This is a genomic window from Pantoea sp. Ap-870 (assembly GCF_011752515.1).
Classification (GTDB): domain Bacteria; phylum Pseudomonadota; class Gammaproteobacteria; order Enterobacterales; family Enterobacteriaceae; genus Pantoea; species Pantoea dispersa.
The window spans coordinates 114,443-172,113 of record NZ_VWXG01000004.1 but is presented as its reverse complement, the minus strand read 5'-3'; the positions used below and the strand labels follow the sequence as shown (position 1 = coordinate 172,113).

Sequence of the window (57,671 nt, the reverse complement as noted above, 5' to 3'; positions counted from 1 at the left end):
TGATGACAACCTGTACGGCATCATCCGCGCAGCCAAAAAAGGGAAAAAAACCTTTATCCTGCATGATGGCCCTCCATATGCGAACGGCAGCATTCATATTGGTCACTCAGTTAACAAGATTCTGAAAGATATTATCGTTAAGTCGAAAGGCATGGCGGGCTTTGACTCGCCGTATGTTCCCGGCTGGGACTGCCACGGCTTACCGATTGAGCACAAAGTTGAGCAGATGATTGGCAAGCCGGGCGAGAAAGTCAGCGCAGCTGAATTCCGCGCAGCCTGCCGCAACTACGCGGCGGAGCAGGTTGAAGGCCAGAAGAAGGACTTCATCCGCCTTGGCGTGCTCGGTGACTGGGATCGTCCTTATCTGACCATGAATTTCCAGACCGAAGCCAACATCATTCGCGCGCTGGGCAAGATTATCGGTAATGGCCATCTGCACAAAGGCGCCAAGCCGGTGCACTGGTGCATGGACTGCCGTTCCGCGCTGGCGGAAGCGGAAGTGGAGTATTACGACAAAACCTCACTTTCTATCGACGTGATGTTTAACGCGCTGGACGCCGATGCGGTACGCGCGAAGTTTGGCGTTGCGGCGTCAGAAGGCCCGGTTTCACTGGTTATCTGGACCACCACGCCGTGGACCATGCCGGCAAACCGCGCCATCTCGCTGCATCCGGAATTCGACTACCAGCTGGTGCAGATTGCCGGCCGCAGCCTGATCCTCGCGAAAGATCTGGTGGAATCGGTGCTGAAACGCGCAGGCATCAGTGAGTGGCAGGTGCTGGGCGAATGCAAAGGCGCCGCGCTGGAGCTGCAGCTGTTCCAGCATCCGTTCCTTGAGCAGATTCAGTCGAAAGTGGTGCTGGGCGAGCACGTCACGCTGGACGCCGGTACCGGTGCGGTGCACACCGCGCCAGGCCACGGTCCGGATGACTATGTGATCGGCCAGAAGTACGGCATCGAAACCGCTAACCCGGTCGGGCCGGACGGCGCGTATCTGCCGGGCACCTATCCAACCCTGGATGGCGTTAACGTATTTAAAGCCAACGACATGATCGTTGCGCTGCTGCAGGAGAAAGGCGCGCTGCTGCACGTGGAAAAACTGCTGCACAGCTATCCGCACTGCTGGCGTCATAAAACGCCAATCATCTTCCGTGCGACGCCGCAGTGGTTTATCAGCATGGATCAGAAAGGCCTGCGTGCGCAGTCGCTGAAAGAGATCAAAGGCGTGCAGTGGATCCCGGACTGGGGCCAGGCGCGTATCGAAGCGATGGTCGCTAACCGTCCGGACTGGTGCATCTCGCGCCAGCGCACCTGGGGCGTGCCGATGGCACTGTTCGTCCATAAAGAGAGCGAGCAGCTGCACCCGGATACGCTGGAGCTAATGGAGAAAGTGGCGCAGCGCGTCGAGCAGGACGGTATTCAGGCGTGGTGGGATCTCGATCCGCGCGATCTGATGGGCGATGACGCCGATCACTACGTCAAAGTGCCGGATACCCTCGACGTCTGGTTTGACTCCGGATCGACCAGCTTCTCGGTGGTAGATGCGCGTCCGGAATTTGACGGGCACGCACCGGATATGTATCTGGAAGGCTCGGATCAGCATCGCGGCTGGTTCATGTCGTCGCTGATGATTTCCACGGCGATGAAAGGCAAAGCGCCTTACCGTCAGGTACTGACTCACGGCTTCACCGTCGACGGTCAGGGCCGCAAAATGTCGAAATCCATCGGCAACACCGTGGCACCGCAGGATGTGATGGACAAGCTGGGCGCGGATATTCTGCGTCTGTGGGTGGCCTCAACCGACTACTCCGGTGAGATGGCAGTATCCGACGAAATCCTGAAACGGGCCGCCGACAGCTATCGCCGTATCCGTAACACTGCGCGCTTCCTGCTGGCCAACCTTGCAGGCTTCAACCCGGCGACCGACTGCGTCAGCCCGGAAGAGATGGTGGTAGTGGATCGCTGGGCCGTAGGCCGTGCGCTGGCGGCACAGCAGGACATCGTGCAGTCGTACGAGAACTACGATTTCCACGAAGTGGTGCAGCGTCTGATGCACTTCTGCTCCATCGAGATGGGCTCGTTCTACCTCGACGTGATCAAAGATCGTCAGTACACCGCGAAGGGCGACAGCCTGGCGCGTCGCAGCTGCCAGACCGCGCTGTGGCATATCGCTGAAGCGCTGGTGCGTTGGATGGCGCCGATCATGTCGTTCACCGCGGATGAGATCTGGGGCTATCTGCCTGGCGAGCGTCCACAGTACGTGTTCACCGAAGAGTGGTATCAGGGCCTGTTTGGTCTGGCGCAGGATGAAGCGCTGAACGATGCGTACTGGGCAGAACTGCTGAAAGTGCGCGGTGAAGTGAATAAGGTGATCGAGCAGGCGCGCAGCGACAAGCGCATCGGCGGCGCACTCGAAGCCACCGTCACGCTGTACGCCGATCCGGAACTGGCGGCGAAGCTGCAGGCGCTGGGCGATGAGCTGCGTTTCGTGCTGCTGACCTCGGGCGCGACCGTGGCGGATTACGTGACGGCCAGCGACGAAGCGCAGCAGAGCGAGCTTTTAAAAGGTCTGAAAATCGCGCTGCATAAAGCAGAAGGCGAGAAATGTCCGCGCTGCTGGCATTACACTACTGACGTCGGCCAGAATCCGGAGCATGCTGCGGTGTGTGGACGTTGCTACACCAACGTAGCCGGAAACGGTGAAGTGCGGAAATTTGCCTGATGAGTAAACTGTGCTCAACCGGACTGCGCTGGGTATGGCTGGTGCTGGTGATGATCGTGGTCGATTTTGCCAGCAAGCAGTGGGTCATGAACAACATGATGCTGCATGAAACCCAGCCGCTAATGCCGTTCCTGAACCTGTTCTACGCGCACAACTACGGCGCGGCGTTCAGCTTCCTGGCAGACAAAGGTGGCTGGCAGCGCTGGTTCTTTGCCGGTATCGCCATCGCCATTGTGGTGTCGCTGCTGGTGATGATGTATCGCAATCGCGCCAGCAATAAATTAACCAACATTGCCTACGCGCTGATTATCGGCGGGGCGCTGGGTAACCTGTTTGATCGTGCCTGGCACGGCTTTGTGGTCGACTTTATCGACTTCTATGTCGGTGACTGGCACTTCGCCACCTTTAACATTGCCGACTGCGGAATCTGCATCGGTGCGGCGCTGGTGGTGCTGGAGGGCTTTCTCAGCCCGAAAGGCAAACAGGTCACGAATAAATAAGGGTAACAGATGACAGACATCGTTCAGCGCGACAGCGCGCTGCTGGTGCATTTTACACTGAAGCTGGAGGATGGCTCGACGGCTGAATCCACGCGCGCCAACGGCAAGCCTGCGCTGTTCCGTCTGGGAGATGGCAGCCTGTCGGCGGCGCTGGAGCAGGAGCTGGTCGGGCGTAAAGTGGGCGATCAGCACGCCTTTACGCTGGAGCCGGAAGACGCCTTTGGCGCTGCCAGCCCGGATCTGATCCAGTACTTCTCGCGCCGTGATTTCATCGACGCGGGCGAGCCGGAAGTCGGTGCCATCATGCTGTTCAGCGGCATGGGCGGCAGCGAGATGCCGGGCGTGATTCGTGAAATTTCCGGTGACTCGATTACCGTCGATTTCAACCATCCGCTGGCGGGTCAGCGCATTAAATTCGAGATTGAAGTGCTGGAGATCGATCCGGTGCTGGAGGCCAGCGATGCAAATCCTGTTAGCTAACCCACGCGGTTTCTGTGCAGGCGTTGACCGCGCCATCAGCATTGTCGAGCGGGCGCTGGAGATGTATGGCGCGCCGATCTACGTGCGTCATGAAGTGGTGCATAACCGCTACGTGGTCAGCAGCCTGCGCGAGCGCGGTGCGATCTTCATTGAAGAGATCAGTGAAGTACCGGACAACGCCATCCTGATTTTCTCGGCACACGGCGTTTCCCAGGCGGTACGCGCCGAAGCGAAAGCGCGCAGCCTCACCATGCTGTTTGACGCCACCTGTCCGCTGGTGACCAAGGTGCATATGGAAGTGGCGCGTGCCAGCCGTAAAGGTGTGGAAGCGATTCTCATCGGCCACGCCGGCCATCCGGAAGTGGAAGGCACCATGGGCCAGTACAGCAACCCGAACGGCGGTATGTATCTGGTGGAGTCGCCTGAGGATGTGTTTAAGCTGCAGGTAAAAGATGAAAACAACCTGTGCTTTATGACGCAGACCACGCTATCGGTGGATGATACCTCGGACGTGATCGATGCGCTGCGTCAGCGCTTCCCGGCAATCATCGGACCGCGTAAGGATGATATCTGCTACGCCACCACCAACCGCCAGGAAGCCGTGCGCGTGCTGGCGCAGGATGCGGAGGTGGTTCTGGTGGTCGGCTCGAAAAACTCCTCCAACTCGAATCGTCTGGCGGAACTGGCGCAGCGTGCCGGCAAGCTGGCGAAGCTGATTGATTCTGCGGATGATATTCAGGAAGAGTGGGTTAAAGGCGTGCAGTGTATCGGCGTTACCGCTGGCGCTTCGGCTCCGGATATTCTGGTGCAGCAGGTGATTCAGCGCCTGCGTGAGCTGGGCGGCGAAGCGGCAATTGAGCTGATTGGCCGTGAAGAGAATATCGTGTTTGAAGTGCCGAAAGAGCTGCGCGTCGACGTACGCAACGTGCAGTAAGCACTTCAATTTGCTGACAGAAACAGGCCGACAGTGTTCGGCCTTTTCTTTATCCTTTATCACCTCAGCCGTGACTTCCAGCGGGCGGGATTGCTTTTACTGATAATCTATCGCGGCTGGCCTAAAATTCTTATTATCCCGTTATTATTGTGGCGTGACTGTTATCTGACCGTTAACCTGTTTACGCTTTGCATGCATAGTTTTGTATCAGGAATGAATAAATATGAGTGAAATCCGCATTGCTATTGTTGGTGCGCCGGGTCGCATGGGACGCAATCTGATTCAGGCCGCACAGCAGGCGGAAGGCGTGGTGTTAGGCGCGGCGCTGGCGCGCAGCGGTTCCTCGCTGCTGGGGGCGGATGCCGGTGAACTGGCGGGAATCGGCAAAACCGGCGTACGGGTGACCGACGATCTGCTGCAGGTGGTGAATGATTTCGATGTGCTGATCGATTTCACCCGTCCGGAAGGCACGCTGGAATATCTGGCGTTCTGCCGTCAGCATCAAAAAGCGATGGTGATTGGCACCACCGGTTTTGATGAAGCCGGTAAGGCAGCCATCCGTGAAGCAGCTGAAGAGATTGGCATCGTGTTTGCCGCTAACTTCAGCGTAGGCGTCAATCTGGTGCTTAACCTGTTACAGCAGGCGGCAAAAGTGATGGGCGACTATGCGGATATCGAGATTGTGGAAGCGCATCACCGCCACAAAGTGGATGCGCCATCAGGCACAGCGCTGGCGATGGGAGAAGCGATTGCCGACGCCATGCACTGGAAGCTGGATGAGCACGCGGTTTACGCGCGCGAAGGCCATACCGGCGAGCGCAAGGCGCAAACCATCGGCTTTGCCACCGTGCGTGCGGGCGATATTGTCGGTGAGCACACCGCGATGTTTGCGGATATCGGCGAGCGCGTAGAGATTACGCACAAGGCTTCCAGCCGCATGACCTTCGCCAATGGGGCCGTTAAAGCCGCCGCATGGTTGAAAGATAAAAAATCCGGCCTTTATGATATGCGTGATGTGCTGGATTTATCGATGTTGTGAGTGTTGTGAACCATCGTGATGTGGTTATTTCAATCGGTAAGATATTGATTGAACAGGGCAATGTTTTCATTGCCCTTTATTTTGTCTGTAAAATGGCAATCTGAGTGTCATTTTTGTTTATGATTGTTATTTTTGTGATTTAACTGCACGTTTTTTCATGTTGAGTGGCTTTTTTTGACCATTTGGTCAAAAATTTACGCAGTCAGCCGGTGTTTTGCCATTAATTGCGTCAGGCAACCGATTATTTATCGGAGATCTCTCACTATTTTGTCGCCTTGCTTCACTTTTAACATTCAGTAGCCCGAAATATACAAAAAAATAACCGCTCAGGGTAGACAATCACCAGGTCGATCATTAGAATGCGCGCAATTTGCCAAAAATCGAGCGGTCAGGCGGTTTTTGCATTGATTCAGCGCATCATTTTGAATTAATATGCAGATATTGTGACTGTTTATTCCCTGGAGGATGTTTTGATTAAGTCAGCGCTCTTGGTTCTGGAAGACGGAACCCAATTCCACGGTCGGGCCATCGGGGCAACGGGATCGGCAGTGGGGGAGGTCGTTTTCAATACGTCAATGACCGGTTATCAAGAAATCCTCACTGATCCTTCCTATTCCCGCCAGATCGTCACCCTCACTTATCCTCATATCGGCAACGTTGGTGCCAATGCCGCCGATGAAGAATCCAGTCAAATCCATGCTCAGGGCCTCGTCATCCGCGATCTGCCGCTGATTACCAGCAACTTCCGCAGCGAAGAGAGCCTGTCAGCCTATCTGCAGCGCAACAATATTGTCGGTATCGCCGATATTGATACGCGCAAACTGACGCGCCTGCTGCGTGAGAAAGGGGCGCTGAACGGCTGCATCATCGCCGGCGACAGTCCGGATGCGGCGCTGGCGCTGCAGAAAGCCCTGGCGTTCCCGGGCCTGAAAGGCATGGACCTGGCGAAAGAAGTGACCACGGCGGAAACCTACGCGTGGCAGCAGGGGAGCTGGGCGCTGAAAGGCGGCCTGCCCGAGCAGCAAAGCGCTGACGCGTTGCCATTCCACGTGGTGGCTTATGACTACGGTGCCAAGCGCAACATTCTGCGCATGCTGGTGGATCGCGGCTGTCGCCTGACGGTTGTCCCGGCGCAAACGCCGGCTGATGAGGTGCTGGCGCTGAATCCGGACGGGATTTTCCTGTCGAATGGCCCTGGCGACCCGGAGCCGTGCGACTACGCCATCAGCGCGATTCAGGCTTTCCTGAAAACCGACATTCCGGTGTTTGGTATCTGTCTTGGCCATCAGCTGCTGGCGCTGGCCAGCGGTGCAAAAACCGTGAAGATGAAGCTTGGCCATCACGGTGGCAACCATCCGGTGAAAGATCTCGATAACAACACCGTGATGATCACCGCACAGAACCACGGTTTTGCCGTCGATGAAACCAACCTGCCGGCTAACCTGCGCGTGACCCATGTTTCCCTGTTTGACCAGACCGTACAGGGTATTCACCGCACCGACAAACCGGCGTTCAGCTTCCAGGGACATCCGGAAGCCAGCCCAGGCCCCCACGATGCGGCGCCGCTGTTCGATCACTTTATCGAACTGATCGAAGCTTACCGTTCTAACGCGAAGTAATCAGGAGCCCACGATGCCAAAACGTACTGACATAAAATCTATCCTGATCCTTGGCGCTGGCCCGATTGTGATTGGCCAGGCATGTGAATTCGACTATTCAGGTGCGCAGGCGTGTAAAGCGCTGCGTGAAGAGGGTTACCGCGTCATTCTGGTGAACTCTAACCCGGCCACCATCATGACTGACCCGGAAATGGCGGATGCGACCTACATCGAGCCTATCCACTGGGAAGTGGTGCGTAAAATCATTGAAAAAGAGCGCCCGGATGCGGTGCTGCCGACCATGGGTGGCCAGACCGCGCTGAACTGTGCACTGGAGCTGGAGCGTCAGGGCGTGCTGGCCGAGTTTGGCGTGACCATGATTGGTGCCACCGCCGATGCGATTGATAAAGCCGAAGACCGTCGCCGCTTCGACGTGGCGATGAAGAGCATCGGCCTGGATACCGCACGTTCCGGTATCGCGCACACCATGGAAGAAGCGCTGGCGGTAGCGGAAGAGGTCGGTTTCCCGTGCATCATTCGTCCGTCATTTACCATGGGCGGCACCGGTGGCGGTATCGCTTACAACCGCGAAGAGTTTGAAGAGATTTGCGAGCGCGGCCTCGATCTGTCGCCAACCAATGAGCTGCTGATTGATGAGTCGCTGATTGGCTGGAAAGAGTACGAGATGGAAGTGGTGCGTGATAAAAACGACAACTGCATCATCGTCTGCTCGATCGAAAACTTTGACGCCATGGGGATTCACACCGGTGACTCCATCACCGTGGCGCCAGCCCAAACGCTGACCGATAAAGAGTATCAAATCATGCGTAACGCCTCGCTGGCGGTGCTGCGTGAAATCGGTGTCGAAACCGGCGGTTCCAACGTCCAGTTCTCGGTGAACCCGAAAGATGGCCGCCTGATCGTCATTGAGATGAACCCGCGCGTGTCGCGCTCCTCAGCGCTGGCCTCGAAAGCGACCGGCTTCCCGATTGCCAAAGTTGCGGCCAAGCTGGCGGTGGGCTTTACCCTCGATGAACTGATGAACGACATCACCGGTGGCCGTACGCCGGCCTCGTTCGAGCCGTCCATCGACTACGTCGTCACCAAAATTCCCCGCTTCAACTTCGAGAAGTTTGCCGGTGCCAATGACCGTCTGACCACGCAGATGAAATCGGTCGGTGAAGTGATGGCGATTGGCCGCACGTTCCAGGAATCGATGCAGAAAGCGCTGCGCGGTCTGGAAGTGGGCGCCAGCGGTTTCGACCCGAAAGTGGATCTGGATGATGGCGAAGCCCTGACCCGTATCCGCCGCGAGCTGAAAGATGCCGGTTCTGACCGCATCTGGTATATCGCTGATGCGTTCCGTGCCGGCATGTCAGTCGACGGCGTGTTCAACCTGACCAACGTTGACCGCTGGTTCCTGGTGCAGATTGAAGAGCTGGTGCGCCTGGAAGAGCAGGTGGCGCGCGAAGGTGTCAACTCGCTGAGCGCAGATTTCCTGCGTGCGCTGAAGCGTAAAGGCTTTGCCGATGTGCGTCTGGCAACGCTGGCGGGCGTGGCGGAGAGTGAAATCCGCAAGCTGCGTCATCAGTTCAACCTGCATCCGGTTTACAAGCGCGTGGATACCTGTGCGGCAGAGTTCGCCACGGATACCGCCTACATGTACTCCACCTATGAAGAAGAGTGCGAAGCCAATCCTAATCAGGATCGCGACAAAATCATGATTCTGGGCGGCGGGCCAAACCGTATCGGTCAGGGTATTGAGTTCGATTACTGCTGCGTGCATGCGGCGCTGGCGCTGCGTGAAGACGGTTACGAAACCATTATGGTCAACTGTAACCCGGAAACCGTGTCAACCGATTACGACACCTCAGACCGTCTCTACTTCGAGCCGGTAACGCTGGAAGACGTGCTGGAGATCGTGCGCATCGAGCAGCCAAAAGGCGTTATCGTGCAGTACGGTGGTCAGACGCCGCTGAAGCTGGCGCGCGCGCTGGAAGCGGCTGGCGTGCCGGTGATTGGTACCAGCCCGGATGCCATTGACCGCGCGGAAGATCGTGAGCGTTTCCAGCAGGCGGTGGATCGCCTGAAGCTGAAACAGCCGGCTAACGCCACGGTGGCGACGCTGGAACAGGCGGTAGAGAAAGCCGCAGGGATTGGCTATCCGCTGGTGGTGCGTCCTTCTTATGTGCTGGGCGGCCGGGCGATGGAAATCGTCTATGACGAAGTGGATCTCAAGCGCTACTTCCAGACTGCGGTGTCCGTGTCCAACGATGCGCCAGTGCTGCTGGATCGCTTCCTCGATGACGCGGTGGAAGTGGACGTCGATGCGATTTGCGACGGCGAACGCGTGCTGATTGGCGGCATCATGGAACATATCGAGCAGGCGGGCGTGCACTCCGGTGACTCGGCCTGTTCGCTGCCGGCGTACACCCTGAGCAGCGAGATTCAGAACGTGATGCGCCAGCAGGTGGAAAAGCTGGCGTTCGAACTCAACGTACGTGGCCTGATGAACGTGCAGTTTGCGGTCAAGGACAACGAAGTTTACCTGATTGAGGTGAACCCACGTGCCGCGCGTACCGTGCCGTTTGTCTCCAAAGCCACCGGCGTGCCGCTGGCGAAAGTGGCTGCGCGCGTGATGGCTGGCAAAACCCTGGCTGAACAGGGCGTGACCGAAGAGGTGATTCCGCCGTACTACTCGGTAAAAGAAGTGGTGCTGCCGTTCAACAAATTCCCGGGCGTGGACCCGATTCTTGGTCCGGAAATGCGTTCGACCGGTGAGGTGATGGGCGTGGGCCGCACCTTCGCGGAAGCATTCAGCAAAGCTATGCTGGGCGCGCAGAGCAATATGAAGAAGCAGGGGCGTGCGCTGCTGTCGGTGCGTGAAGGCGACAAGAAACGTATTGTTGACCTGGCCGCGAAGCTGCAGAAGTTTGGCTTCGAGCTGGATGCGACGCACGGTACCGCCGTGGTGCTGGGTGAAGCCGGCATCAATCCGCGCCTGGTGAACAAGGTGCACGAAGGGCGTCCGCACATTCAGGATCGCCTGAAGAACGGTGAGTACACTTACATCGTCAACACCACCGCAGGACGTCAGGCGATTGAGGATTCGAAACTGATTCGCCGCAGCGCACTGCAGTACAAAGTGCATTACGACACCACGCTGAACGGTGGTTTTGCTACCGCGATGGCGCTGAATGCGGATCCGACCGAAAAAGTGATTTCGGTGCAGGAAATGCACGCGCAGATCAAAAGCTAAACCGCCTGCTCTGTGACTAAACGGCCCCGCGCGGGCCGTTTTTTTTTGCTGTTTTGCCTGTGCTGCATAAGGTTATACGTTACAAATCTATTGATTTGACATAATTTTTATCAGTTGATGCGAAACCAGTTACATTCAGGCGTATCCGCACAAAATTATAAATACCTCTCCGCTAAGCGCACCGTACTATTCCGCTGCTCAATCATAGAGCGCTCACCTTAACGGGATATAAAAATGAAAATGCGTGCTTTCACTCTCAGCGCAGTGGCTGCGTTACTTGTTGCTGCACCTCTCGCCAGTCAGGCGGAAATCACCCTGCTGAAGCAGGATCCGCAGGCCGGCGATCCGCTTAGCCGTCTTGATTTCAAAGTGGGCGGCAGTATTCGTCCGCAGTATCTGCATCAGAACGGGGTTAACGATAAATCGTATAAGCGTAACGGCTACGACGGCGGTTCACGTTTCCGCTTCAGCGCCAACTACTACCTGTTTGACGATGTCAGCTGGGTGGGTTACTACGAGCTGGGCGTAAACTTCCCGGCCTGGTGGGGCTGGGATAACCACTATGCGGACGGTGCCCACAACACCACGCGTCGCCAGCTGTATACCGGTTTCAAAAGCGCATCGCTGGGCGAGCTCTATTTTGGCCAGCAGAACAGCGTTTATTACGATGTCGTCGGCGCTAAAACCGATATCTGGGACTACGATATGCTGGCCCAGGCACCGGGCAACGGCATCAACGGTGACTACGACGGATCTTACCGCTCGCGCAAGATGCTGAAGTATAAAAACACCTTTGGCGATGCGGATGTCTATGCCGCTTATCTGTTTGAAGATGACGACTATCTGCCGGGCAACGGCCTGCGCTACAAGCGCAAGGGCGGCGGTTCGCTGGGCGTGAACTATCACATCACCAAAGATCTGGCGTGGGGCACCGCGTGGAACTACACCCGTGCGGATATCCGCAATCCGGGCAATGGCGACAGCAAGCGTTACGACCAGAATATCTACGGTACCGCGCTGAGCTGGACGCCGGACAACTGGACGCTGTCCGCCGGTGCGGGCTGGTATGAGAACTTCTCGCCAACCAAACGCAACACCGTTAACAACTACTTCGCGGATGATGCGTGGGGCGTTGAATACTTCGCCGGTTATAAATTCCCGATCGGCCAGTATGCTGTGAAGAGCATCCAGCCGTACTTCATGGGCGATCGCCTGGAGTTCGTCAACGGACGTAACTACAAGCGTATCGATAACGGCGTGGGCGTCAGCGCGCAGCTCGACTACGGTTTCCGCGTCGACTACGAGTACGTGATCACTTCCAGTACCGATAAATCACTGGGCAACGTTAATCTGGTGCGCCTGCGCTACGATTTCTGATGCGTAAATCAACGGCTCCTGCGGGAGCCGTTTTTTTTGGGGCGGACACAGTGCGCTTTTCTTTACACAGCGCGCGGGCAGCGTGGAGCATCACCCTGAGTTGTAGCGCCTTCACCGCGAATTCTGGCGGCTCTTTCCGCTAACGGCCGCAAAGCCGGAGTAAAACTCTGTCGCTCAGACAAAACGCCGAGCCAAGCGGGCTTTACGTAAATAGCACGGTCGTCCTATCGACGAAAGTTTCACCTTTACGTATCATTGCGCCAATTTTTTTCCTGTAGGTCTTTTAACATGATTAGTTTGATCGCGGCACTGGCAGCAGATCGTATTATTGGCATGGAAAACGCCATGCCATGGCACCTGCCTGCCGACCTCGCGTGGTTCAAGCGCAACACGCTGAACAAACCGGTGATTATGGGCCGTCTGACCTTTGAATCGATTGGTCGCCCGTTACCGGGACGTCTGAATATTGTGGTCAGCAGCCAGCCCGGCAACCATGACGGCGTGACCTGGGTGACGTCGCCGGAAGAAGCGATTGCCGCAGCGGGTGAGGCAGAAGAGATCATGGTGATTGGTGGTGGCCGGATTTATGCGCAGATGCTGGCGCGCGCCGATCGTCTCTATCTGACGCATATCGATGCGGAAGTGGAAGGCGACACCCAGTTCCCGGATTACGAGCCGGACGAGTGGCAGTCGACGTTCAGTGAGTTCCACGATGCCGATGCGCAGAATTCGCACAGTTACTGCTTTGAGATTCTGGATCGCCGCCGTTGAGAGTGGCCTGCTGCGCATGAATGCGCACCTTACAACGACAGGGATCAATCGCTGTTTATACATTCCAGGTGCGCATAAATGCGCACCCTACAATGGCAGGGATCAATTGCTGTTTATGATGCGATAAAATTGTGCGATATCAGGCTGATGGCTGCCTCGGTACAGATTGTCGCTGTAGGGTCGCCATTTATGGTGACCAAAAAAAAGCCCCGCTAACATCGCGGGGCTTTTTGTTTACTGCATATCGCTCAGGGGGGAGGGCGCATTCACCGCGCTTTCCGCCATGGCCTGGTCACGGTTCGAGACCTGGGTGTAATACTGGCCGCTCTCCCAGTGCAGCAGGGTCAGCGTTCCGCCCCAGCAGCAGCCGGTGTCGAGCCCGATCACATGCTCTGGCGTGCCTTTTCCTTCCAGCGAAGCCCAGTGACCAAAGATTTGCGTATAATCGCTGCTGATTTTGCCGGGCACCTGGAACCACGGTTTCAGCGGCGGCGGCGCTGAGGCGGGCGCCTCTTTGCAAATCATATCGAGCTGACCATTGGGGAAACAGAAGCGCATGCGCGTCAGCGCATTGGTGCTGAAACGCAGGCGCGCCAGTCCGCTCAGTTCCGGTGTCCAGTTGTTCGGCATGTCGCCATACATGGCATCGAGAAACAGCGGATAGCTGTCGCTGGACAAGACCGCCTCAACTTCGCGCGCGCACTGCTGTGCCGTCTCCAGATCCCACTGCGGCGTAATGCCAGCATGCGCCATCAGCAGCTTTTTCTCTTCATCCACCTGCAGCAGCGGCTGGCGGCGCAGCCAGTTAATCAGCTCGTCGGCATCGTCCGCTTCCAGCAGGGGCGTCAGGCGATCCTTGGGCTTGTTACGGCTGATACCGGCATACACTGCCAGCAAATGCAGGTCATGGTTGCCCAGCACCATGCGCACACAGTCTCCGAGCGACCTGACGTAGCGCAGTACCTCAAGCGAACCCGGACCGCGCGCCACCAGGTCGCCGGTCAGCCATAGCTCGTCCTGCTGCGCATCGAAATTGACCTGCGCCAGCAGCGCACGTAATTCGTCATAACAGCCGTGAATATCGCCAATCAGGTATGTACTCATTAAGTCAGTCCGATGAAAACGCGCCGCCCGGACTGGCCGGGCGGAGGAGGAATTAGTGAATGTGGGTTTGCACCGCGAGGCGGAACACCGGAATCTCCACGTGGAAGGTCTCGCCCTCTTCGTCGATCATCACATAGTGTCCCTGCATGGTGCCCATCGGCGTTTCCAGAACCGCACCGCTGGTGTACTGAAACTCATTGCCGGGCGCGATATGCGGCTGCTCACCGACCACGCCTTCACCCTGCACTTCGGTCTCGCGCCCGTTGCCATTGGTGATCAGCCAATAGCGGCTGCGCAGCTGCACGCTGTTGCGCCCGAGATTACGAATAGTGATGGTGTAGGCGAACACGTAGCGATCCTCATCGGGAGAGGATTGCGATTCCACATACTGACTCAGTACCTGAACACAAACGCGGGCCAGTTCACTCATGCACTCAGTTCTCCGCAGATTCAGCCTGATGATTGCCCAGCCAGTTTGCCAGCTGGCAATACTGCGCCACGGTGACATTTTCTGCCCGCAGCGAGGCGTCGATGTTGAGTTCATCCAGCGCACCGGCCGTGAACAGGTGTCCCAGGCTGTTACGCAGGGTTTTGCGTCGCTGACCAAACGCTTCGGTGGTGATACGGCTCAGTAAACGCACATCGCTGACCGGATACGGTGGCTGGGTAAAGGGCACCAGACGCACTACCGCCGAATCCACTTTCGGTGGCGGGGTGAACGATTGTGGTGGCACTTCCAGCACCGGAATCACCTGACAATAGTATTGCGCCATCACGCTGAGACGCCCGTAAGCTTTGCTGCCCGGGCCGGCTACCAGACGGTTAACCACCTCTTTCTGCAGCATGAAGTGCATATCTTTAATCGAACCAGTATAGCTGAAAAGGTGGAACATCAGCGGCGTCGAGATGTTGTACGGCAGGTTGCCAAACACGCGCAGCGGCTGACCCTGCTCCTTCGACAGCGCGGAGAAGTCGAAGGTCATCGCATCCTGCTGATAAATCGTCAGCTTAGGACCGAGGAACGGGTGCGTCTGCAAACGCGCGGCAAGGTCGCGGTCCAGCTCGACGACAGTCAGCGCATCAAGACGCTCGCCCACCGGCTCGGTTAACGCACCCAGCCCTGGGCCAATCTCCACCATGGCTTCACCCTTTTGCGGATGAATAGCGGAGACGATGCTGTCGATAATGTACTGATCGTTCAGGAAGTTCTGCCCGAAACGTTTACGGGCGTAGTGCCCCTGATGGACGCGATTATTCATTACTGCTCTTGATCATAGTGATGGCGAGGTTAAGCGCCGTAATAAAGCTGCCCGGCTCTGCGCTGCCCAGACCGGCGAGTTCCAGCGCGGTGCCGTGGTCAACAGAGGTACGGATAAATGGCAGGCCGAGGGTGATATTCACCGCGCGACCAAATCCCTGAAATTTTAGTACCGGCAGGCCCTGGTCATGATACATCGCCAGCACCGCATCAGCGTGCTGCAGATATTTCGGCTGAAACAGCGTATCGGCCGGTAACGGACCGGTGAGCTGCAGGCCCTGCTGGCGCAGTTCGTCGAGCGCCGGGATGATGGTATCGATCTCTTCCCGGCCCATATGACCGCTTTCGCCAGCATGCGGGTTGAGCCCGCAGACAAAGATATGCGGCTGCGGAATGCCAAACTTACGCTGCAAATCCTGATGCAGGATGGTGATCACTTCATGCAGGCTGTCACGGGTGATGGCGTCCGCGACATCTTTCAGCGGCAGATGCGTGGTGGCCAGCGCCACGCGCAACGCTTCGGTCGCCAGCATCATCACCACGCGATCGCCACCGGCGCGCTCAGCAAAGAACTCGGTGTGGCCGGTGAAGGGGATGCCGGCGTCATTGATCACGCCTTTGTGCACCGGACCGGTCACCAGCGCGGCAAACTCGCCGCTGAGGCAGCCGTCGCAGGCGCGGGCCAGCGTCTCCAGTACGTAATGACCGTTGGCGACCGTCAGTTCGCCGGCGGTCACCGGCTGCGCCGTCGCGATGGGCAGCAGCGTCAGCGTACCGGCCTGCTGCGGCTGTGGTGCCACGCCGGGCTGATAGTCACGCAGCGTCAGCGGCAAACCCAGTTGAGCCGCGCGCTGGCGCAGCACGTCGCCGTCTGCGCACACCACCAGCTCAACCGGCCAGTCACGCTGAGCCAGCGCAACGGCGAGATCGGGACCAATCCCGGCGGGTTCGCCGGGCGTGATCGCCACACGATAATTACTGACCATTGCCATCCAGAATCTTCACGTAAGCACTGGCGCGCTGTTCCTGCATCCAGGTTTGCGCTTCTTCGGCAAACTTACGGTTGAACAGCAGACGGTAAGCGCGCTCTTTCTGCGCGGCATCGGTTTTATCCACCTGACGGGTATCCAGCAGCTGAATCAGGTGCCAGCCGAAGGAGGAGTGCACCGGCGCGCTGACCTGGCCTTTCTGCAGCTTCAGCAGCGCATCACGGAACGCCGGATCGTAGATTTCCGGTGACGCCCAGCCGAGGTCGCCGCCCTGGTTCGCTGAACCCGGATCGTCGGAGAACTGTTTCGCGGCAGCGGCGAAGGTGGTTTTGCCACTCTTGATGTCTGCGGCAATCTGTTCAATCTTCTGACGTGCCTGATCGTCGGTAAGGATCGGTGACGGCTTCAGCAGAATGTGGCGGGCATGCACTTCGGTGACCGAAATGTTTTTGCTCTCACCGCGCAGGTCGTTCACTTTCAGGATATGGAAGCCAACGCCGGAGCGGATCGGGCCGACGATGTCGCCTTTCTTCGCGCTGCTCAGCGCCTGCGAGAACAGCGTTGGCAGCTCTTCAATTTTGCCCCAGCCCATGTTGCCGCCTTTCAGCGCCTGCGGATCGGCAGAGTAGGTCACGGCCAGTTTACCGAAATCGGCACCGCCTTTCAGTTCACCCACCAGCTGACGCGCCAGCGCTTCCTGGTCGTCAACCTGCTGCTGAGTTGGATTTTCCGGCAGCGGCAGCAGAATCTGACTGATGTTAAGTTCGGTGCCCTGGGTATTCTGCGAGCCAATCTGCTTAGCCAGCGTATCCACTTCCTGCGGCAGAATGGTGACGCGACGGCGCACTTCATTGTTACGCACTTCAGAGATCAGCATTTCTTTGCGGATCTGCGCGCGATAATCGTTGTAGTTCATCCCGTCATAGGCCAGACGGCTGCGCAGCTGATCAACGCTCATGCGGTTCTGCGCGGCGATGTTCTGGATCGCCTGATCCAGTTGCTGATCGCTCACCTGCAGACCGGCTTTTTCGCCCATCTGCAGAATGATGGCGTCCATGACCTGGCGTTCAAGGATCTGATGACGCAGGGTTTTGTCATCCGGCAGCTGCTGACCAGCCTGCTGCGCCTGTGACTTCACCGTGCGCAGCATGTTGTCTACGTCACTTTCCAGCACCACGCCGTTGTTCACGACTGCGGCAACTTTATCGACCATCTGTGGGGCTGCGAACGCAGTGTTAGCGGTGATCGCCACACCAAGAATCAGCATTCTCCAGTTCTTCATACTTTATCCATTGTTGTTTCCGCACTGCGGGATAGCCTGTCAAATATCACAACATCAGAAAGCGCGCTGATAAGGGATGATGCCCTGACGCAGCATTTCATTGGTGCCTAAGCCATAGTTAGAACTCAGACCACGCAGCTCAATGTTGAATGAGATTTGGTTGTCATACTTGCTGTCGTTGTTTTCCCAACCGTTGATCTTGCGTTCGTAACCCAGACGAATGGCGTAGCAGCAGGAGCTGTACTGCAGACCGACTAACTGCTCGGCCGGACGGCTGTTGCGGGTGTCATAGTAGTAACCCCCCACCAGCGACCAGGCATCGGCAATCGGCCAGCTGGCCGTGGCACCCACCTGCGAGATACCGTTTTTGTAGATCTTCTGGTAGCTAGGGTTGTCAATCAAACCAGAATCACTCAACGCCTGCGCCACATACTCCGGGCTACTGTAGCGATAGCTCAGCTGCACCATACGGTCGGCATCACGACGGTATTCCACAATGGCATTGCCCTGGGAAACGTTGTCCAGCCGCGTATCGTATTGCAGGCCGCCGCGCACGCCCCAGCGATCGCTGACTTTCCAGTAAGTATCTCCCGCCCACACCAGGCTACCGGTATCATCTTCTTTATTCGTCTGGTTTACGCCGGTACGAGACGGGGTAAACGAGTAGATTTGACCCACGGAAACGTTAAAACGTTCAACCAGATCGTTATCATAAATACGCGTGGTCACGCCGGTCGCCACTTCGTTAGACGAAGCGATACGATCGAGGCCGCTGTAGGTGCGATCGCGGAACAGGCCGGTGTAGTCGGTCTGCAGCAGCGTGGAGTCGTACGGATAGATGTTGCTCTGGTCGCGATACGGGATATACAGGTACTGCACGCGCGGTTCCAGCGTCTGGGTGTAGCCTTCGGCCCAGTCCATATTGCGGTCAAATACCAGGCGACCATCAACTTTAAATTGAGGAAGAGTGCGGTTTACCGAATCATCAAGTCGTCCGCTTATTCCGTTAGGATTGGCGTCCCAACGGGTGTTATAGCGGTCGATATTGTCTTGCTGATAATGTGTTGCGAGCAGTTTTGCTTCTGTATCCAGACTCGCCCAGCCATTTGATATAGGCAGGTTCAATGTTGGCTCGATGTGTAGACGAGTCGCTTCTGGCATATCGTTACTAACACTGGTGAATTTCACGGCTTGTGCATAGATTCTGCCGTCAAATGGCCCAATATCGTTTTGGTAGAGATTGACGTCCAGCTGTGGCATTGCACGATAGACGTTGCTGCCACTGGTGCTTCCGAATACCTGGAAATCTTTCGTTGAAAGCGTCGCATCCCAGTTGGTATCAGCGTAGCCTACGCTGAATTTCTGCGTGGCGTAGCCGTCAGTCGAGCTGTAGTACTTCGAATCAAGATCGTTGAAGTAATAAGGATCGCTGACTTTGGTGTAGTCGGCGTTGAAGCGCCAGTGCTGATCGTAGACGCCGGAGTGACGCCAGTAGAACAGCCAGCGGTCGTCGTTGCTGTCGTTCTGCACCGATGGTCGCGCGGCTTTGTCTTTGTTGTACTGATTGTCAGACGGCAGATAGTCCAGCTCTAACAGGCCGGCACCAAACTGCGTCAGGTAGCGGAACTCGTTCTGCAACTGCAGACCGCGCTTACTCATGTAGTGCGGCGTAATAGTGGCATCGGCCTGAGGCGCGATGTTCCAGTAGTACGGCAGCATGAATTCGAAGCCGTTGTTGCTGCCGTATTTCGCGTTGGGGATCAGGAAGCCGGAGCGGCGGCGGTCGCCAATCGGCAGCTGCAGATACGGGCTGTAAAACACCGGCACGTTGCCGAGCTTGAAGCGCGCATTCCAGATCTCCGCCACTTCTTCTTCTCGGTCCTGAATCACTTCCGAACCGACCACGCTCCAGCTGTTGGAACCCGGCAGACAGGAGGTAAAGCTGCCGTTTTCCAGAATGGTATAGCGGTTATTACCGCGCAGTTTCATCTGGTCAGCATCACCGCGACCCTGACGGCCGACCATCTGATAATTACCGTTCCACACGTTGGTGTCTTTGGTGTTCAGATTGGACCAGGCTTTCGGACCTTTCAGGATGACCTGGTTGTCGTCATAGTGCACATTACCCAGCGCATCGACGGTACGCACCGGCGTCGTTTGTCCGTCCTGCTGACGCTGATGCAGCTGCATCTCGTCGGCAACCAGGCGGCTGTTCCCCTGCTGCACATCAACATTACCGGTGAACACCGCGTCGTTCGGATAGTTCCCTTTTGCTGAGTCAGAGTTGATGGTTACCGGCAGCGAATTCGCGTCGCCACTGACCAGCGGACGGTTGTAGCTCGGCACGCCCAGCATACACTGCGACATCAGATCGTCGGCCAGTGCATGCTGACTATAAAGCGCTGCACCAATCATGGTAGCCAGCAGGGTAGGTATACGTTTTTTCATACGCGGTTTCGATAATTCCATGAAAACTGGCATCATGCCGACAATCCGGACAGAGACTAACGTACCGCCCGGCGTTGCGCCAGTGTTAATCCTGCTCTGCCTGCGTTGCCGTTAGGCGCGGAGATAAATGACAGGTATGATAATGCAATTTTCAGCCGCAAGCATGGCGAATTGAGGAGTTTATGCGCTACTGGGGAAAAGTTATTGGTCTGGCTCTCGGCTTACTTTCCGGAGCAGGCTTTTGGGGCATCGTACTGGGTCTGATCATTGGTCATCTGTTTGACAAAGTGCGCAGCGTAAAAGGACAGGGCTACTTCGCCAATAATCAGGCGCGTCAGACGCTGTTCTTCAGCACCACGTTCCAGGTGATGGGCCATCTGACCAAGTCAAAAGGGCGCGTCACCGAAGCGGATATCCAGATTGCCTCTTTATTTATGGATCGTATGCAACTGCATGGCGAGGCGCGCACCGCGGCACAGCGTGCGTTCCGTGAAGGTAAGCAGAGCGAATATCCGTTACGTAACAAACTGCGCGAGCTGCGCAGCGCCTGCTTTGGCCGTTTCGACCTGATTCGGATGTTTCTGGAAATTCAAATCCAGGCGGCGTTTGCTGATGGTTCGCTGCATCCCAACGAGCGTCAGGTGCTATACGTCATCGCGGAAGAGCTGGGGATTTCCCGCGCGCAGTTCGATCAGTTCCTGCGCATGATGGAGGGCGGTCAGCAGTTTGGTGGCGGTTCGTCATACGGCGGCGGCGCTTATCAGCAGGCGAAACGTGGCCCTACGCTGGAAGATGCCTGCAGCGTGCTGGGGGTGAAAAGCAGCGACGACAGCACCACCATTAAGCGCGCCTACCGCAAGCTGATGGCCGAGCACCATCCGGATAAGCTGGTGGCGAAAGGTCTGCCGCCGGAGATGATGGAGATGGCGAAGCAGAAAGCGCAGGAAATTCAGGCCGCGTACGACCTGATTCGCAAAGAGAAGGGCTTTAAATAAGGGGCGGCGGCCCCTTAAAAATCAGCCGGCTGGCGAAACGTCATGCTGTTGCCAAACGCCGGATGGGTAATGGTCAGCGATTCGGCGTGCAGCTGCAGGCGTGGCGCCATGGCTAACGCCTCGGGATGGGCATAGAAGCGATCGCCGAGAATCGGATGCCCCAGCGCCAGCAGATGCACGCGCAACTGGTGGGAACGGCCGGTGATCGGCTTCAGCTGCACCCGCGCGCTGTTATCGGCGTCATACGCCAGCACCTGATACTCCGTCTGCGCCGGCTTACCCAGCTCCACACTCACCATCTGCTTCGGCCGGTTAGGCCAGTCGCAAATCAGCGGCAGATCGATCATGCCCTTTTCCGCCGCCGGATGTCCCCAGACGCGCGCCACGTACTGCTTAGCGGGCTCGCGCTCGCGAAACTGCCGCTTCAGCTCGCGCTCAGCCGCCTTGGTCAGCGCCACCACAATCACACCGCTGGTGGCCATATCGAGCCGGTGCACCGACTCCGCCTGCGGAAAATCACGCTGGATGCGCGTCATCACGCTGTCCTTGTGCTCCTCAAGGCGGCCAGGCACCGACAGCAAACCGCTCGGCTTGTTAACCACCATGATGTGCTCGTCCTGATACAGAATATGCAGCCAGGGGTCGAGCGGCGGATTGTAGAGTTCCATCAGCATGATTGAGCGCGGCCTCAGCGATTATTGGTGTGTCACAACGATCAGACGCAGCGCATCCAGCCGCCAGCTGGCTTCACCTAGGCTGGCCAGCACCTGCTCGCGGTTGCTCTCCAGCGCATCAACCTCATCATCACGGATGTTGGGGTTGACCGCTTTCAGCGCTTCGAGGCGCGACAGCTCGGCGCTCAGTTTCTCATCGGCTTCAGCTTTGGCCGCCGCAATCAGCGCCTGCGCTTCCGGCACGATGACTTTTTCCGCCTGCGTCAGGATGTGATGCACATCCTGCTGCACCGCGTTCACCAGCTTGCTGCCGGTATGGCGATTGACTGCGTTGAGCTGACGGTTAAAGCTTTCGAACTCCACCTTACCGGCGAGGTTATTTCCGGCGCGATCCATCAGCAGGCGGACCGGCGTGGGCGGCAGGAAGCGGGTAAGCTGCAGGTGCTTCGGCGCCTGTGCTTCGACCACATAGATCATCTCTACCAGCAGCGTGCCGACCGGCAGCGCCTTGTTCTTCAGCAGCGACAGCGCACAGCTGCCGGTGTCGCCGGAGAGAATCAGGTCGAGGCCGTTGCGAATCAGCGGATGTTCCCAGGTAATGAACTGGGTATCTTCGCGTGACAGCGCCTGGTTACGGTTAAAGGTTACGGTGCAGCCATCTTCCGGCAGGCCGGGGAAATCCGGCACCAGCATGTGGTCAGAAGGCGTCAGGACGATCAGGTTATCGCTGCGATCTTCCTGGTTGATACCGACGATATCAAACAGGTTGAGCGCAAAGTTCACCAGCTCGGTGTCGTTATCCTGCTCGCCGATGGCATCAGCCAGCGCCTGCGCGGCTTCGCCGCCGTTCGAGTTCAGCTCCAGCAGACGGTCGCGCCCCTGCTCCAGTTGCGCCTTCAGGGTGTCATGCTGTTTGCGGCTCTGGGCGATAAAGTCGTCCAGCCCCTGCGGGTTGTCCGGCGCGGCCAGATACTCAATCAACTGCGGGTAGGCGCTGTCGTAGATGGTGCGGCCGGTCGGGCAGGTGTGCTCAAACGCGTCCAGCCCTTCGTGGTACCAGCGCAGCAGCACTGCCTGGGCGGTTTTCTCCAGCCACGGCACCAGAATCTGGATGTCATGCAGCTGGCCGATACGATCGAGACGGCCGATACGCTGCTCGAGCAGATCCGGGTTAAACGGTAAATCGAACATCACCAGCCGGCTGGCGAACTGGAAGTTACGCCCTTCCGAGCCGATCTCCGAACACAGCAGCACCTGGGCGCCATCTTCCTGCGAAGCGAAGAAGGCGGCCGCGCGGTCGCGTTCGATAATTGATAGCCCCTCATGGAACACCGCGGCGCGGATGCCTTCGCGCTCGCGCAGCACCTGCTCCAGCTGCAGCGCAGTGGCGGCTTTGGCGCAAATCACCAGCACTTTCTCTTTACGGTTGCTGGTGAGGTAGCCCATCAGCCACTCAACGCGCGGGTCGAAGTTCCACCAGGTGCCGCTGTCGCCTTCAAATTCCTGATAAATCTGCTCGGGATACAGCATGTCGCGCGCGCGCTCTTCCGCCGTTTTGCGCGCCGCCATGATGCCGGAGACTTTAATCGCCGTCTGATACTGCGCCGGCAGCGGCAGGCGAATCTGATGCAGTTCGCGTTTCGGGAAGCCCTTCACACCGTTACGCGTGTTACGGAACAGCACGCGGCTGGTACCGTGGCGATCCATCAGCATCGAAATCAGCTCTTTACGCGCGTCGTCTTTGCCGTCGCGATCGCTGTTCGCCACCTGCAGCAGCGGCTCAATATCCTGCTCGCCGACCAGGTCGTTGATCAGGTTCATCTCCTCTTTGCTGATGGCGTGATCGGCCAGCAGCGTACTGACGGCGTCTGCCACCGGGCGATAGTGCTGCTGCTCGGCCACGAACTGCGCGAAATCGTGGAAACGATTCGGGTCCAGCAGACGCAGACGGGCAAAGTGGCTCTCCATGCCGAGCTGTTCCGGCGTCGCGGTCAGCAGCAGCACGCCGGCGGTCTTTTCCGCCAGCTGTTCGATAACCTGATATTCGCGGCTCGGCGCGGCTTCGCTCCACGCCAGATGGTGCGCTTCGTCGACCACCAGCAGGTCCCAGTCAGCTTCGGCCAGCAGCTCCAGCCGCTGCTTATTGCGGCGGACAAAATCCAGCGAGCAGATAATCAGCTGCTCGGTATCAAACGGGTTGTCGCTGTCGTGCTGCGCTTCGGTGTAGCGATCGTCGTCAAACAGGGCAAAGCGCAGGTTGAAGCGGCGCAGCATTTCCACCAGCCACTGGTGCTGGAGGGTTTCCGGCACCACGATCAGCACGCGCTCGGCGCGTCCGGCCAGCAGCTGCTGCTGGATAATCATCCCGGCTTCAATGGTTTTACCCAGGCCGACTTCATCGGCCAGCAGCACGCGCGGCGCGTGACGGCGACCGACGTCATGCGCGATGTGCAGCTGATGCGGAATCAGGTTGGTGCGCATGCCGCGCAGGCCGCTAATCGGCAGGCGATACTGTTCGCTCTGGTATTTGCGTGCGCGGAAGCGCAGGGCGAAGCGATCCATGCGGTCCAGCTGGCCGGCAAACAGGCGATCCTGTGGCTTGCTGAACACCAGTTTGCTGTCGAGCATCACTTCGCGCAGCACCACGTTGCTTTCGTCGGTATCAAGACGCGTGCCGATGTAAGTCACTAAATCGTTTTCGTTGCGGACTTCATCAACCTGCATCTGCCAGCCTTCGTGGCTGGTGACGGTATCACCCGGATTAAAAATCACGCGGGTGACCGGAGAATCATTACGGGCATAGAGGCGGTTTTCGCCGGTGGCGGGAAACATCAGTGTGACCATGCGCGTATCCAGCGCCACGACTGTCCCCAGTCCCAGCTCACTTTCCGTATCACTAATCCAGCGTTGACCCAGTGTAAAAACCATATATTTTTTGCTCGATTCTCTAAAAGATAGAAAGACGTTCACCTGCTCTCAGACAATACCCCACCGCCAGACAGTTATCTGGTCAGCTGGTGCACGCGGTGAGAATCAGGAAGGGCGCTATGGTACTGGATGGCAGGGCATTCGTCACCTGTCAAAAAAGCCCCAGTTGCCCGGTGATCAGTGTAGCAAAGTCATCGCCGACAAACGGTAAAATCCCTTCGGCGATCGGCTGCAGCTGCTTGCTGACGTAGTGATCGTAATCCAGCGGCGTGCTGCGCGCTTCCAGCGGCTCCGGCCCGGCGGTGGCCATGACGTAGCGGATCGATCCGCCGTTCTGATACTGCAGCGGACGCTGCAGTTTACGGTTATGTTCATCGGCGAGGCGCGCGGCACGCACGTGGGGCGGCACGTTGCGTTCGTAATCTTTCAGCGGCCGGCGCAGGCGCTTTTTATACACCAGCAGATCGTCCAGCTCGCCGGCCAGCAGTTGTGCCACCGTGTCGCGAATGTAGTCCTGCCAGGGTTCACCGCGGAAGATGCGGCCATACAGCGTCTGCTGGAACTGCTGCGCCAGCGGCGTCCAGTCGGTGCGCACCGATTCCAGCCCCTTAAACACCAGCCGTTCGTCGCCGTCGCGGCGAATCAGTCCGGCATAGCGCTTTTTACTGCCCTGTTCGGCCCCGCGTATGGTTGGCATCAGGAAGCGGCTGAAGTGGGTTTCATACTCCAGCTCCAGCGCGCTGTCGAGACCGTAAGTCTGCTGCAGATGCTGTTGCCACCAGCGATTGACCACCCCGGCCAGCCGCTGGCCGATCGCGGCGGCATCGGCTTCGCTGTGGGCGCTTTTCAGCCAGACAAAAGTGGAATCGGTGTCACCGTAGATCACGTCAAAACCTTCGGCTTCAATCAGCTCACGCGTTTGCTGCATGATGGCGTGACCGCGCAGGGTGATCGACGAGGCGAGGCGCGGATCGAAAAAGCGACAGGCGCTGGTGCCGAGTACGCCATAAAAAGCGTTCATGATGATCTTCAGCGCCTGCGACAGCGGCTGGTTGCCGTCACGTTTGGCGGCCTCGCGCCCCTGCCAGATCTGCCCGACAATCGCCGGTAAACAGTGGGTGCGGCGCGAAAAGCGCGCGTGGCGAAAACCGGGAACCGAATCGGCGTCGTCCGGATGCGCCAGGCCTTCGACCAGCCCGACCGGATCAATCAGAAAGGTGCGGATGATCGACGGATAGAGGCTTTTATAATCCAGCACCAGCACCGAATCATACAGTCCGGGGCGCGAATCCATCACGTAGCCGCCAGGGCTGGCTTCCGGTGCCACTTCGCCGAGATTAGGCGCGACAAAGCCGGCGCGGTGCATTCGTGGAATATACAGGTGGCTGAACGCCGCCACCGATCCGCCGTGGCGATCCACCGCCAGACCATTGACGGTGGCGCGCTCCAGCAAAAACGGCATGATGGCCGTGTGCTGGAAAATACGCGTAACCAGCTCGCAATCCTTCAGGTTGTAGGTGGCCAGCGCCGGTTTGTCGTGGGCAAAGCGCCAGTTGATCTCTTCCATGCGCTGCCACGGATTGTTGATGGCTTTGCCTTCGCCCAGCAGCTCGCGCGACACCGCTTCCAGGCTGAATGAGGCGAAGTCCCAGAACGCCGATTTCAGCGCCTCGATACCGTCAATCACCAGCCGGCCGCTGGCCTGAGCGAAGAACACGCCGGGCTTAAAGCCGTGCTCGCGCCACTCCAGCGGCTGCTGCTGACGGCCAAGACGCAGCGGAATACCGTAGCGGTCGGCATGTTTTTGCAGCACGCGCAGGTCGAACTGCACCACGTTCCAGCCGATGATGACATCGGGATCGTGACGGGCGAACCAGGCGTTAAGCTGCTCCAGCAGCTGTGGCCGGCTGTCGAGGTAGATCAGCTCAAAATCCAGCTGGCTGGTATCACCGTTCGGCGGGCCGAGCATATACACCTGGCGCTGGCCGCAGCCCTCCAGCCCGATGCAGTACAGCTCGCCGTGCTCGGTGGTTTCGATGTCGAGCGACACCCATTTCAGCTGCGGACGGTAATCGGGATGCGGCTTGAGGCGCGCGTTGACGAGGCTGTCGCCGCGCGGCTCGCCGCTGAACCACACCGGTGCCGTGATAAAGCGCTCCATCAGGTAGCGTTCCGGCGGGCGGATATCTGCTTCATACACCGCAATGCCGTTTTCACGCAGGCGTTTTTCGATGCTTTGCAGCTGTCGGTGGCTGCGGCAATAGAGTCCCAGCACCGGTCGGCGACGAAAATCTTTCAGATCCAGCGGTTGCAGGCGCGTATGGCGCTCGTCACGAATCAGCGCTTCGGTTTGCGCCTGGAACTCCCGGGGAATAAACGCCACTGACTCCTGCGCAGGCAGCACCAGGCGCTGTGGGCCCTGGTCGGTGGCCAGCCACAGCACCACTTCGCTGCCGGTCGGGGTATCCCGCCAGTGGCGAGTCAGTAAAAAGCCTGCGCGCGGTTCGGTCACGTTAACTCCGGTGAATGAATTCATTTCAGTATATCATGGATGTTTATACAGTGTACTGCGGTGGTGCCGTCGTCTGCGCGGCGCGGGCGTGCGGCAGCGCGGGGAATTGCTTGACGCTGTGGGGCTGTCTCAGGACAATCCAGCCTCTATATTCCGCAGAGGATAGTTATGGAAGCCTGGATCCAACACCTGTTTACGCAATCGCTGGAGTACGCGCTGATTGCCGTGGCGCTGGTGACCTTTCTTGAGTCGCTGGCGTTTGTCGGCCTGCTGCTGCCGGGCACGGTCTTGATGGCCAGCCTCGGCGCGCTGGTGGGCAGCGGACAAATCGGGCTCTATCCGGCGTGGGCCGCCGGGCTGGCCGGCTGTCTGATTGGCGACTGGGTGTCGTACGGCATTGGCTGGAAATTCCAGGGACCGCTGCACCGCTGGAAATACCTGCAAAAATACAAAGGGCTGCTGGATAAAACCGAGCACGCGCTGCATCAGCACAGCATGTTCACCATCCTCGTGGGGCGCTTTGTCGGACCGACGCGTCCGCTGATTCCGCTGGCGGCCGGCATGCTGGAGCTGCCGGTGCGTAAATTTCTGCCGCCGAACATTATCGGCTGCATCCTGTGGCCGCCGGCTTACCTGATGCCGGGCATTCTGGCTGGCGTGGCGATCGACGTGCCGCAGGCGGCGCAGGGCGACAGCTTCAAATGGCTGCTGCTGGCGGTGGCGCTGCTGCTGTGGATCGGCGGCTGGCTGCTGTGGCGCTGGTGGCGCAGCGGCAAAAGCGTCGACTGGGCCACGCCTTATCTGCCACTGGCGCGGCTGCGCTGGCTGGCTCCGCTGATGGCGCTCATCGGCGTGGGTGCCTTTATTGCGCTGCTGTTCCACCCGATGATGCCGATTTTCCTGCAGCTACTGTGGAAGGTGTTCTTCGCTTAACGCGGTGATACGCCAAGGATGGCGGCCGCCGGGCTTTCTCCGCGCAGCAGGCTGGCGGTGCTGCCATCCCAGTACACCCGACCGTCAACAATCACCAGGCTGCGTGACGCAATCTGCTGCGCATCCTCCAGACTGTGCGACACCATCAGCAGCGTGATAGTGCGCGCCTCGCACACCGCGCGCACCAGCTGTAACATCTCGCTGCGCAGCGCCGGATCGAGTGCCGAAAACGGTTCGTCCAGCAGCAGTACCGGCTGATTGCGCAGCAGGCAGCGCGCCAGCGCCACGCGCTGGCGCTGACCGCCGGAGAGCTGGCCGGGCAGACGCGTCAGCATCGATTCCAGCCCGGTTTGCTCCGCAATCTGCTGTACCTGCTGCTGCTGTTGGCGCGTCAGCTTCAGGCCGGGATGCAGGCCCAGCCCCAGATTTTGCTGCACCGTCAGGTGCGGAAACAGATTGTTCTCCTGAAACAGCATCGATACCGGTCGCGCGGAAGGCACGCTGCGGGTGTGGTCGACGCCATCGATCAGCAGGCTGCCCTGACTCACCGGCAGAAAGCCGCCGAGCAGGCTCAGCAGGGTACTTTTGCCCGCGCCGCTCGGGCCGAGAATGGCGAGACGTTCACCAGCCTGTGCGCTAAAGCTGAAGCGCATCGGCAGATGCTGGTAGAGATAAGTAAGGTTATTCAGTGTCAGCATGGCGACCCGGTAATTTTTCCATCAGCGTAAACAGCAGCAGGCATAACAGCAGCAGTAGCAGCGCGGTTACCGCGCCATCGGCACCGCGATAGGCGCCAATCTGCTGGAACAGATAAAACGGCAGGGTGCGGAAATCGGCGCTGCCAAACAGCGCCACCACGCCGAAATCGCCAATCGATAGCACGCATGCAAAGGCCAGCGCCTGCGCCAGCGGACGTTTCAGCGCCCGCAGTTCAATCAGCCGCAGGCGAGTAAACCCACTGATGCCCAGCGAGGCGCACAGCTGAGCGTAGCGCGCGCTGAGATCGCGCATCGGATTTTCCAGCACTTTCATGGCGTAGGGGATGGCGATCAGCGCGTTGGTGAAGATCACCAGCGCATCGGCACGCTGCGGCAGGCCAACGGTGGCGTTGAATAGCAGAAAGAACCCGCTCGCCAGCACGATGCCCGGCATCGCCAGAATCAGCATTCCGCTGAGTTCCATGGCCTGCGCGGCGAAGCGCTGCTGACGCTGGCGCAGTTCGCGACTGCTCCACAGCAGCATCATGGTCAGCAGCACGCACAGCACACCGGCACCGAGTGCGATGCGCAGCGACGTCCACGTGGCCTGCCACAGCGCGGGCTGTTGCAGCGCGCCGGCAATGCCGCCGCGTAAGCCGTCGACCAGCACCGCCGCCAGCGGTGGCAGCAGTAACAGCAGCGCCAGCGTAATCAGCAGCGTATCCGCGACGCGTGCGCGCCAGGAATCCTGCGGATCGCGCCAGCCGCGCACCGTCTGGCTACCGGCCGGAATCGCTTTACTGAAGCGCTGGCTGAGCAGCACCAGCAGCAGACAGCAGCCGAGCTGCAACAGTGCCAGCAGCGCGGCGCGGCCGGGATCGTAATCAAAGCTAAGCGCCTGATAAATGGCCAGCTCCAGCGTGGTGGCCTGCGGACCGCCGCCCAGTGCCAGCACGGTGGCAAAACTGGCGAAGCACAGCATAAAGATCAGCGCCGCCGTTGGCAGCAGCGGACGGCGCAGCCACGGCCACTCCAGCAGGCGAAACAGCGACCAGCCGCGCAGACCGAGCTGCGCCGCCAGCTGGCGCTGCTCGCCGGGAATGCTCTCCAGTGCCTGCAGCAGCATGCGCGTCGCAAGCGGCAGATTAAAGAACACGTGCGCCAGCAAAATGCCCTGCAGGCCGTAAGGCGAGAAGTGATAGTCGATACCGACGGCAGCGCACAGCTGCGCCAGCCAGCCGCTGCGCCCGTAGACGCTCAGCAGACCGAATACGGCGACCAGCACCGGCAGCACCAGCGTCATGGCGCACAGGCGCAGCAGCAGGGTACGACCGGTAAAACGGCGGCGATAGAGCGCGCGGGCCAGCAGAATGGCCGGCAGCACCGAAAGCAGCGCTGACAGCAGCGCCTGCTCAAAGGAGAACGCCAGCACATGGTGCAGATAGCTATCGCTGAGCAGCGCGCGCCAGTCGGTGGCCGGCGCGGCGAGCAGCAGGGCACCGAGCGCCAGCAGCGCGACCGCACACAATAGCAGTGCGCTAAGCGCTCCAGGCAGCAGCCAGCCGGGCATCAGCGGCTGACGGCGCGCTGCCACGCGCTAATCCACGCCGCGCGATGGTCAGCCACCTCTGTCGGGGTGTATTGCAGCGCATTCGCGGGCACCGGTAACGCCTGATAACCGGCGGGTAAATCGCTTTTGATCACCGGATACATCCAGTTGCCGGTGGGAATGGTGCTCTGAAACGCTGGCGACACCATAAACTGCATGAATTGCTGCGCCAGCTGCGGCTGTTTGCTGTTGGCGAGCTGCGCGCCCACTTCTACCTGCAGATAGTGGCCTTCGCTGAACGGCGCGGCGGCGTAGTTATCCTTTTTCTCTTCAATAATGTGGTAAGCCGGCGAGGTGGTGTAGCTCAGCACCAGATCGCTTTCGCCTTTGAGGAACAGACCATAAGCTTCGCTCCAGCCTTTGGTGACGGTCACGGTTTTGCTGGCCAGCTTCTGCCAGGCCGCTGGCGCGTCATCGCCGTACACTTTCTGCATCCACAGCAGCAGACCGAGCCCCGGCGTGCTGGTGCGCGGGTCTTCATAAATCACCCGCCATTTTTCCGGGCTTTCGACCAGCTCCTTCAGGCTGTGCGGCGGATTCTTCAGCTTGTTTTTGTCGTAAACGAACGCAAAGTAGCCGTAATCAAACGGGATAAAAGTGTCATTGTGCCAGCCGTCCGGCAGTTGTAGCCCGCGGGTATCCACCGTACTTTTGCTGAACAGGCCGGTTTTTTCCGCCGCCTGAATCAGGTTATTGTCCAGCCCCAGCACCACGTCGGCCTTGCTGTTCTTTCCTTCCATGCGCAGGCGATTAAGCAGCGATACGCCATCCTCCAGCGCCACATAGTTCAGCTCACAGCCGCACCGGGCCTCAAAAGCTTTTTTCACTGCCGGACCGGGGCCCCAGTCGGCGGCGAACGAGTCGTAGGTATACACGGTGAGGACGGGTTTGGCCGCCAGAGCCGGCGCAGCGATCAGCAGCAACAGGGGCAGAACTTTATTTAACACTTTGCGTTCCTTAAGGAGAAGGTAAGGTTGCGTCGCAAAGGATCTGAGGGCGGAGCATCTCAAATCCCTACGCCGGTACGAGCCGGATCAGGTTCGACGGGTCTCTCTCAGCCAGTTAACCGGCACCCCGTTGAGAACGACATATTCTAGACATTTACATGACAACGCGAAAGGTTCACCTGCTGGTCGTGTTGTCTCATGCTGCCCTTTTTACAGCTCCGGCGGGGCGAACCAGGCGGACTTGAAGTCAAACCAGCCGAGCGTGTTCAGCCGCACGCCACGCATGCTGCGCTGGCCCTCCAGCAGCAGCCAGTGATGAAACAGCGGATGCAGATAGTCGCTGTTTACCAGCTGTTTGCTCCACTCCGCCAGCGGCAGCGCTTTCTCACGCCAGCGCGCGGCGTCGGCCTGCCAGTCCAGCGGGATACAGTGATGCATCAGCGGTAGCTCGTAGAGCTGAGCGAACAGAGCGTAGTCGAGCGGCAGGGTAAAGTTGACGCTGCCCAGCCAGATGTCACTCTCGCCCGCGCCGTCGAACCAGCTTTCGTAGCTCACTTCGCGGGTAATCAGCTCGACGCCCTGCTGCGCCAGCAGCGGCCGCAGCGCATTGGCGATGCCCTCGTGTTCGACGTGGTGGCTGTACCAGCTGAGCGTCAGCTGGGTCACGCCGTCGGGCTTGTGGGCTGGGGTGATATCGCGCCGATGGTGCCAGCGCGGCAGCAGGCCATAAGCCGGGAACCAGTATCGCTGATAGCCGACGCCGGCATGATTGAGCAGCGCGATAGGGTTAAGCAGATCGCTCACCCAGCGGCGGAAACCGGCATCGCGCCCGCGTTCAGATCGCTGATCGAACAGCAGAAAATAGCAGCCCTCTTCGAGGCGACTCTCTTCCGATTTTTCGTCGTCGTTTTCGCCTTCCAGTTTTACACCGGCGTAGACCAGCTCATCGCTGATCTCCGGCAGCACCCAGATCGAGACATCATCAATCAGCGCGCGGTAGCCGAAGTAGTCATCAAACGCGGCGATTTTTAGCTGGGTTTGCTGATTGCGCACCACGCTGTACGGACCGGTGCCAATGGGCTGACGGGCGAAGTGGCGCAGTGTCGGCCATTCACGCGGCAGAATCATGGCGCTGACGCTGGCCAGCAGCCACGGCAGCCAGCAGTCCGGCTGGCTGAGATGGATATCCAGCGTCCACGGCGCCGGCGAGTGCAGTTGGTCGATATGCGAAAACAGCGGCTGGCTGCGCACCCGTTCCAGCGAGGCGATGACATCCTCCATCTCCAGCTCGCGGCCATGATGAAAGCGGATTGCCGGCCGCAGGAAGAAGCGCCAGTGCAGCGGAGAGGTTTGCTGCCAGTGATGGGCGATGTCGGCGGCGATTTCCCCCTTTTCCTCATTTATACGCGTCAGGCCGCTGAATATCTGACGCGCCAGGTGGGTTTCTGAACGGCGCAGCGGCGAGCCGGGCAGCAGGTTAGGCAAGGGCCGGTAGTAGAGCACGCGCAGAATATGCTTGCCCTGGCGAAAGCTGCGGCCAAGGTGCGCGGCAATCATCTGCCGCACCTGGTTTTTATCGCCCACCAGCTGCACCAGCTGGTCGATGCGATCCTGCTCCAGCAGGTCTTCTGCGCGCTGCTGCTGTAGCGCCAGTCCGGTGTAGCAGAAGCTCAGCAGCGAGCGTTTACCGCGACCGGCTTCAGCCTGCCAGATCAGCCAGCCCGCCGCCTGCATGGCGTTCAGCAGGTTACGCATGTGGCGGCGTGAGCAGTGCAGCAGTTCAGCCAGCTCGCTCAGCGTGGTTTCCTGATCCTGGCCCTGACAGTGTTGCCACAGGCGAATGAATTGCTGTTGCAGACGCGCAGAGGACATAAAAGGGGAACTCCTTCTCGACTTCGCTCAGTTTTTCCTGCCCCATATTAGAGGCATACTGGCGGGCAATGGAAGAGCGGGAGGCATTCAGTAATGAATGGCGCTCTGCCAGCGGTTCCGCCGACGTGGAACCTTTTCTGAGTAGGATGCAATTTCACCGCCAGCGGAGTTTTTCTCTGCTGGCTTTTTTCGTTTTGCTGTGGAATCTTCTACGCTGTTTTTTTCCCGGTCTTTTTCCTCAAAGGGATTTCTGCATGAAATCGCTGTTACCGCGGCCGCGCCGCCTGAATCCGGTTTACCTCTCCTTTATGGCGGTGTCGTTTATGGTCGGCGTGGCGGGGGCGTTACAGGCGCCGACGCTCAGCCTGTTTTTGACGCGTGAGGTGCAGGTGCGGCCGTTCTGGGTCGGCCTGTTCTTTACCATCAACGCCGTCGCCGGGATCGTGATCAGCCTGCTGATGGCGAAGCGTTCGGATAACCGTGGCGATCGCCGTCATCTGATCCTGTTTTGCTGCCTGATGGCGGTGGCCAACGCGCTACTGTTTGCCTTTAACCGTCACTATCTGACGCTCATCACCCTCGGCGTGCTGCTGTCGGCGCTGGCCAGCGTGGCGATTCCGCAGATCTTCGCGCTGGCGCGTGAATATGCCGATCAGTCGGCGCGTGAAGTAGTGATGTTTAGTTCGGTGATGCGCGCGCAGCTGTCGCTGGCGTGGGTGATTGGGCCGCCGCTGTCGTTCGCGCTGGCGCTCAACTACGGCTTCGTCACGCTATTCTGCGTGGCGGCGGTGATTTTTCTGCTGAGTATGCTGCTGATCTGGCGCACGCTGCCCTCGGTGCCGCGCATCGCCGCCACGCCGGAGCAGGTGCTGATGCAGCTCAGCCCGTGGAAAGACAGCCAGGTGCGGCTGCTGTTTATCGCCTCGGTGGTGATGTGGGCGTGTAATACCATGTATATCATTGATATGCCGCTGTATATCAGCGCAACCCTTGGCCTGCCGGAGAAGCTGGCGGGTCTGCTGATGGGCACCGCCGCCGGGCTGGAGATTCCGATCATGCTGCTGGCCGGCCATTACGCGAAGCGCTACGGCAAGCGCAAGCTGATGCTGTTGGCGCTGGTAGCGGCGATTGTGTTTTATCTCGGGCTGGTGCTGTTCCGTTCTCAAACCGCGCTGATGGTGCTGCAGCTATTTAACGCCGCGTTTATCGGCATCATCGCCGGCATAGGTATGCTGTGGTTTCAGGATTTGATGCCGGGCCGTGCCGGTGCGGCGACCACCATGTTCACCACCTCGATTTCAACCGGGTTGATTATCGCCGGCCTGATTCAGGGGATACTGAGTGAGCGCTTTGGCCATGAGTCGGTTTACTGGCTGGCGCTGGTGATGGCGGTGGTGGCGCTGGTGCTGGCGGCGCGGGTGCGCGATGCGCGGTGAGGGCGGTGTGGAGATTGAAGGTCGCCATAAATGGCGACCCTGCGGGGCATTGCGCGTTTCGGGCATGTTTTGCACATTTTTGGTCGCCATAAATGGCGACCCTACAGGGCATTGTGCATTTAAGCAACTTTGGTCGCCATAAATGGCGACCAAATTACTGACGCGTTTGCTGTAGGGTGCGCCTTGCTGCGCACCGGGTAAACCTTAACGCAGAAACGCTGGCTGGCTGGATTCGTAACTGGCGATGGACGCTTCATGCTGCAGCGTCAGGCCAATGCTGTCGAGGCCGTTGATCATGCAGTGACGGCGGAAGCTGTCGATTTCAAAGCTATAAACCTTGTCGCCGGCGGTGACGGTCTGCGCTTCGAGATCGACGGTGAAGCGGATGCCCGGCTGCGCGGCCACCAGCTTAAACATCTCATCGACCTGCTCTTCGCTCAGCTTCACCGGCAGCAGCTGGTTGTTGAAGCTGTTACCGTAGAAGATGTCGGCGAAACTCGGCGCAATCACCACGTGAAAACCGAAGTCGGTCAGCGCCCACGGCGCGTGTTCACGCGAGGAGCCGCAGCCAAAGTTCTCGCGCGCCAGCAGGATGCTGGTGCCTTTGAACTCCGGCTTATTCAGCACGAAGCTGGCGGTAGGCTGGGTGCCGGCGTCATCATCAAAACGCCAGTCGTGGAACAGGTGCGCGCCAAAGCCGGTGCGCGTCACTTTCTGCAAAAACTGCTTCGGGATGATGGCATCGGTGTCGACGTTTGCGGCATCCAGCGGGGCCACAATCCCGGTGTGTTGGGTAAATTTGTTCGCCATGGCTTAAGCTCCCTGAGTCAATTCACGAATGTCGGCAAAACGACCGGTTACCGCCGCCGCAGCAGCCATCGCCGGGCTCACCAGATGGGTGCGACCGCCGCGACCCTGGCGACCTTCAAAGTTACGGTTACTGGTTGAGGCACAGCGCTCGCCCGGATTCAGACGATCATTGTTCATCGCCAGGCACATCGAACAGCCCGGCAGACGCCACTCAAAACCGGCTTCGAGGAAGATTTTGTCCAGGCCTTCGGCTTCAGCCTGCGCTTTCACCGGACCAGAACCTGGCACCACCATCGCAACCACGCCCGGCGCCACTTTGCGGCCTTTGGCGATCGCGGCAGCCGCGCGCAGATCTTCGATACGTGAGTTGGTGCAGGAACCGATAAACACTTTATCGATCGCTACCTCAGTCAGTTTGATGCCCGGCTGCAGATCCATATAGGCCAGCGCTTTCTCGGCGGAAGCACGTTCAACCGGATCGGCAAACGAGGCCGGATTCGGGATGGCCTGATCCACGGCCATCACCTGGCCCGGATTGGTGCCCCAGGTGACCTGCGGCGCGATATCGGCAGCATTCAGCGTCACAACGGCGTCAAACTGCGCATCGCTGTCAGACTTCAGCGTGCGCCAGTAAGCCACTGCCTGCTCCCACTGCTCGCCCTTCGGCGCAAACTGCTTGTCTTTCAGATAGGCAAACGTGGTGTCATCCGGTGCCACCAGTCCCGCTTTGGCGCCCATCTCAATCGCCATGTTGCACAGCGTCATGCGCCCTTCCATGCTCAGCGCTTCAATCGCCGGGCCACAGAATTCAACCACGTGACCGGTGCCGCCGGCGCTGCCGGTTTTACCGATGATCGCCAGTACGATGTCTTTGGCGGTGATGCCCGGCGCAGCTTCGCCCAGCACTTCAATCTTCATGGTTTTCGCCCGGCCCTGTTTCAGGGTCTGGGTGGCGAACACGTGCTCCACTTCGGAGGTGCCGATACCGAACGCCAGGGAACCAAAGGCGCCGTGCGTTGCGGTGTGCGAGTCGCCGCAAACGATGGTCATGCCCGGCAGCGTCATGCCCTGCTCGGGACCGATCACGTGCACAATGCCCTGGAACGGGTGGTTCAGGTCATACAGCTGAATGCCGAACTCAGCACAGTTCTTCATCAGCTCCTGCATCTGGATACGCGCCATTTCACCCGAGGCGTTGATGTCTTTGGTCTGGGTGGAAACGTTGTGATCCATGGTGGCAAAGGTCTTCGACGGCTGGCGCACTTTGCGGCCGTGCGCACGCAGACCGTCAAACGCCTGCGGCGAGGTGACTTCGTGAATCAGGTGACGATCGATATACAGTAACGGCGTTTCGTCTGGCGCTTCGTGAACGACATGTGCATCAAATAACTTCTGGTATAAGCTTTTCATTTTGTTATTTTTCCTCGCTGATGTAACCGGCAATGATGCTGCCCATTTCATCGGTACTCACGGCAGGGCCGTCACCGGCCAAATCACGGGTGCGATGGCCCGCTTCCAGCGCACGGCTTACCGCGCGCTCAATACTATCCGCAGCGGCGTCAGCGTTCAGGCTGAAACGCAGCAGCATCGCCAGCGACAGAATCTGCGCAATCGGGTTAGCGATGTTCTGGCCGGCGATATCCGGTGCGGAACCGCCCGCCGGTTCGAACAGGCCGAATCCCTCTTCATTCAGGCTGGCCGAAGGCAGCATGCCCATCGAGCCGGTAATCATCGCGCACTCGTCCGACAGAATGTCACCAAACAAATTCGAGCAGAGTAAAACGTCAAACTGCGACGGATCCTTAATCAGCTGCATGGTGGCGTTGTCGATGTACATATGGCTTAGCTGCACATCCGGATAATCTTTTGCCACTTCGTTGACGATTTCACGCCACATCACCGAGGTCGCCAGAACGTTAGCTTTATCTACCGAGGTCACTTTGTTACGACGTTTGCGCGCAGCCTCAAAGGCGTTGCGGGCAATACGCTCGATTTCGAAACGGTGATAGACCTCGGTATCAAAAGCGCGTTCATGCGCGCCGCTGCCTTCGCGGCCTTTCGGCTGGCCGAAATAGATGCCACCGGTCAGCTCACGCACGCACAGGATATCGAAGCCGCGGGCGGCGATGTCGCTGCGCAGCGGGCAAAATGCTTCCAGACCTTTATACAGCGCCGCCGGGCGCAGATTGCTGAACAGTTTGAAGTGTTTACGCAGCGGCAGCAGCGCACCGCGCTCAGGCTGGCCAGCCGGCGGCAGGTGTTCCCATTTTGGACCGCCGACCGAGCCGAACAGAATGGCATCGGCCTGCTCAGCACCGGCCACGGTGGCGGCGGGTAAAGGTTCACCGTGACGATCGATGGCGATACCGCCGACATCATATTCGCTAGTGGTGATGCGCATATCGAAGCGTGCGCGAATCGCGTCGAGAACTTTCATGGCCTGCGCCATCACTTCCGGACCGATTCCGTCGCCTGGCATTACCGCAATATGATAAGACTGAGTCATAGTTACACCGTTTCCTTCTGATCTTTAAATTTACGCTGCAATTCTTTTTCGACCTGCTTTGCCCGCCAGATGTTGTTCAGGGCATTCACCATCGCTTTCGCCGAGGATTCGACGATATCGGTCGCCAGGCCCACGCCGTGGAATTTACGCCCGTTGTAATTGACCACGATATCGACCTGACCCAGCGCGTTTTCGCCGTGGCCTTTCGCGGTCAGCTTGTAGTTCACCAGCTCAGCATCGAAGCCGGTGATACGGTTAATAGCCTGGTAGACGGCATCAACCGGACCGTTACCGGTGGCGGCGTCGGCTTTGGCCTCTTCGCCGCAGCCCAGCTGCACCGACGCCGTCGCGGTGACGCTGGAGCCGGTCTGCACGTTGAATTCGTTCAGCTGGAAGTACTCCGGCTCTTCATTCTGCTTATTAATGAAGGCCAGCGCTTCCAGGTCGTAATCGAACACCTGGCCTTTTTTGTCCGCCAGCTTCAGGAAGGCGTCGTACAGCGTATCCAGGTTGTAATCGGACTCTTTGTAACCCATCTCTTCCATACGGTGCTTCACGGCGGCACGGCCGGAGCGGGAGGTCAGGTTCAGCTGAATTTTGTGCAGGCCAATCGATTCTGGCGTCAGGATTTCGTAGTTTTCGCGGTTCTTCAGCACGCCATCCTGATGAATGCCGGAGGAGTGGGCGAAGGCGTTGGAACCGACCACCGCTTTGTTGGCCGGGATTGGCATGTTGCAGATCTGGCTGACAATCTGGCTGGTGCGGTAGATTTCCTGATGATTGATATTGGTGTGCACGTTCATGATCTGCTGACGGGTTTTGATCGCCATGATCACCTCTTCCAGCGCACAGTTACCGGCGCGCTCGCCCAGGCCGTTCAGCGTGCCTTCGACCTGACGCGCACCGGCCAGCACTGCCGCAATGGCGTTACCGGTCGCCATGCCCAGATCGTCATGGGTGTGAACGGACAGAATCGCTTTGTCGATGTTGGGTACGCGCTGTACCAGCTGACCAATAATGTTGGCGTACTCGCCCGGCAGGGTGTAGCCCACGGTGTCCGGAATATTGATGGTGGTGGCGCCGGCGTTGATTGCGGCTTCTACCATGCGGCACAGGTCGTCAATCGGCGTACGGCCACCGTCTTCGCAGGAGAACTCAACGTCATCGGTATAGTTGCGCGCCCGCTTAATCATGTGCACCGCGCGTTCGATCACTTCCGGCAGCGTGCTGCGCAGTTTAGTGGCGATATGCATCGGCGAAGTGGCGATAAAGGTGTGAATACGGAAGGCGTCGGCCACGCGCAGCGATTCGTAAGCCGCGTCGATATCTTTCTCTACACAGCGCGCCAGACCACACACGCGGCTGTTTTTGATGGTCCGGGCAATGGTCTGCACGGATTCGAAATCACCCGGCGAAGAGACCGGAAAACCGACTTCCATTACATCCACGCCCATCCTTTCCAGCGCCAGGGCGATCTGCAGTTTTTCTTTAACACTCAGGCTGGCCTGTAATGCCTGTTCGCCGTCGCGCAGAGTGGTATCGAAAATTATTACTTGCTGGCTCATGATCATCTTCCTTTTGCATTGACTTCGCCGGTGCTACGAGCATAAAAAAACCCGCGCAGTGGCGCGGGTTTTTTAACTTTCAGCAGGTTCGAATCAGTTGTTGATTTCGCCCACGAGTCTACCGCGCAAACTGGATGCGTTAAGTAGTAGACCGAGTAGACGAAAAGAACGTGACATGAATCAAACCTCGTAAAATGAGTGCTGCACATATTGGTACTGGATTCGCCTGGCGATGTCAACCCTAAGTGAAAGGGTATTTCTCTGGCCGGAAAAGGGCGATGTGCTGGGATTATCGGTCATCGCAGAGCATTGCCATTAATTAACGGTGGCTTAGCGCGTTATGCCACTTTAAAAAATCTTTTAAAAAAGGCGAATAATTTTAAGTTGCTGAATTATATGTTTTTATTAAGGCTTATTCGTCAGGTGGAAAAACAAGATAAAGCTTGTTGCTTAGCAGATTGTGATGTGGAAGAGAGACTTAAGAGTTAATCACGCCAGAAACGCGGTAACGGAAAAAATTGTGGGCTAAACACGCTGGCAATATGAAAATCATATTTCTTACAACACGCTGTAAATAATCTGCAAACCAGCATTTTCCTCTGTCCATATGCCATCGCATTAGTTTATTCCTCCCGGGCGATAATCACGCATCAGTGCCTTTTTTGCCACTGACAGCGCCGTGCCGCCTTATGACGTTTGCAGGCCGGGTTTTCTGCGGTTATGGTAATCGACCTACTCTCAAAAGAATCCACGCAGGTAGATTCCCTGTACCTGGAAGACGAAATGAATGGCGTCTTCTGAGCATAAACATAAGGTTTTGATCTTAATTGGCAATAAAGGGACAGATGCGAGCGGCACGCAGGATAGCGTTTGCTGGCGCAGCTGGCTCTCAAGCCTGGAGGCAGAAAATGGAGATGTTGTCAGGAGCCGAAATGGTCGTCCGTTCGTTAATCGATCAGGGCGTTAAGCAGGTATTCGGTTATCCGGGCGGTGCGGTGCTCGATATTTATGATGCGCTGCAAACGGTCGGTGGTATTGACCACGTGCTGGTGCGCCACGAGCAGGGCGCCGTACATATGGCGGATGGCCTGGCGCGCGCGACCGGCGAAGTCGGCGTGGTGCTGGTCACCTCAGGTCCTGGCGCCACCAACGCTATCACCGGTATTGCGACCGCTTATATGGATTCCATTCCGCTGGTGATCCTCTCCGGTCAGGTGCCGTCCTCGCTGATTGGCTATGACGCCTTCCAGGAGTGCGACATGGTGGGGATTTCGCGTCCGGTGGTGAAGCACAGCTTCCTGGTGAAAAGCACCGAAGAGATTCCGACAGTGCTGAAAAAAGCCTTCTGGCTGGCGGCCAGCGGTCGTCCGGGGCCGGTGGTGATCGATCTGCCAAAAGATATTCTGAATCCGGCCAACAAGCTGCCTTACGTGTGGCCGGAAACTGTCAGCATGCGCTCTTACAATCCGACGCTGCAGGGCCACAAAGGCCAGATCAAGCGCGCGCTGCAGACGCTGCTGGCGGCGCACAAGCCGGTAATTTACGTCGGCGGCGGGGCCATTACTTCAGGCTGCGAGGCGGAACTGCTGCAGCTGGCAGAGCAGCTGAATATTCCGGTCACCACCTCGCTGATGGGGCTGGGCGCGTTCCCGGGCACGCATCGTCAGTGTGTGGGCATGCTCGGTATGCACGGCACCTATGAAGCCAACATGACCATGCACAACGCCGATCTGATCTTTGGTATCGGCGTACGCTTTGACGACCGCACCACCAACAATCTGGCGAAGTATTGCCCGAATGCCACCGTGATGCACATTGACGTCGATCCGACCTCGATCTCCAAAACCGTCAGCGCCGATATTCCGATTGTCGGCGATGCCAGACAGACGCTGACGCAGATGCTGGAGCTGCTGGCGCAGAGCGAGGCGAAGCAGGAGCTCGATAGCCTGCGTGACTGGTGGCAGAGCATTGAAGGCTGGCGCAGCCGCAAATGCCTGGAATTTGACCGTAACAGCGACAAAATCAAACCGCAGGCGGTGATCGAAACCATTTGTCGTCTGACGCACGGCGAAGCGTATGTGACCTCGGACGTCGGCCAGCACCAGATGTTCGCCGCGCTTTACTATCAGTTCGATAAACCGCGTCGCTGGATCAACTCCGGCGGCCTCGGCACCATGGGCTTTGGCCTGCCGGCGGCACTCGGCGTGAAGATGGCGCTGCCGCAGGAAACCGTGATTTGCGTAACCGGCGACGGCAGTATTCAGATGAATATTCAGGAGCTGTCGACCGCGCTGCAGTATGACCTGCCGGTGCTGGTGCTGAACCTGAACAACCGCTTCCTCGGCATGGTGAAACAGTGGCAGGACATGATTTACTCCGGCCGCCATTCACAATCTTATATGGAGTCGCTGCCGGACTTCGTGCGCCTGGCGGAAGCCTATGGCCACGTGGGCATCGCGATTCAGCATCCGGCTGAGCTGGAAGAGAAGCTGCAGCTGGCGCTCGATACGCTGGCGAAAGGGCGTCTGGTGTTTGTGGATGTCACGGTGGACGGCAGCGAGCACGTCTACCCGATGCAGATTCGCGGTGGCGCGATGGATGAGATGTGGTTGAGCAAAACGGAGAGGACTTAATTATGCGTCGTATTTTATCAGTTCTGCTGGAGAACGAATCCGGCGCATTGTCGCGCGTGGTGGGGCTGTTTTCCCAGCGCGGCTATAACATTGAGAGCCTGACCGTCGCGCCGACCGACGATCCTACCCTGTCGCGTATGACCATTCAGACCGTGGGCGACCAGAAAGTGCTGGAGCAGATCGAAAAGCAGCTGCACAAGCTGGTGGACGTGTTGCGCGTCAGCGAACTGGGGCAGGGCGCTTACGTCGAGCGTGAAATCATGCTGGTGAAGATTCAGGCCAGCGGGTACGGTCGCGAAGAGGTAAAACGCAGCGCGGAAATTTTCCGTGGGCAGATCATTGATGTGACGCCGACGCTGTACACGGTTCAGCTGGCCGGCACCAGCGATAAACTCGACGCGTTCCTCAACACCGTGCGTGAAGTGGCGGAAATCGTTGAAGTGGCGCGTTCCGGCATCGTCGGGGTATCACGCGGCGATCGCGTAATGCGTTAATACCGCAAAGTTATCATCGGTTTTCGAGCTAACCCGGCGGAATGCCGGGTTTTTTTATTTTATGCGCTTCGGCCGCTTGTGCATGAAAAGCGGTTGCTCAGCGTACTGTTCTGCGGTTAGATGTTACAAATGTTTTACCCTTAGCTACTCTGCGGACATTTTCGCCAGCCCTGGCTTATCAGAATTAAGGTGTCATCGTGAAACTGGATGAAATTGCGCGCCTGGCGGGCGTGTCGCGCACCACGGCGAGCTATGTCATCAATGGCAAAGCGCGGCAGTATCGTGTCAGCGACAAAACCGTTGAGAAAGTCATGGCGGTGGTGCGTGAGTACAACTATCACCCCAACGCGGTGGCTGCGGGCCTGCGCGCCGGACGCACCCGTTCGATTGGTCTGGTGATCCCCGATCTGGAAAACACCAGTTATACCCGCATCGCCAACTATCTTGAACGCCAGGCGCGTCAGCGCGGCTATCAGCTGCTGATTGCCTGTTCCGAAGATCAGCCGGATAACGAAATGCGCTGCATTGAGCATCTGCTGCAGCGTCAGGTTGATGCGATCATCGTCTCCACATCGCTGCCGCCGGAACATCCGTTCTATCAGCGCTGGGTCAACGATCCGCTGCCGATTATCGCGCTGGACCGCGCGCTGGATCGTGAACACTTCACCAGCGTGGTCGGTGCCGATCAGGATGACGCGCAGGCGCTGGCGGCTGAATTGCGTCAGCTGCCGGTGAAAAACGTGCTGTTTCTCGGCGCGCTGCCGGAGCTGTCGGTCAGCTTCCTGCGTGAAATGGGGTTCCGCGAGGCGTGGCAGGGCGATGAGCGCCCGATCGATTTCATCTATTGCAACAGCTTTGACCGCGCCGCTGCGGCGACGCTGTTTGAAAAATACCTTGAAGACCACGCGATGCCCGAAGCGCTGTTTACCACCTCGTTTGGCCTGTTGCAGGGGGTGATGGACGTGACGCTGAAGCGTGACGGCCGCTTGCCAACTGACCTGGCTATTGCAACTTTCGGCGACCACGAATTATTAGACTTTCTGGAGTGCCCGGTGCTGGCGGTAGGGCAGCGCCATCGCGATGTTGCTGAGCGTGTGCTGGAGCTGGTGCTGGCTTCGCTGGATGAGCCACGCAAACCGAAGCCAGGTTTAACCCGTATCCGCCGTAATTTATTCCGCCGCGGACAATTAAGTCGTCGCGCTAAATGAAGCGTCGGGCGAGACGTCGCCCGCGCTAATTTATCTCATCCCTATTTAACCAGACGCACACGGGCGTAAAAAAGCGTAAATTATCATCGCCCTGGCTAACGAATTATCGGCGCTGGATTTTCTTATTTGTTTACATCTTCAGCAATCGCGCATAGCAGAGCTGACGCGATGGTGCTGGGCTTCCTTTCAGAAATCCCCTAAAATGCCGCCGCCGTCGCAGATTGGGGCAGAATAATCGCAGCGGTAAAATTGCGCTAATTTTCACCGATAAATCTGACGCAAATTTTTTTTATACTGTTATTCATCAGGTTAATTTTAAATTGACCATTCATTCTCCTCTTATTCTTCTCTCCGGTTAATTTCATTCGGTGTAAAGAGTGATATTCACTTGCCGTTGCGGCTTGACAAGGATTTCATCGGCTCCGTAAACTCGTTTCGTGGTAAAAAGTGGGATAAAGTGGTGAAAACGGGTAACTGAGGGGTAGGGCTGGCATGTTCCGTGGAGCAACGTTAGTCAATCTCGACAGCAAAGGGCGCCTGGCGGTGCCGACGCGTTATCGCGAATTGCTGCTCGCAGAGTCTCAGGGTCAAATGGTTTGCACCATTGACCTCCATCAGCCCTGCCTGCTGCTTTATACCCTGCCCGAATGGGAAATTATTGAAAAAAAACTGGCCCGGTTATCCAGTATGAATCCGAACGAGCGTCGCGTGCAGCGTCTGCTGTTAGGACATGCCAGCGAGTGCCAGATGGATAACGCAGGCCGTTTACTGCTGGCGAATACGTTGCGCCAGCATGCGAGCCTGACCAAAGAAGTGATGCTGGTTGGACAGTTCAACAAGTTTGAGCTGTGGGATGAACAGACCTGGTATCAACAAGTTAAGGACGATATTGACGCAGAACAGTCAGCTCAGGAGCCTTTATCTGAGCGGTTGCAGGACTTGTCGCTATAGCTATGCAGGAAAATTTTAAACACACCACGGTGCTGCTGGATGAGGCGGTTAACGGCCTTAATATCAGGGAAGACGGCATTTATATTGACGGCACCTTTGGTCGCGGCGGTCACTCACGCCTGATCCTGTCGCAGCTTGGCGCGCACGGACAGTTACTGGCGATCGACCGCGATCCGCAAGCCATAGCCGCAGCCGCTGAGATAAAAGATCCACGTTTCTCGATTGTGCACGGGCCGTTTTCAGCGCTGGCTGAGTATGTCGAAGAGCGCGGGCTGACCGGAAAAATCGACGGCGTACTGCTGGATTTGGGCGTCTCTTCGCCTCAGCTGGATGACGCCGAGCGCGGTTTCTCCTTTATGCGCGACGGGCCGCTGGATATGCGTATGGATCCGACGCGCGGTCAGTCGGCAGCCGAGTGGTTGCAGAGCGCGGAAGAGGCAGACATTGCGTTTGTGCTGAAAACCTACGGTGAAGAGCGCTTCGCAAAACGCATCGCCCGCGCCATTGTCGAGCGCAACCGGGAACAGCCGATGACGCGCACCAAAGAGCTGGCCGATCTGATTGCGGCGGCAACGCCGGTAAAAGATAAGTTTAAGCATCCGGCGACGCGCAGCTTCCAGGCGATACGCATCTGGATCAACAGTGAGCTGGAAGAGATCGATATCGCGCTGAAAGGGGCATTAACGGTGCTGGCACCGGGCGGGCGTTTATCCATCATCAGCTTCCACTCGCTGGAGGATCGGCTGGTGAAGCGCTTTATGCGTGACCAGAGCCGCGGACCGCAGGTGCCGGCCGGGATTCCGATGACCGAGAGCCAGCTGAAAGCGCTGGGCGGACGTGAACTGAAAACCCTCGGCAAGCTGATTCCTGGCGAAGCCGAAGTCAAAGACAACCCGCGCGCGCGCAGTTCGGTCCTGCGTATCGCTGAGAGAACCGCATCGTGATTGGCAATGAGCGTCACAGCCTGCCCGGCGTCATTGGTGGCGATCTGCTGCGTTTTGGCAAGATCCCGCTGCTGCTGCTGATCGCCGTGCTGGTTTCTTCGGTGCTGGTGGTGACCACCACGCATAAGACCCGTTTGCTGACGGCGCAGCGTGAGCAGCTGGTGCTGGAGCGTGATGCGCTGGATATCGAATGGCGCAACCTGATCCTCGAAGAGAATGCGCTGGGCGATCACAGCCGGGTAGAACGGATAGCAACCGATAAGCTGCAGTTGCAGCATGTTGATCCTTCACAGGAAAATATTGTGGTGCAGAAATAAGGAATCGCAGACCTCAATGAGCGGCGCAGGCAAAACGCTGAAGTTAAGAAAACAGGAAGATAAGGCCAGCTTTGTAAGCTGGCGTTTTGCGTTGCTGTGCGGCTGTATCCTTCTGGCGCTGGGCGGATTGCTGTCGCGCGTGGCGTGGCTGCAGGTCATCAGCCCGGATAAGCTGGTGAAGGAAGGCGATTTACGTTCGCTGCGCGTGCAGGAAGTGCCTACCGCGCGCGGCATGATCAGCGATCGCGCCGGACGCCCGCTGGCGGTAAGCGTGCCGGTTAACGCCATCTGGGCCGATCCCAAAGAGCTGACCGAGCACGGCGGCGTCACCGTCGATAGTCGCTGGAAAGCGCTGTCGGATGCGCTGTCGATCCCGCTGGATCAGCTGGCGGCGCGCGTCAACGCCAACCCAAAAGGGCGCTTTATTTACCTCGCCCGTCAGGTTAACCCGGCGATTGGCGAATACGTGAAAAAGCTCAAGCTGCCCGGTATTTACCTGCGTCAGGAGTCGCGCCGCTACTATCCGGCCGGCCAGGTCACTGCCCACCTGATTGGCTTCACCAACATTGACGGCCAGGGCATTGAAGGCATCGAGAAGAGCTTCGATAAATGGCTGACCGGTGAGCCGGGCGAACGTACCGTGCGCAAAGACCGCTACGGGCGGGTGATTGAGGATATCTCCTCGGTCGATAGCCGCGCCGCGCACAACCTGACGCTGAGCATCGACGAGCGCCTGCAGGCGCTGGTGTACCGCGAACTGAACAATGCTGTTGCCTTCAACAAAGCCGAATCGGGCACTGCGGTGCTGGTGGACGTGAACACCGGCGAAGTGCTGGCGATGGCCAACAGCCCGGCTTACAACCCCAATAATCTCAGCAACACGCCGAAAGACGTCATGCGTAACCGCGCTATTACCGACATCTTCGAGCCAGGTTCCACCGTGAAGCCAATGGTGGTGATGACCGCACTGCAGCGCGGCGTGGTGAAAGAGAACAGCGTTCTGAATACTGTGCCGTATCGCGTCAATGGTCATGAGATCAAAGACGTGGCGCGCTATAACGAATTAACCCTTACCGGGGTTCTGCAGAAGTCGAGTAACGTCGGGGTTTCGCGCCTCGCGTTAGCGATGCCCTCCTCAGCGCTGGTAGAAACTTACGCGCGCTTTGGCCTGGGTAAACCGACCAATTTGGGGCTGGTCGGGGAAAGTAGTGGCTTATACCCTCAAAAACAACGGTGGTCTGACATAGAGAGGGCCACCTTCTCTTTCGGCTACGGGCTAATGGTAACGCCGTTACAGTTAGCGCGAGTCTACGCAACCATTGGCAGCTACGGCATCAACCGCCCGCTGTCGATTACCAAAGTTGACCCGCCGGTGGCGGGCGAGCGCGTTTTCCCGGAAGACCTGGTGAAAACCGTGATGCACATGATGGAAAGCGTGGCGCTGCCGGGTGGCGGTGGCGTTAAAGCCGCCATCAAGGGCTATCGCATCGCGATCAAAACCGGTACCGCGAAAAAAGTCGGGCCGGACGGACGCTACGTCAATAAATACATTGCTTACACCGCGGGCGTTGCGCCTGCCAGTCGCCCGCGTTTTGCGCTGGTGGTGGTGATCAACGATCCCCAGGCCGGTAAATATTATGGTGGTGCGGTTTCTGCACCGGTGTTTGGCGCCATCATGGGCGGTGTGCTGCGCACCATGAACATTGAACCGGATGCGCTGCCAACGGTGGATAAAAACGAGTTGGTGAAGAATAAGAGAAGTGAGGAATCAAGTGACAGATCGTAACCTGCGCGACTTGCTGGCCCCGTGGGTGCCTGGCGCGCCGGCGCGTCCACTCCGTGACATGACACTGGACAGCCGCGCTGCGGCTGCTGGCGATCTGTTTATCGCCGTGGCGGGTCATCATGCTGATGGACGTCGATTTATTCCACAGGCCATCGCCCAGGGTGTGGCGGCGGTCATTGCCGAGGCTGAAGGCGAAGCCAGCGATGGTGATATCCGCGAGATGCACGGCGTCCCGGTTATCTATCTGGCTCAGCTGCCGCAGCGCCTCTCCGCGCTGGCCGGGCGTTTCTACCAGCAGCCGGCTGAAAAATTAAAGCTGATTGGTGTGACCGGCACTAACGGTAAAACCACCACCACGCAGCTGATTGCGCAGTGGGCCAACCTGCTGGGCGAAACCGGTGCGGTGATGGGCACGGTGGGCAATGGCCTGTACGGTCAGCTGGTGCCGAGTGAAAACACCACCGGCTCGGCGGTGGATGTACAGCATATTCTGCACGACCTGGTCGGGCAGGGCGCCACCGTGGCCGCCATGGAAGTCTCCTCGCATGGTCTGGTGCAGCATCGCGTGGCCGCGCTGCCGTTTGCCGCCGCGGTATTTACCAATCTGAGCCGCGATCACCTTGATTATCACGGTGACATGCAGGGCTACGAATCGGCCAAGTGGCTGCTGTTCTCTGAGCATCAGGTAGGCGAGGCCATCATCAACGCTGATGATGAAGTGGGCCGCCGCTGGCTGGAAAAATTACCGGATGCCGTGGCTGTCACGCTGGGCAACAATCTGCAGCCCGGCTGTCGTGGCCGCTGGCTGCAGGCGACAGCGATCGATTATCACGACGGCGGCGCACACGTGCAGTTCAGTTCGAGCTGGGGCAACGGCGAGTTTGACAGCCGCCTGATGGGTGCCTTTAACGTCAGCAATCTGCTGCTGGCGCTGGCGACACTGCTGACGCTGGATTATCCGCTCGACACGCTGGTGGCCAGTGCCAGCCAGCTGCAGCCGGTGTGCGGTCGTATGGAAGTGTTCACCGCCGCGCACAAGCCGACGGTAGTGGTGGATTACGCACATACGCCTGACGCGCTGGAAAAAGCGCTGGAAGCGGCCCGGCTGCACTGCAAGGGCCAGCTGTGGTGCGTATTTGGCTGCGGTGGCGACCGTGACAAAGGCAAACGTCCGCTGATGGGCGCGATTGCCGAACAGTTTGCCGACATCGTGGTGATCACCGATGACAATCCGCGCAGCGAAGAGCCGACGGCGATTGTTAACGACATTCTCACCGGCCTGCTCGATCCGGGCCGGGCACGCGTTATTGCAGGACGAGCGCAGGCGGTTACCCATGCGGTGATGCAGGCCAGCGCCGACGACATCGTGCTGGTGGCCGGTAAAGGCCATGAAGATTATCAAATCATCGGCAACCGCCGCCTTGACTACTCTGACCGCGACACCGTCGCCCGTTTGCTGGGGGTAATGGCATGATTCCGGTTACGCTGAAAACCCTGGCAGAGATTAGCGGTGGGCAACTGCACGGCAGCGATCTCACTATCGCTGATGTCACCACGGATACCCGTAAAGTCACCCCAGGCAGCCTGTTTGTCGCGCTGGTGGGCGAACGTTTTGATGCGCACGATTTTGCCGCCGACGCTATCGCCAGTGGCGCACAGGCGCTGCTGGTGAACCGTCGTTTAGCGGTTGACGTGCCGCAGGTGGTGGTCGCTGACACGCGTATCGCTTTTGGTCAGCTCGGCGCCTGGGTGCGTCAGCAGGCGAAAGCGCGCGTGGTGGGGCTGACCGGCTCCTCCGGTAAAACCTCCGTGAAAGAGATGACCGCGGCGATTCTGCGCCAGTGCGGTGAAACGCTGTATACCGCCGGTAATCTCAACAACGATTACGGCGTGCCGATGACGCTGCTGCGTCTTACCCCGCAACACGCGTATGCCGTGATTGAAATGGGCGCGAATCATCAGGGTGAAATCGCCTACACCACCAATCTGGTGCGTCCGGAAACCGCGCTGGTTAACAATCTGGCGGCGGCGCATCTGGAAGGCTTCGGTTCACTGGCGGGCGTGGCAAAAGCCAAAGGCGAAATCTTTGGCGGCTTACCGGTACACGGCACCGCAATCATCAACGCTGACAGCAACGATCTGCCCAACTGGCAGCCGCAGTTTGCTGATAAAACCCTGTGGCGCTTTTCGCCGCAGCCGATGGCAGACGCGGAGTTCCGCGCCAGCGATATCGTGCTGCGCGCTGACGCCACGCTGTTTACCCTGCACACGCCGCGCGGTGACATCGCCGTCGAGCTGCCGCTGCCGGGTCGGCACAATATCGCTAATGCGCTGGCTGCTGCCGCGCTGGCGCTGTCGGTTGACGCGCCGTTAACCGCTATCCAGTCTGGCCTTAAAACCTTACAGCCCGTTCCTGGGCGCCTGTTCCCGATTCGCCTCGCCGGTAATCAGCTGCTGCTGGATGACAGCTACAACGCTAACGTTGGTTCGATGACCGCCGCTGCGCAGGTGCTGGGCGATATGCCGGGCTTCCGCGTCATGGTGGTCGGCGACATGGGCGAGCTGGGCGACGAAGCCGAAGCCTGTCATCGTCAGGTGGGCGAAGCGGCGAAAGCCGCCGGTATTGATTGTGTGCTGAGCACCGGCAGGTTCAGCCATTTGATTAGTGAAAGCAGCGGCCGGGGCGAACATTTCGCCAGTAAAGCTGAACTGACTGAACGTTTACGCACGCTGCTGTCCCAACATGCGGACATCACTATTTTGGTTAAAGGTTCACGTAGTGCCGCCATGGAGCAGGTAGTACAGAGCTTACAGGAGAAAGGAACATGCTAGTCTGGCTGGCCGAACATCTGGTCGCATTTTATTCCGGCTTTAACGTCTTTTCCTATCTGACGTTTCGCGCCATTGTCAGCCTGCTGACCGCTCTGTTCATCTCTTTATGGATGGGCCCGCGCCTGATCGCCTGGCTGCAGAAACTGCAGATTGGCCAGGTGGTACGTAACGATGGTCCGGAGTCGCACTTCAGCAAGCGCGGCACGCCGACCATGGGCGGCATCATGATTCTGACCTCCATCACGGTTTCGGTGCTGATGTGGGCTTATCCGTCCAATCCTTACGTCTGGTGCGTGCTGGTGGTGCTGGTCGGTTTTGGCGTAATTGGCTTTGTTGATGACTATCGCAAAGTGGTGCGTAAAGACACTAAGGGCCTGATCGCGCGCTGGAAATATTTCTGGATGTCGGTGATTTCGCTTGGTGTGGCGTTCGCGCTGTTCGTTGCCGGTAAAGATACGCCTGCCACACAGCTGGTGGTGCCATTCTTTAAAGATGTTATGCCGCAGCTCGGCCTGTTCTACGTGGTGCTGGCCTACTTTGTGATTGTCGGAACCGGTAATGCGGTCAACCTGACAGACGGTCTGGATGGTTTGGCCATCATGCCAACGGTGTTTGTCGCGGCGGGATTTGCACTGGTGGCCTGGGCGACCGGTAACGTGAAATTCGCTGAGTATCTGCACATCCCGTATCTGCGCCACGCCGGTGAGCTGGTGATTGTCTGTACCGCGATCGTCGGGGCCGGTCTCGGCTTCCTGTGGTTCAACACCTATCCGGCGCAGGTCTTTATGGGCGACGTGGGTTCGCTGGCGCTGGGTGGCGCACTGGGTACGCTGGCTGTACTGCTGCGTCAGGAATTTTTGCTGGTGATCATGGGCGGCGTATTTGTGGTCGAGACGCTGTCGGTGATTCTGCAGGTGGGATCGTTCAAGCTGCGCGGCCAGCGTATTTTCCGCATGGCACCGATTCACCACCACTATGAACTGAAAGGCTGGCCGGAGCCGCGCGTGATCGTGCGCTTCTGGATTATTTCGCTGATGCTGGTGCTGATTGGCCTGGCAACGCTCAAGGTACGTTAATCATGGCTGACTATCGGGGCAGAAAAGTCGTCATCATTGGATTAGGCATTACCGGCCTTTCCTGTGTTGATTTCTTCCTCGCGCAGGGCGTGACGCCCCGCGTGATGGATACCCGTGTGTCACCGCCGGGGCTGGACAAACTGCCAGAGCAGGTGGAGCGCCACGTTGGCGGTATCAACAGCGACTGGCTGCTGGCATGCGATCTGATCATCGCCAGCCCGGGCATCGCGCTGGCGCACCCGGCGCTGAGCGAAGCGGCTGACGCCGGCATTGAAATTGTCGGCGATATCGAACTGTTCTGCCGTGAAGCTCAGGCGCCGATTGTGGCGATCACCGGTTCCAATGGCAAAAGTACCGTCACCACGCTGGTGGGCGAAATGGCGCGCGCCGCGGGCTGGCAGGTGGGCGTAGGCGGCAACATTGGGCTGCCGGCGCTGACGCTGCTTAAATCGCCGGCGCAGCTGTATGTGCTGGAGCTCTCCAGCTTCCAGCTGGAAACCACCTACAGCCTGAAAGCGGCGGCAACAACCATCCTCAACGTCACTGAGGATCATATGGATCGCTATCCGCTCGGCATGCAGCAGTACCGCGCCGCTAAATTACGCATCTATGAAAACGCGGATATCTGCGTGGTGAATGCCGACGATGGCATGACCATGCCGGTGCGCGGCGCCGATCGCCGCTGCGTCAGCTTTGGCATCGACGTTGGCGATTATCACCTCAACCAGCAGCAGGGCAGTACCTGGCTGCGGGTGAAGGGCGAGAAAGTCCTTAATACCGACGAGATGAAGCTGGTCGGGCAGCACAATTACACCAATGCGCTGGCCGCGCTGGCGCTGGCCGATGCGGTGAATATCCCGCGCGCCTCCAGCCTGAAAGCATTAACCACCTACAGCGGCCTGCCGCATCGCTTCCAGCTGGTGCACGAAGCGCATGGCGTGCGCTGGATTAATGATTCGAAAGCCACCAACGTGGGCAGCACCGAAGCCGCGCTTAACGGCCTGCAGGTGAAAGGCACGCTGTGGCTGCTGCTGGGTGGCGATGGCAAAGGGGCGGACTTTACGCCGCTGGCGCGCTATCTGCAGGGCGACAACGTGCGGCTGTTCTGCTTTGGCCGCGACGGCGACGCGCTGGCCGCGCTGCGTCCGGCAGTGGCGACGCGCACCGACACGCTCGAACAGGCGATGACGCAGATTGCCGCGCAGGTGCAGGCGGGCGACCTGGTGCTGCTGTCACCGGCGTGCGCCAGCCTAGACCAGTTCCGTAATTTTGAACAGCGTGGCGATCGCTTCGCGCAACTGGCGAAGGAGCTGAGCTGATGCGTATTCCCGGAGCCAGTATCGCCAGTTTTATTTCGCTGCGCCTGCGTGATTGGGTGATGGGCGCGCGCGACAACGACGACGCGCCGGTGGTGCTGTATGACCGCACGCTGCTGTGGCTGACATTTGGCCTGGCGATTATCGGTTTTGTCATGGTCACCTCGGCGTCGATGCCGGTTGGACAGCGTCTTAACGACGATCCGTTCTACTTTGCCAAGCGAGATGCCTTTTATATCGCACTGGCGCTGGGGATGGCGTTAGTGACGCTGCGCGTACCGATGGATTTCTGGCAGCGCTACAGTAACGCGATGCTGATGGCTTCGGTGGCGATGCTGCTGATCGTACTGGTGGTCGGTAGCTCGGTTAACGGCGCATCGCGCTGGATCGCGCTCGGGCCGCTGCGTATTCAGCCGGCGGAGTTATCCAAGCTGTCGCTGTTCTGCTATCTCGCCAGTTATCTGGTGCGCAAAGTGGAAGAGGTGCGGAACAACTTCTGGGGCTTCTGTAAGCCGATGGGCGTGATGGTGGTGCTGGCGGTGCTGCTGCTGGCCCAGCCGGACCTCGGCACTGTGGTGGTGCTGTTTGTTACCACGCTGGCGATGCTGTTCCTGGCGGGCGCCAAACTGTGGCAGTTCCTGGCGATTATCGGCTCGGGCATTTTCGCCGTGGTGCTGCTGATTATCGCGGAACCTTACCGTATGCGCCGCGTGACCTCCTTCTGGAACCCGTGGGAAGATCCATTCGGCAGCGGCTACCAGCTGACCCAGTCGCTGATGGCGTTTGGCCGCGGTGAGTTCTGGGGACAGGGCCTGGGCAACTCGGTGCAGAAACTGGAGTATCTGCCGGAAGCGCATACCGACTTTATCTTCTCAATTATCGGTGAAGAGTTGGGTTATGTCGGTGTGGTTTTGGCGCTGTTGATGGTATTCTTCGTCGCTTTTCGCGCAATGTCGATTGGCCGTCGCGCGCTGGAGATCGACCAGCGTTTTTCCGGCTTCCTCGCCTGTTCCATTGGGGTGTGGTTTAGCTTCCAGGCGCTGGTTAATGTTGGTGCGGCGGCGGGTATGCTGCCGACCAAGGGCCTGACGCTGCCGCTGATCAGTTACGGTGGATCGAGTCTGATCATTATGTCGACCGCCATCGTGTTTTTATTGCGCATAGATTATGAAACACGTCTGGCAAAAGCCCAGGCGTTTACCCGAGGTGCCCGATGAGTGGTAAACGGCTGATGGTCATGGCAGGGGGTACCGGCGGACATGTGTTCCCCGGACTGGCCGTGGCGCATCATCTGATCGAACAAGGCTGGCAGGTGCGCTGGCTGGGAACCGCAGACCGGATGGAAGCCGATCTGGTGCCAAAGCATGGCATTGATATCGACTTCATTCGCATCAGCGGACTGCGCGGTAAAGGCGTAAAGGCCCTGCTGCTGGCACCGGTGCGCATTTTCAATGCGTGGCGCCAGGCGCGCCGCATCATGAAAAACTGGCAGCCGGATGTGGTGCTGGGCATGGGCGGTTATGTTTCCGGGCCGGGCGGCCTTGCGGCATGGAGTTGCGGCATCCCGGTGGTGCTGCACGAGCAGAACGGCATTGCCGGGCTGACCAACAAGTGGCTGGCGAAGATCGCCACCACAGTGATGCAGGCCTTTCCGGGCGCGTTCCCCACTGCTGAGGTGGTGGGTAACCCGGTGCGTAATGATGTGCTGGCGCTGCCGCTTCCGGCGCAGCGTCTGGCACACCGCAGCGGGCCGATTCGCGTGCTGGTGATTGGCGGTAGTCAGGGCGCGCGCATCCTCAATCAGATCGTGCCGCAGGTCGCCGCTGAACTGGGTGACGCCATCACGCTGTGGCATCAGACCGGCAAAGGCGCACGGGAGACCGTGCAGCAGGCGTATCAGGCCGCTGGCCAGCCGCAGCATAAGGTCACCGAGTTCATCGATGACATGGCGCAAGCCTATGCGTGGGCCGATGTGGTGGTGTGCCGCTCCGGCGCGCTGACCGTCAGTGAAGTGGCGGCGGCAGGTTTACCGGCGATTTTCGTGCCGTTCCAGCACAAAGATCGTCAGCAGTACTGGAATGCGCTGCCGCTGGAAAAAGCCGGCGCGGCCAAAATTTTCGAGCAGCCGCAGTTTACTGCTGCGGCCGTCGCAGACACGCTGCGCCACTGGGATCGCGCCACGCTGCTGGCGATGGCGGAAAAAGCCCGCCAGGTCGCGATTCCTGATGCGACCGAACGGGTGGCACAAGAGGTTGCGCGCGTCGCGAAGTAAGTTAACCGGTCAGTTTGACTGGCCCGCATCTGAATGCAGGTGCAAACGGGAAAACAGGTAACAGAGACAGATGAATACACAACAATTGGCAAAACTGCGTTCTATTGTGCCCGAGATGCGTCGCGTCCGGCACATCCACTTTGTCGGCATCGGCGGTGCCGGCATGGGCGGTATTGCCGAGGTGTTGGCGAACGAAGGCTATCACATTAGCGGCTCCGATCTGGCGCCCAATCCGGTTACGCAGCATCTGGCCTCGCTGGGCGCGACCATTTACTTCAACCATCGCCCGGAAAATGTTACCGACGCCAGCGTCGTCGTGGTTTCCACCGCCGTGGCGCAGGACAACCCGGAGCTGGTGGCGGCGCGTGAGCAGCGTATCCCGGTGATCCGCCGGGCGGAGATGCTGGCTGAGCTGATGCGTTTCCGTCACGGCATCGCGATTGCCGGCACGCACGGTAAAACCACCACCACTGCGATGGTGACCAGTATTTATGCGGAAGGCGGTCTCGATCCGACGTTCGTCAATGGCGGTCTGGTTAAAGCGGCGGGTACGCACGCGCGCCTCGGCAGCAGCCGTTATCTGATTGCGGAAGCGGACGAAAGCGACGCGTCTTTCCTGCATCTGCAACCGATGGTGGCGATTGTCACTAACATCGAAGCGGATCACATGGATACCTATCAGGGCGATTTTGAGAACCTGAAGCAGACGTTTATTAACTTCCTGCACAACCTGCCGTTTTACGGGCGCGCGGTGATGTGCGTGGACGATGTGGTGATTCGCGATCTGATTCCGCGCGTGGGCCGTCAGGTCACCACCTATGGTTTCAGCGACGATGCGGATGTGCGGGTCGAAAACTACGAACAGCGCGGCGCGCAGGGCCACTTCACCCTGATTCGTCAGGACAAGCCGGTGCTGCACGTGACGCTGAATGCGCCGGGTCGCCATAACGCGCTGAACGCCGCGGCAGCCGTGGCGGTTGCCAGCGAAGAGGGCATTGACGACAACGCTATTCTGGCGGCGCTGGAGAGTTTCCAGGGCACCGGTCGACGTTTCGACGTGCTGGGCGAGTTTGACACCGCAGCCGTTAACGGTAAGCCAGGCAGCGCGATGCTGGTCGACGATTATGGCCATCATCCGACCGAAGTGGATGTCACCATCAAAGCGGCGCGCGCCGGCTGGCCAGAGAAAAAGCTGGTGATGGTGTTTCAGCCGCATCGCTATACGCGCACCCGCGACCTGTTCGATGATTTCGCCAATGTGCTGTCGCAGGTGGATGTGTTACTGATGCTGGATGTCTACCCGGCGGGCGAAGCCGCTATTCCGGGCGCGGACAGCCGTTCACTGTGCCGTGCCATCCGCAATCGCGGCAAGGTCGATCCGATTCTGGTCTCCGAGCACGAAGCGCTGCCGGATGCGCTGGCACCGCTGCTGTCCGGCGACGATCTGGTGATTGTGCAGGGCGCCGGCAACATCGGCAAAATTGCCCGCAAGCTGGCTGAGATTCAGCTGCAGCCGGCTCTGAACACGGAGGCGCGCCATGGCTGAGAAAGTCGCGGTATTGATGGGCGGTACCTCCGCCGAGCGCGAGGTGTCACTGATGTCCGGCAGCGCGGTGCTGGCGGGACTGCGCGAGATGGGCATTGATGCGCACGGTGTCGACACCCGTGACGTCTCAGTGCTGGACCTCCCGCAGCAGGGCTTTGCCAAAGCGTTTATCGCACTGCACGGTCGCGGTGGCGAAGATGGCACGCTGCAGGCGCTGCTGGAGTTTCTGCAACTGCCCTACACCGGCAGCGGCGTCATGGCGTCGGCCATCACCATGGATAAACTGCGCAGCAAACTGCTGTGGCAGGGCAGGGGATTGCCGGCGGGCAAATTTGTCTGGCTGACGCGCCAGCAGTATGAGCAGGGGCTGGATGCTGCAGCGCAGGCGTCGATTGACGCGCTCGGACTGCCGCTGTTTGTGAAGCCAAGCTGTGAAGGTTCCAGCGTCGGCATCAGCCGCGTGAACCAGGCGGAAGCGCTGCCAGCCGCGCTGCAGGAGGCGTTTCGCCATGATGATGACGTGCTGGTGGAAGCTTTTCTCAGCGGCGCCGAATACACCGTGGGCATCGTCGGCGACGAAATTCTGCCGTCAATCAGAATTCAGACCGCCAGCGAGTTCTATGACTATGAAGCAAAATACATTTCTGACGATACTCAATACTTCTGCCCGAGCGGCCTGAGTGCGGAGAAAGAGGCGGAACTGCAGACATTAGTGCTGGCCGCGTGGCGCGCGTTAGGCTGCAGCGGCTGGGGACGGGTTGATGTGATGGTCGACGGCGACGGCAACTTCCAGCTGCTGGAAGTGAACACCTCGCCTGGCATGACCAGCCACAGCCTGGTGCCGATGGCGGCAAAGCAGGCGGGATACAGCTTCCCGCAACTGGTGGCGCGCATTCTGGAGCTGGCTGACTGATATGTCTCAGGCGGCACTGCGCGTTAGAAATCGCGAACCTCAGGAGCGTGCGCGCTCCGGACGGAGCAACGGAGCACGGCTGTTTGGCATCGTGTTCCTGCTGCTGGTGATGGGCATCATGGTGGCTGGCGGCCTCG

46 protein-coding genes and 1 riboswitch (2 of these 47 running past the window's edge) are annotated in these 57,671 nt (G+C 58.6%); of the genes, 28 read left to right on the top strand and 18 right to left on the bottom strand.

Annotated features, from left to right (window positions below):
• From ileS to folA, 9 genes are all read left to right on the top strand, one after another.
• Positions 1–2,722, top strand: the 3' portion of a protein-coding gene (gene ileS, locus F3J41_RS11945) for an isoleucine--tRNA ligase (protein WP_166711242.1). 98 nt of this gene lie to the left of the window's left edge; the window shows 2,722 of its 2,820 coding nt (coding positions 99–2,820); the start codon falls outside the window, past its left edge; the stop codon is at positions 2,720–2,722.
• Positions 2,722–3,222, top strand: a complete 501-nt coding sequence (gene lspA, locus F3J41_RS11940; protein WP_058770635.1) for a signal peptidase II — start codon at positions 2,722–2,724, stop codon at positions 3,220–3,222. The genes ileS and lspA overlap by 1 nt, the downstream gene beginning before the upstream one ends.
• Positions 3,223–3,231: 9 nt before the next feature.
• Positions 3,232–3,702, top strand: coding sequence for an FKBP-type peptidyl-prolyl cis-trans isomerase (gene fkpB, locus F3J41_RS11935; protein WP_021507597.1), 471 nt, complete (start codon positions 3,232–3,234; stop codon positions 3,700–3,702).
• Positions 3,683–4,636 (top strand): 4-hydroxy-3-methylbut-2-enyl diphosphate reductase, encoded by a 954-nt coding sequence (ispH, locus tag F3J41_RS11930; RefSeq protein ID WP_021507596.1) that lies wholly within the window; start codon positions 3,683–3,685, stop codon positions 4,634–4,636. Before fkpB ends, ispH begins: the two co-directional genes overlap by 20 nt.
• A gap of 223 nt (positions 4,637–4,859) precedes the next feature.
• Positions 4,860–5,675: a 4-hydroxy-tetrahydrodipicolinate reductase gene (gene dapB / locus F3J41_RS11925; RefSeq protein WP_058759647.1), complete on the top strand. Its 816-nt coding sequence runs from the start codon at positions 4,860–4,862 to the stop codon at positions 5,673–5,675.
• Positions 5,676–6,145: 470 nt separating this feature from the next.
• The gene (carA, locus tag F3J41_RS11920) at positions 6,146–7,294 is read left to right on the top strand and encodes a glutamine-hydrolyzing carbamoyl-phosphate synthase small subunit (protein WP_166711240.1); all 1,149 of its coding nucleotides are present in this window, start codon (positions 6,146–6,148) and stop codon (positions 7,292–7,294) included.
• A 13-nt stretch (positions 7,295–7,307) separates the two neighbouring features.
• Positions 7,308–10,532, top strand: a complete 3,225-nt coding sequence (carB, locus tag F3J41_RS11915) for a carbamoyl-phosphate synthase large subunit (protein WP_166711238.1) — start codon at positions 7,308–7,310, stop codon at positions 10,530–10,532.
• Positions 10,533–10,766: 234 nt separating this feature from the next.
• A complete protein-coding gene (locus tag F3J41_RS11910; RefSeq protein WP_058774843.1) occupies positions 10,767–11,909 on the top strand; it encodes a porin in 1,143 nt (380 codons plus the stop codon).
• Positions 11,910–12,197: 288 nt separating this feature from the next.
• Complete coding sequence (folA, locus tag F3J41_RS11905) at positions 12,198–12,680, top strand: type 3 dihydrofolate reductase (protein WP_031279709.1); 483 nt, start codon at positions 12,198–12,200, stop codon at positions 12,678–12,680.
• 234 nt (positions 12,681–12,914) lie between these two features.
• On the opposite strand, the gene apaH is transcribed toward folA, so the two are convergent.
• From apaH to lptD, 6 genes are read right to left on the bottom strand one after another with little or no spacing between them, the layout of a single operon-like run.
• Positions 12,915–13,784, bottom strand: a complete 870-nt coding sequence (gene apaH, locus F3J41_RS11900; RefSeq protein WP_058759644.1) for a bis(5'-nucleosyl)-tetraphosphatase (symmetrical) ApaH — start codon at positions 13,782–13,784, stop codon at positions 12,915–12,917.
• A gap of 52 nt (positions 13,785–13,836) precedes the next feature.
• Entirely contained in the window at positions 13,837–14,214 is a 378-nt protein-coding gene (gene apaG / locus F3J41_RS11895; protein WP_021507588.1) for a Co2+/Mg2+ efflux protein ApaG, read from the bottom strand.
• 4 nt (positions 14,215–14,218) lie between these two features.
• A complete protein-coding gene (gene rsmA, locus F3J41_RS11890) occupies positions 14,219–15,043 on the bottom strand; it encodes a 16S rRNA (adenine(1518)-N(6)/adenine(1519)-N(6))-dimethyltransferase RsmA (protein ID WP_021507587.1) in 825 nt (274 codons plus the stop codon).
• The gene (gene pdxA, locus F3J41_RS11885; protein WP_059010320.1) at positions 15,036–16,028 is read right to left on the bottom strand and encodes a 4-hydroxythreonine-4-phosphate dehydrogenase PdxA; all 993 of its coding nucleotides are present in this window, start codon (positions 16,026–16,028) and stop codon (positions 15,036–15,038) included. Before pdxA ends, rsmA begins: the two co-directional genes overlap by 8 nt.
• Positions 16,018–17,313, bottom strand: coding sequence for a peptidylprolyl isomerase SurA (gene surA / locus F3J41_RS11880; protein WP_031279707.1), 1,296 nt, complete (start codon positions 17,311–17,313; stop codon positions 16,018–16,020). The genes pdxA and surA overlap by 11 nt, the downstream gene beginning before the upstream one ends.
• Positions 17,314–17,367: 54 nt before the next feature.
• The gene (gene lptD, locus F3J41_RS11875; protein ID WP_236569440.1) at positions 17,368–19,761 is read right to left on the bottom strand and encodes an LPS assembly protein LptD; all 2,394 of its coding nucleotides are present in this window, start codon (positions 19,759–19,761) and stop codon (positions 17,368–17,370) included.
• A 182-nt stretch (positions 19,762–19,943) separates the two neighbouring features.
• Between lptD and djlA the strand changes: the two genes are divergently transcribed.
• On the top strand, positions 19,944–20,756 hold the full coding sequence (djlA, locus tag F3J41_RS11870) for a co-chaperone DjlA (RefSeq protein WP_021312869.1): 813 nt from the start codon (positions 19,944–19,946) through the stop codon (positions 20,754–20,756).
• Positions 20,757–20,770: 14 nt separating this feature from the next.
• On the opposite strand, the gene rluA is transcribed toward djlA, so the two are convergent.
• From rluA to polB, 3 genes are all read right to left on the bottom strand, one after another.
• Positions 20,771–21,430, bottom strand: a complete 660-nt coding sequence (gene rluA / locus F3J41_RS11865) for a bifunctional tRNA pseudouridine(32) synthase/23S rRNA pseudouridine(746) synthase RluA (protein ID WP_166711236.1) — start codon at positions 21,428–21,430, stop codon at positions 20,771–20,773.
• 21 nt (positions 21,431–21,451) lie between these two features.
• Positions 21,452–24,358, bottom strand: a complete 2,907-nt coding sequence (gene rapA / locus F3J41_RS11860; protein WP_166711234.1) for an RNA polymerase-associated protein RapA — start codon at positions 24,356–24,358, stop codon at positions 21,452–21,454.
• 151 nt (positions 24,359–24,509) lie between these two features.
• Positions 24,510–26,870 (bottom strand): DNA polymerase II, encoded by a 2,361-nt coding sequence (gene polB / locus F3J41_RS11855; protein ID WP_166711232.1) that lies wholly within the window; start codon positions 26,868–26,870, stop codon positions 24,510–24,512.
• A 168-nt stretch (positions 26,871–27,038) separates the two neighbouring features.
• On the opposite strand from polB, the gene F3J41_RS11850 reads away from it, so the two are divergent.
• The gene (locus F3J41_RS11850; RefSeq protein WP_021507580.1) at positions 27,039–27,803 is read left to right on the top strand and encodes a DedA family protein; all 765 of its coding nucleotides are present in this window, start codon (positions 27,039–27,041) and stop codon (positions 27,801–27,803) included.
• On the opposite strand, the gene thiQ is transcribed toward F3J41_RS11850, so the two are convergent.
• The 4 genes from thiQ to sgrR all read right to left on the bottom strand — a co-directional run bounded on the left by thiQ (position 27,800) and on the right by sgrR (position 32,929).
• Positions 27,800–28,501 (bottom strand): thiamine ABC transporter ATP-binding protein ThiQ, encoded by a 702-nt coding sequence (gene thiQ / locus F3J41_RS11845; RefSeq protein WP_125308886.1) that lies wholly within the window; start codon positions 28,499–28,501, stop codon positions 27,800–27,802. The two genes, F3J41_RS11850 and thiQ, sit on opposite strands and share 4 nt — an antisense overlap.
• Positions 28,485–30,095: a thiamine/thiamine pyrophosphate ABC transporter permease ThiP gene (gene thiP / locus F3J41_RS11840; RefSeq protein ID WP_072208523.1), complete on the bottom strand. Its 1,611-nt coding sequence runs from the start codon at positions 30,093–30,095 to the stop codon at positions 28,485–28,487. Before thiP ends, thiQ begins: the two co-directional genes overlap by 17 nt.
• Positions 30,071–31,057 carry a thiamine ABC transporter substrate binding subunit gene (gene thiB / locus F3J41_RS11835; RefSeq protein WP_166711230.1) on the bottom strand — a complete coding sequence of 329 codons (987 nt, stop codon included), beginning with the start codon at positions 31,055–31,057 and terminating at the stop codon, positions 30,071–30,073. Before thiB ends, thiP begins: the two co-directional genes overlap by 25 nt.
• A 46-nt stretch (positions 31,058–31,103) precedes the next feature.
• Positions 31,104–31,197, bottom strand: a riboswitch (TPP riboswitch).
• Between the two features lie 70 nt (positions 31,198–31,267).
• On the bottom strand, positions 31,268–32,929 hold the full coding sequence (gene sgrR, locus F3J41_RS11830) for an HTH-type transcriptional regulator SgrR (RefSeq protein WP_058770626.1): 1,662 nt from the start codon (positions 32,927–32,929) through the stop codon (positions 31,268–31,270).
• A gap of 254 nt (positions 32,930–33,183) precedes the next feature.
• On the opposite strand from sgrR, the gene F3J41_RS11825 reads away from it, so the two are divergent.
• Positions 33,184–34,365: an MFS transporter gene (locus F3J41_RS11825; RefSeq protein WP_021507575.1), complete on the top strand. Its 1,182-nt coding sequence runs from the start codon at positions 33,184–33,186 to the stop codon at positions 34,363–34,365.
• Between the two features lie 204 nt (positions 34,366–34,569).
• On the opposite strand, the gene leuD is transcribed toward F3J41_RS11825, so the two are convergent.
• The 5 genes from leuD to leuL form a co-directional block, all read right to left on the bottom strand.
• On the bottom strand, positions 34,570–35,175 hold the full coding sequence (gene leuD, locus F3J41_RS11820) for a 3-isopropylmalate dehydratase small subunit (protein ID WP_058759635.1): 606 nt from the start codon (positions 35,173–35,175) through the stop codon (positions 34,570–34,572).
• Positions 35,176–35,178: 3 nt separating this feature from the next.
• Positions 35,179–36,585, bottom strand: a complete 1,407-nt coding sequence (gene leuC / locus F3J41_RS11815) for a 3-isopropylmalate dehydratase large subunit (RefSeq protein WP_058759634.1) — start codon at positions 36,583–36,585, stop codon at positions 35,179–35,181.
• 4 nt (positions 36,586–36,589) lie between these two features.
• Positions 36,590–37,681: a 3-isopropylmalate dehydrogenase gene (gene leuB / locus F3J41_RS11810; RefSeq protein ID WP_058759633.1), complete on the bottom strand. Its 1,092-nt coding sequence runs from the start codon at positions 37,679–37,681 to the stop codon at positions 36,590–36,592.
• 2 nt (positions 37,682–37,683) lie between these two features.
• On the bottom strand, positions 37,684–39,246 hold the full coding sequence (leuA, locus tag F3J41_RS11805; RefSeq protein ID WP_021507571.1) for a 2-isopropylmalate synthase: 1,563 nt from the start codon (positions 39,244–39,246) through the stop codon (positions 37,684–37,686).
• Positions 39,247–39,339: 93 nt separating this feature from the next.
• On the bottom strand, positions 39,340–39,423 hold the full coding sequence (gene leuL, locus F3J41_RS23660) for a leu operon leader peptide (RefSeq protein ID WP_125308910.1): 84 nt from the start codon (positions 39,421–39,423) through the stop codon (positions 39,340–39,342).
• 731 nt (positions 39,424–40,154) lie between these two features.
• On the opposite strand from leuL, the gene ilvI reads away from it, so the two are divergent.
• From ilvI to ftsQ, 16 genes are all read left to right on the top strand, one after another.
• Complete coding sequence (gene ilvI, locus F3J41_RS11795; RefSeq protein WP_166711228.1) at positions 40,155–41,879, top strand: acetolactate synthase 3 large subunit; 1,725 nt, start codon at positions 40,155–40,157, stop codon at positions 41,877–41,879.
• Between the two features lie 2 nt (positions 41,880–41,881).
• The gene (ilvN, locus tag F3J41_RS11790; RefSeq protein WP_010615603.1) at positions 41,882–42,373 is read left to right on the top strand and encodes an acetolactate synthase small subunit; all 492 of its coding nucleotides are present in this window, start codon (positions 41,882–41,884) and stop codon (positions 42,371–42,373) included.
• A gap of 197 nt (positions 42,374–42,570) precedes the next feature.
• Positions 42,571–43,581 carry a catabolite repressor/activator gene (gene cra / locus F3J41_RS11785; RefSeq protein ID WP_010615604.1) on the top strand — a complete coding sequence of 337 codons (1,011 nt, stop codon included), beginning with the start codon at positions 42,571–42,573 and terminating at the stop codon, positions 43,579–43,581.
• A 492-nt stretch (positions 43,582–44,073) separates the two neighbouring features.
• The gene (gene mraZ, locus F3J41_RS11780) at positions 44,074–44,532 is read left to right on the top strand and encodes a division/cell wall cluster transcriptional repressor MraZ (RefSeq protein ID WP_021507569.1); all 459 of its coding nucleotides are present in this window, start codon (positions 44,074–44,076) and stop codon (positions 44,530–44,532) included.
• Positions 44,533–44,534: 2 nt separating this feature from the next.
• Positions 44,535–45,476: a 16S rRNA (cytosine(1402)-N(4))-methyltransferase RsmH gene (gene rsmH / locus F3J41_RS11775; protein ID WP_021507568.1), complete on the top strand. Its 942-nt coding sequence runs from the start codon at positions 44,535–44,537 to the stop codon at positions 45,474–45,476.
• Positions 45,473–45,793, top strand: coding sequence for a cell division protein FtsL (gene ftsL, locus F3J41_RS11770; protein ID WP_021507567.1), 321 nt, complete (start codon positions 45,473–45,475; stop codon positions 45,791–45,793). Before rsmH ends, ftsL begins: the two co-directional genes overlap by 4 nt.
• A gap of 16 nt (positions 45,794–45,809) precedes the next feature.
• Positions 45,810–47,579: a peptidoglycan glycosyltransferase FtsI gene (locus tag F3J41_RS11765; RefSeq protein ID WP_021507566.1), complete on the top strand. Its 1,770-nt coding sequence runs from the start codon at positions 45,810–45,812 to the stop codon at positions 47,577–47,579.
• A complete protein-coding gene (gene murE / locus F3J41_RS11760; protein WP_058780438.1) occupies positions 47,566–49,053 on the top strand; it encodes a UDP-N-acetylmuramoyl-L-alanyl-D-glutamate--2,6-diaminopimelate ligase in 1,488 nt (495 codons plus the stop codon). The genes F3J41_RS11765 and murE overlap by 14 nt, the downstream gene beginning before the upstream one ends.
• Complete coding sequence (gene murF / locus F3J41_RS11755) at positions 49,050–50,411, top strand: UDP-N-acetylmuramoyl-tripeptide--D-alanyl-D-alanine ligase (protein ID WP_058770623.1); 1,362 nt, start codon at positions 49,050–49,052, stop codon at positions 50,409–50,411. The genes murE and murF overlap by 4 nt, the downstream gene beginning before the upstream one ends.
• Positions 50,405–51,487, top strand: coding sequence for a phospho-N-acetylmuramoyl-pentapeptide-transferase (mraY, locus tag F3J41_RS11750; RefSeq protein WP_150059249.1), 1,083 nt, complete (start codon positions 50,405–50,407; stop codon positions 51,485–51,487). Before murF ends, mraY begins: the two co-directional genes overlap by 7 nt.
• Positions 51,488–51,489: 2 nt before the next feature.
• Positions 51,490–52,806, top strand: a complete 1,317-nt coding sequence (murD, locus tag F3J41_RS11745; RefSeq protein WP_166711226.1) for a UDP-N-acetylmuramoyl-L-alanine--D-glutamate ligase — start codon at positions 51,490–51,492, stop codon at positions 52,804–52,806.
• The gene (gene ftsW, locus F3J41_RS11740) at positions 52,806–54,020 is read left to right on the top strand and encodes a cell division protein FtsW (protein ID WP_021507561.1); all 1,215 of its coding nucleotides are present in this window, start codon (positions 52,806–52,808) and stop codon (positions 54,018–54,020) included. The genes murD and ftsW overlap by 1 nt, the downstream gene beginning before the upstream one ends.
• Positions 54,017–55,075 carry an undecaprenyldiphospho-muramoylpentapeptide beta-N-acetylglucosaminyltransferase gene (gene murG / locus F3J41_RS11735; RefSeq protein ID WP_059010288.1) on the top strand — a complete coding sequence of 353 codons (1,059 nt, stop codon included), beginning with the start codon at positions 54,017–54,019 and terminating at the stop codon, positions 55,073–55,075. The genes ftsW and murG overlap by 4 nt, the downstream gene beginning before the upstream one ends.
• Positions 55,076–55,145: 70 nt before the next feature.
• Positions 55,146–56,621: a UDP-N-acetylmuramate--L-alanine ligase gene (murC, locus tag F3J41_RS11730; RefSeq protein WP_031279704.1), complete on the top strand. Its 1,476-nt coding sequence runs from the start codon at positions 55,146–55,148 to the stop codon at positions 56,619–56,621.
• On the top strand, positions 56,614–57,534 hold the full coding sequence (locus F3J41_RS11725; protein WP_088516651.1) for a D-alanine--D-alanine ligase: 921 nt from the start codon (positions 56,614–56,616) through the stop codon (positions 57,532–57,534). Before murC ends, F3J41_RS11725 begins: the two co-directional genes overlap by 8 nt.
• Position 57,535: 1 nt before the next feature.
• Positions 57,536–57,671, top strand: partial view of a cell division protein FtsQ gene (gene ftsQ / locus F3J41_RS11720; RefSeq protein ID WP_104094005.1) — the beginning only. The gene runs 704 nt beyond the window's last position; the window shows 136 of its 840 coding nt (coding positions 1–136); it begins with the start codon at positions 57,536–57,538; its stop codon lies beyond the right edge, outside the window.

Excerpts from the sequence above, each read along its gene's own strand:
- lspA (WP_058770635.1), top strand. The coding sequence starts at position 2,722 with ATGAGTAAACTGTGCTCAACCGGACTGCGCTGGGTATGGCTGGTGCTG.
- fkpB (WP_021507597.1), top strand. The coding sequence starts at position 3,232 with ATGACAGACATCGTTCAGCGCGACAGCGCGCTGCTGGTGCATTTTACA.
- ispH (WP_021507596.1), top strand. The coding sequence starts at position 3,683 with ATGCAAATCCTGTTAGCTAACCCACGCGGTTTCTGTGCAGGCGTTGAC.
- dapB (WP_058759647.1), top strand. The coding sequence starts at position 4,860 with ATGAGTGAAATCCGCATTGCTATTGTTGGTGCGCCGGGTCGCATGGGA.
- carB (WP_166711238.1), top strand. The coding sequence starts at position 7,308 with ATGCCAAAACGTACTGACATAAAATCTATCCTGATCCTTGGCGCTGGC.
- F3J41_RS11910 (WP_058774843.1), top strand. The coding sequence starts at position 10,767 with ATGAAAATGCGTGCTTTCACTCTCAGCGCAGTGGCTGCGTTACTTGTT.
- folA (WP_031279709.1), top strand. The coding sequence starts at position 12,198 with ATGATTAGTTTGATCGCGGCACTGGCAGCAGATCGTATTATTGGCATG.
- apaH (WP_058759644.1), bottom strand. The coding sequence starts at position 13,784 with ATGAGTACATACCTGATTGGCGATATTCACGGCTGTTATGACGAATTA.
- apaG (WP_021507588.1), bottom strand. The coding sequence starts at position 14,214 with ATGAGTGAACTGGCCCGCGTTTGTGTTCAGGTACTGAGTCAGTATGTG.
- rsmA (WP_021507587.1), bottom strand. The coding sequence starts at position 15,043 with ATGAATAATCGCGTCCATCAGGGGCACTACGCCCGTAAACGTTTCGGG.
- pdxA (WP_059010320.1), bottom strand. The coding sequence starts at position 16,028 with ATGGTCAGTAATTATCGTGTGGCGATCACGCCCGGCGAACCCGCCGGG.
- surA (WP_031279707.1), bottom strand. The coding sequence starts at position 17,313 with ATGAAGAACTGGAGAATGCTGATTCTTGGTGTGGCGATCACCGCTAAC.
- lptD (WP_236569440.1), bottom strand. The coding sequence starts at position 19,761 with ATGAAAAAACGTATACCTACCCTGCTGGCTACCATGATTGGTGCAGCG.
- djlA (WP_021312869.1), top strand. The coding sequence starts at position 19,944 with ATGCGCTACTGGGGAAAAGTTATTGGTCTGGCTCTCGGCTTACTTTCC.
- rluA (WP_166711236.1), bottom strand. The coding sequence starts at position 21,430 with ATGCTGATGGAACTCTACAATCCGCCGCTCGACCCCTGGCTGCATATT.
- rapA (WP_166711234.1), bottom strand. The coding sequence starts at position 24,358 with ATGGTTTTTACACTGGGTCAACGCTGGATTAGTGATACGGAAAGTGAG.
- F3J41_RS11850 (WP_021507580.1), top strand. The coding sequence starts at position 27,039 with ATGGAAGCCTGGATCCAACACCTGTTTACGCAATCGCTGGAGTACGCG.
- thiQ (WP_125308886.1), bottom strand. The coding sequence starts at position 28,501 with ATGCTGACACTGAATAACCTTACTTATCTCTACCAGCATCTGCCGATG.
- sgrR (WP_058770626.1), bottom strand. The coding sequence starts at position 32,929 with ATGTCCTCTGCGCGTCTGCAACAGCAATTCATTCGCCTGTGGCAACAC.
- F3J41_RS11825 (WP_021507575.1), top strand. The coding sequence starts at position 33,184 with ATGAAATCGCTGTTACCGCGGCCGCGCCGCCTGAATCCGGTTTACCTC.
- leuD (WP_058759635.1), bottom strand. The coding sequence starts at position 35,175 with ATGGCGAACAAATTTACCCAACACACCGGGATTGTGGCCCCGCTGGAT.
- leuC (WP_058759634.1), bottom strand. The coding sequence starts at position 36,585 with ATGAAAAGCTTATACCAGAAGTTATTTGATGCACATGTCGTTCACGAA.
- leuB (WP_058759633.1), bottom strand. The coding sequence starts at position 37,681 with ATGACTCAGTCTTATCATATTGCGGTAATGCCAGGCGACGGAATCGGT.
- leuA (WP_021507571.1), bottom strand. The coding sequence starts at position 39,246 with ATGAGCCAGCAAGTAATAATTTTCGATACCACTCTGCGCGACGGCGAA.
- leuL (WP_125308910.1), bottom strand. The coding sequence starts at position 39,423 with ATGTCACGTTCTTTTCGTCTACTCGGTCTACTACTTAACGCATCCAGT.
- ilvI (WP_166711228.1), top strand. The coding sequence starts at position 40,155 with ATGGAGATGTTGTCAGGAGCCGAAATGGTCGTCCGTTCGTTAATCGAT.
- ilvN (WP_010615603.1), top strand. The coding sequence starts at position 41,882 with ATGCGTCGTATTTTATCAGTTCTGCTGGAGAACGAATCCGGCGCATTG.
- mraZ (WP_021507569.1), top strand. The coding sequence starts at position 44,074 with ATGTTCCGTGGAGCAACGTTAGTCAATCTCGACAGCAAAGGGCGCCTG.
- rsmH (WP_021507568.1), top strand. The coding sequence starts at position 44,535 with ATGCAGGAAAATTTTAAACACACCACGGTGCTGCTGGATGAGGCGGTT.
- F3J41_RS11765 (WP_021507566.1), top strand. The coding sequence starts at position 45,810 with ATGAGCGGCGCAGGCAAAACGCTGAAGTTAAGAAAACAGGAAGATAAG.
- murF (WP_058770623.1), top strand. The coding sequence starts at position 49,050 with ATGATTCCGGTTACGCTGAAAACCCTGGCAGAGATTAGCGGTGGGCAA.
- mraY (WP_150059249.1), top strand. The coding sequence starts at position 50,405 with ATGCTAGTCTGGCTGGCCGAACATCTGGTCGCATTTTATTCCGGCTTT.
- murD (WP_166711226.1), top strand. The coding sequence starts at position 51,490 with ATGGCTGACTATCGGGGCAGAAAAGTCGTCATCATTGGATTAGGCATT.
- ftsW (WP_021507561.1), top strand. The coding sequence starts at position 52,806 with ATGCGTATTCCCGGAGCCAGTATCGCCAGTTTTATTTCGCTGCGCCTG.
- murG (WP_059010288.1), top strand. The coding sequence starts at position 54,017 with ATGAGTGGTAAACGGCTGATGGTCATGGCAGGGGGTACCGGCGGACAT.
- murC (WP_031279704.1), top strand. The coding sequence starts at position 55,146 with ATGAATACACAACAATTGGCAAAACTGCGTTCTATTGTGCCCGAGATG.
- F3J41_RS11725 (WP_088516651.1), top strand. The coding sequence starts at position 56,614 with ATGGCTGAGAAAGTCGCGGTATTGATGGGCGGTACCTCCGCCGAGCGC.